Origin of the sequence: Pedobacter sp. MC2016-05, from assembly GCF_026239735.1 — a bacterium.
GTDB lineage: Bacteria > Bacteroidota > Bacteroidia > Sphingobacteriales > Sphingobacteriaceae > Pedobacter.
Map to the genome: position 1 here is coordinate 1 of NZ_JAPIVT010000030.1, position 41227 is coordinate 41227.

Genomic DNA, 41227 nt, shown 5'->3' on the forward strand with positions numbered 1-41227 from the left:
GGTATTATCGAACTTAACGCCAATCCTTATCAAAGTAAAGTACTCTATCCTTCTGTTTTTCGTGACTTAGACTTTAAGAAGATTGACAAGCTTTGTAAAATGAACAAGGAGTTTGAAAAGTTCATCGAACAGACTGAAAAATTAATGACTGCAAGCGAAAAATATGTTTCAGGTGCAGAAAAAGAACTTGATGAATTTTGTGACAATTACTTTGCAAACGACACAGAAGTTGAAAATTATTGCAAGGACAAACATATACCGACAACAGAAGAATAAGAAACCACTGGCTATAACAGCAAATTTGTACAAAAATAGCTGACGGTGGTTCAACTCAGGTTTTTCGTTAATTATTTAGTTTTGTGCGGTGGGACAAGGGTTCTGCAAGTAATGCCATTTCTGCACAAATTTTCAAAACGTTAAATTAATTTTTTGTCTCACAAAACGAACCATTGCTCCTGAAAATACCTATCTGCAAAAATTAGATTTAAATCATTACTTTTAGCATCATACCTAAAGCATCTGCTGCACTCGTTCGCCAGCAATTCAGGTAGTTAGTTTGCCACGGAATCACATGGTCGTTTCTCGGAAATATACTTTCTGTCTTGTAAAAACATTTTATTAAAGGCATTCTGGGAGTCATTACCAATGCCATTAAATGCCTTAGTTTAGTATTAGTTAAATTTGTTTACCTATTTTATTTTTATATAATTGTATATAATAATTTTCTTATAGCTTCCATACGGTTAAAATAATGCGAAAGTTTTCTTTTTTACACGGGATTATAATATCAATCATATTGGTTTGTCTTGCGAAACCAGTGATTGCGCAAAATAAGGTTAGGATCTTTACTCCAAGTTCATTTGGAATTATGCCGAATACCGGAGCAAACGCAACACCACTTTTAAGTGCGATGCTTAAAGAGATCAAGAGCAAGATATCGAAAGGTGAAAAAACAGTTATCCAATTCGAAAAAGGAAGATATGACTTCTTTCCTCAGGGTGCTGCGATCAAAAACTATTATATATCCAATCATGACCAAAGTAATCCGAAGACTGTTGGTATCGAAATAGAACAGTTCAATAACATATTGTTTGATGGAAGTGGTTCTAACTTTATTTTTCATGGAAGGATGCTGCCTATCTCATTGATAGAAAATCACAACATTACCTTAAAAGGAGTGAATATAGATTTCGAAGATCCCCAGATTGCTCAGATAAAAGTGATTGAAAATGATACATCATCAGGCTCTATCGTTTTTGAAACTGCTCCATGGGTTAAATATGAAATCAAGGACAGCATATTCTACAATATAGGTGAGGGATGGAAACAAAAACCGGTATCAGGTATTGCCTTTGAAGCTGAGACTAAACACATTGTATATAATAGTGGGGATGTTAAGCTTGGTAAAGGATTGGTGGAGCTCCATCCAGGCCAGATAAAGGCCAACAACTGGAAAAACAAAAAGTTAATACCCGGTACCGTTATAGCCCTTAGGAGTTGGGCAAGACCTAATCCAGGTATCTTTGTTCACAAAGGGAAAAATGTGCATTTGAAAAACGTCAGGGTACATTATGCCGAGGGAATGGGTTTGCTAGCCCAGCTTACTGAAAATATAGATTTGGATGGCTTTAGTGTAAGGCTTAAAGATGACAAAGATCCCAGATATTTCACCACTCAGGCAGATGCAACACATTTTTCAAGCTGCAAAGGCATCATCTCATCCAAGAATGGAATTTATGAGGGTATGATGGATGATGCAATTAATGTCCACGGTACTTATTTGAAGCTTATAAGAAGACTAGACGACCGTACGGTTATTGGAAAATATATGCATGGACAATCTTATGGTTTTGATTGGGGCTATGTTGGTGATAGCATACAGTTTATCCGCTCAAAGACGATGGATTACCTTAATGATGGAAACGTGATTGCAGCTATTGATTCGATTTCGTCTGAGGGAAACGGAGTTAAGGAATTCAAAATTGTTTTTCAGGAAGCTTTGCCGCAAAATATAGATCCATCAATAGTTGATTATGGTATTGAAAATCTTTCCTGGACTCCGACAGTTTCCTTTACAAAAAATATAGTTCGCAATAATAGGGCTCGTGGAGCGCTCTTCAGTACGCCTAAAAAAACTGTTGTAGCTAACAACTTGTTTGATCATACATCTGGTAGCGCAATTGTGCTCTGTGGCGACAGTAATGGGTGGTACGAGACGGGTGCATGCAAAAATATTACCATTAAAAATAACAAATTTATTAATTCCTTAACCAGTATGTACCAATTTACAAATGCGATTATTTCCATTTATCCTGAAATTCCTGACCTGATAAATCAAAAACACTATTTTCATTCTGGGATAAGAATATTGAATAATACATTTGAAACTTTTGATCAGCCTATCTTATATGCGAAATCTGTTGATGGCCTGAATTTCAGTAACAATAGAATAAAAACTACTCAGGCTTATCCCCCGTTCCATAAAAATAAAAAAAGAGTTTTGTTTGAACGAGTAGTAAATTCCCGTATTCAAAATAATATAAAAGATGGAAAAGCAGTCAATCTTTCTAACTAATCTCTCAACCATAGGAAATCTAGAAACAATATCGCATTAAAATTAATTTGCCTTTGAAAACTGTATAAAAAAATTTCGCTTAAGAATTCAAAACTAGCAAAGCGCTCATTATCAGCCATATTCTTTTATTTAAACGACTTCTATGCTTTCATTCCATCTGGGAAGTAGAGCCTCTTTTGTCAGTAAAAAGAAAACTAAAAAACACGTATTTACCCAAGGAATATTCCTTATCAAGTTTAAAACCCAGTATGGAACGGGAATAGGTCTATAGGAAGAGTAACCACAAAAGTCTCAAAAAACGAAAGTATTCATCCCCTACTATTTATCTTTCTTTCAAATGTAAGTATACCTGCACAGATTACGGCAAAGAGAAAAATGTATCATAAAATGCATATTATAAAAAATCGAGCACAAGTGTAACACATTTATTACATTTCGAATATTTCGAATATTTCATATATTTCTTTTATTTGCATAAAAAATAATTATGAACACTATTGAACAACGTCGTAAACCCTCGAAATCGGAACAAAAAGTCGCACGTGAATCATATCCTGCTGTACTATCTATTCTATCACATATCAATGGAGAAGAAACTGAAATAGAGATCGAAGAAAGCAAAGAACGAATTAAAATCCCTTCTAGAGCACTTGAGTTTTTAAGTGATATTTTAAAAGCAATGAGTGAAGGTAAGCCAATTTCAATAGTTCCTATTGCAACTGAAGTTACCACTCAAAAAGCAGCCGAAATCTTAGGATGTTCTAGGCCCTACTTAATCAAGCTGTTGGAAGAAGGTCAAATCCAATTCGTAAAGGTAGGAAAACATCGTAGGATTAAATTTGAGGATGTAGTAAGCTATAAACAGAAGATGAAAAAGGACCAAAAGCAAAACCTTATTGACATAATGACCTTTGACGAAGAAAACGGATTGTATGATTCATAGTGTTAGATTTAAAGCAGTTCTAGATACCAATGTCATCTTTCCCATTGAAATCAGAGATTTGTTATTTTGGTTTGCTCATTATGAACTTTATACGCCGAAATGGAGTCAAAATATTTTTGACGAATGGAAAAGAGTAATGATTAGAAAAGGAATTAGTGAAAATGAAGCATTGAAACGTGTAAGCAGAGCAACTCAGGCATTTCCAGATGCTCTGGTACATAACTACGATGGCCTAATCGCAGATTTAAAGTTACCAGATGCAGACGACCGTCATGTGCTTGCAGCCGCTATTAGAACAAATGCAAATGTTATCGTAACTAATAATCTAAAAGACTTCCCTGAAGACTACCTAGATTCTTTTGGTCTAAAAGTGAAAAGTGCAGACGATTTTTTAACTGATATCATTGACCTAAATCAAGATAAAGCGATTGAAGCATTTAAAGAAATGGTACTAAATAGAAAAAATCCTGCAATGGACGAATACCAGGTTTTAGAGAGCTTAAGAAGGAATGGTTTGAAGGATACGGCCGACTACTTACATGCGCTTTTGTAAGTTTAAGAGGTACATGGATAAACCAGAGTGGATTGACCCCGTCTTACCGGAAATAAATTTATTGTAAAGGGTTGCTTGCCTTTATGTTAGTAAATTGGGGAGAAGGGGTCAAATGGATTGGTTTGTCCACATGAAGCCAAAATCAAAAAAAAGAGAACAGATAAATAAATAAAATTCTTTCTCATGACTTTATTAGATTTACTTAAACTACTATTAACAATATAAACGAGGAATGTTTTCAGTTCAAATTTATTAAATGATTTCTATTTCTTTGTTCATAAAATACACAACATATTTATGACATTGTTTAGCTAATCTCTACGGCCCCGGTGATTAACATCGATATAGTACAAGGCGATTAGCAGAGGGAACAAACAAGACATTCCATTGCCCTATCGTTTATAACTATTATTTAATATTTGCAATAATAACAGTGGTTATAGGTGGAGATTTCGCTGAAACTGACAACCCCATTTCGGTTTAAACAGTTGTTAATAATTGCCCGATTTTTCTACTTTAAAATGGCCAAGTTTTTTGGGGGGACGTCATACCGGGAAAACGAATATTCCAATTAAAAAACAAAAATACAAAAAAGAATGTTCTTTAAAAGTACAGATTATAGCTATGAAAAAGTTAATATTTTCAACTGCGCTAATTTTGATCAGTTTATATATTTGAGCTCAGCCGAATCCTGGTGCCCCAAATGGAGCGTGCATGATAGTTGCCGCTTATCCGGGTAATGGTTATTTTCGAATGTACACCGGGTATGACCAGGCTACTGGAAAATATTCTGGGGGCTGGTCAGACTGGGCTTCATCTGCAACTGCAGCAGTGAATAGGGCGAATGGTGATAGCATGATGTATCCGTGTGTCAATTGGGAAGGTGGCTATAGTACTAACGATACCTGCACGGTAGTAACAGATCGTTTTGGAGAGAAAAGTGGTACACTCAGCATGTTCACCGGCACATTATCATCGGAGTGTTCAGTTCCATTGGATGAACATGTATATATTTTACTCTTTATCTTAGGCGCTATTAGTTTTTTCTATTTAAAAGGGGGTAATTTAAAATCTAATCAGTCAAATACCGGTAATTGTTAATCTACACTTTCTAATATGCTTGAGATTACTTTCTATCAAAAAATAATTAGAGATAGATGCCTAAACTGGTGCTAATATCGCAAGGAAAATTGAAATATGCAGTAATGCTTTCATATTTAATTATTATTTGCTGATCAGATGTATGTTCTAGGCTTGGTAAATTAATTATAGCTTGGGTTTCGGATAAGATGCAAACCAATCACAGACCATTCCTTGTAAATTCACAATTTCAAACCTGTCAATGGAAATGAACTTGGTTCCCGGTAAAAATAACTGGATGGTTTTTTAAGCACAAAGTAGCACGTTTTACCGATATTTCATCGGGTCTTGTTCTATCGCCAATAAAGCTTTGAGGAATTTATCCGCCATCAGATCGTAGCCTTGGGTTTTTGGTCACTTTTCGGCATAATCTAAAAGGACTAGGCCTCCGGCGCTAATGAGCCGGGAGAATAAATTTTATGTGAAATAAATTTATCCTCTGCACACAAGAGAGAAAAGATTGCTTCTTCGTACTTGTTAGCAATGACGATTTTTTTTGCGTTATCACCTGCCGACGATAGACAGGTTGCGGAAGCTTGAAGCCCTTTCCAAACATAAATACTGCCGACAAAAGGAAGAGCCTTTCCTGCACTGGCGAGCCGACAACATACATAATCGTTATTTGCCTAGATTAATCTAGACTGTGTACAACGGTTGTGGATAGCTTTCTTTATAAATGGTCCCTGGTCTTAGATAGATCTTTTTTCGCTGTGCTTCCCTCTAGAGGCAAGATTCACCTACAATTGTCTAAATTCCCACTATACTATTTACCTATCCGGCGTAATTGCCTGCCGGTAGTGTAGGATATCGCGATTTTTTCGATTAGGGAATTCATTTACATTCTACAGCTCCGGAAGCCTGATGCATATTATCAGGAGAGAGAAAAGGGATACCCAGATCTGCAGCTCGTAATATAAAAAGTACCCCTATAAAAAGCATAAACCAGGGTACGAGGCGGTTGGTATTAAAATGTATGTATTTCCGTAGGTAAATGCCACCGAGTGATACTGCGAGCATCAGCGGTACAGTGCCCAAACCAAATAGAAACATAAATTTCCCGCCAGATTGTATAGAACCCATATTTAACGCCGTAGCCAGTGCTAAATACACCATGCCACAGGGAATTAAGCCATTCAGCATACCAATTAAAAAGCCCCAAAATGGTGTATTCATGGCTTTCCCCATTAGTTTACTTATTGGGTTGATGAGTTGATGTTGAATACGTGCCAATCCTTTTTGGTATTTCCCGGTTAATTGAAGAAAGGTGAACAAGATAAGGATAATGCCTATGCTAAAACTCAGCATTCGCTGGTTGCTGAACAGGCTGAAGCTGCCTCCAACAGCGCCCAAGGCGAATCCCATTAGCGTGTACACCAGTATTCGTCCAAACTGATAGAGTAACAGCTGAAATCCATTGTACAGGAAGCCACTGTTTTTGAGCGGTAGACTGAGCACAATGGGACCACACATCACTGCGCAGTGCATACTGCCCAGTAACCCCATTACAAAGGCCAAAGGAAACCATTCGGTCATAATATTATATTTTTTTCGTAAGCATAGGTTTTGCCATTTGAAGACCAGTTTAAGTTCAAAATCCACAGGCCTTTTGCCATGCCTAGCTGTTCTACTACAATTTTATTATCTGCACCATCTGTTTCTCCCTTTCGATTTTGATCTGATTTTTGATCAGCTGGTCGCATTATCCGCATGCTGTATGTTGCTTTGTTTTTTAATTCAATAATAATCTGGCTGCTTGTTACTTTTACTACAGGCGCCTCATGATCCCTGATTACATTTGCTTTTGAATTATATTCTTTCGTATAGTCTAAACCCTTTTCGTAGTAGTCTTCATCAACCAAGCTATCCCGACCGTGAACCATGAACATGTAGGTAACCATGCCCATTATAAATAAAATAAAGATAACCATAACGAAGGCTAATTTAGCCCCCCAGTTTCGCGGTTTAAGTTTCATATAGATTAATTAGGTCGGGCAAAAAAAGTAGTGCTTGCGGTGCTAATGACTTCATTATCAACTAATAATTCAAATTTTGCATCCGATTTGTATTGCTTGATATCGGAGGTTTTTCTGATCAAAAAAAAAGTAATTTCTACAGTGCCTTCGCCTGGCAGCTGTGTGGTGTTCTGTATAAATTGAATTTGGTCGCTCTTATTTTTCGATCGGAAGACAAATTTAATCGGCTTATTGGTTTTATTTATAAATTCTGCATTGTATAGGTTGCTTACCATATTATTGGGTCTAGTTTGAAAAAGTGTACCGCTCGCCCTCAATACGGTGGTTTGTACCAATTGACGGCGGTAAACCAGGCTGGATAAAACGAGTAACATGGCGAAGAGTAGGGCGGCATAAGCATACGATTTGAAACTGATTTTAAACGGGATATTTCTCTCGATGTAGTCGTTGTTAAAAAAACCAATCAGGTTTTTGGGCTTCCCAATTTTAAGCATCACCTCATTGCAGGCATCTATACAAGCAGTACAGTTTACACATTCGAGCTGGGTACCCACCCGAATATCGATGCCGGTAGGGCATACCTGCACGCATAGCCCACAATCAATGCAATCTCCGCGTGGCTGATCCGCATTTTTATTTAAATGGCTTCTCGGTTCGCCCCTATTAACATTGTAAGCCACAACCAGGCTTTGGTTATCGAGCAGAACACCCTGTAAACGGCCATAAGGGCAGATTACCGTACAAACTACTTCTCTTAAGTAAGCAAATACAAAGTAGAAGACCAAGGTAAATATCCAGATGAATAAAAATCCCGAGAGGTGCTGGTTAACGGGTTCAGTTATAATTTTATAGAGATGGTCGGAGCCAATGATATAGGCCAGAAAAAGATTGGCTATGAGGAAAGAGATAAACAGAAAGATGAGGTGCTTGCTCAGCTTTTTCATTACTTTTTCGGCATTCCATTCTTGTGCATCCAGTTTGTGCTGTCTGTTGGCATCACCCTCTATCAAATACTCAATCCGCCTGAACACCATTTCCATAAAAATGGTTTGAGGACAGAGCCAGCCACACCAGAGGCGGCCCAAAATCACCGTAAAGCAAATGATAAAAACGATGAAAATTAGCATGGCCAATGCAAAAAGAAAAAAATCTTGCGGGGTGAATAACAAGCCGAAGAAAACAAATTTCCGTTCTATAAAGTTAAGCAACACCAGTTGCTCTCCCCTAAATTTTAGAAAGGGAAAAGAAAACAGGCAAGCCAATAAAACATAGCTTACCCACTTGCGGTAGCTATATAACTTGCCACTTGGTTTTTTCGGATAAATAAAACCTATACCACGCGATTTATTTTTCTCCTGGTTTTTTTGCATCTGCTTCTTTCATTGCATTATCTTGTGGATCTTTCTCCTCATATTTCTCGCCTTGAGGTGCCTTTGCGCCGGCAGGATTGGTATCTTTTAACGACAAGATGAAATTGGCCACCGCACTGATCTGCTTAGGTGTAAGCTGTTTCTCCCAACTGATCATCCCTTTTTCGGGAACACCGTATTTGATGGTTTTAAAAATATTGTGTATACCGCCACCATGTAGCCAATATGAATCCGTTAAATTGGGTCCTACAGTACCTTGACCGTGGTCGCCATGGCAAACCACGCAATTGGTGGCGAAAATGGTTTTGCCTTCGGCTAAAACATTTGGCGTATTGTCGAATTTTACTGAATTTTCGTCTATTGCGTTGGCCGATTTTTCCAGGTAAAGCGCCCTTTCTTTGTTGGCTACCACCATTTCGTGTTCGTATTCTTTATCTTGGTTACCGCCCGCATCGCTAACCTGGTAGTAGAAGAGGTAACATACCGCAATAATTAGGGTGGCCGAAAATAATATGTTAAACCAAACAGGGATGGGATTATCCAGTTCCTGAATACCATCATAAGAATGGTCGATAATCAGGTCTTTTTCCTTTTCTAACGGCTGCAGTCCCAATAATTTTTCCAATAGAGATGGGCCTTTCTTTCGCTCTATTTTCCAGTCCACGTAGCTTAAAGCAACTTCATTAACCGGCTTTTGAAAAGGCGTTGGCTTCAAGTATTCGCCATAAATGGCCTTCGAAGCGTTAAGCAAAGCATAAGCTGCTGCAAGAATGGCAAGGGTAAACAATAGTGCGGTAATAATGAGCACATCGGTTTGGTTAAATTGCAGACCGGTGCTTGCTATTGGCTCACTTGCTGGGGCTACATCAACCGCCATGGCTACCGGGCTTAAAAATGTTAGTAGCGATATTAATTTAATCTTCTTCATAAGGATTAGTTTTATTGCCTTGAAGCGGTAGATTGCTCATTTCATCGATATGCTTTTTACTTAAACGAAACAGGTAAACACCCACTAAGATGAAAAAGAGCATAAACATAATCAACGAGCTAATCAAATAGATCTCTCCGCCGGATAAGTTTGTGATTTGATTGAACATGGCTATTGGTTTGACGGAATGGTTTCTTTATTTGCTTTAATATCAGTACCCATACGTTGCAGATAAGCAATAATGGCTACAATCTCTTTATCGCTTGCTACCTTAATGTTGTTTTCTGCAAGGTCTTTGGTTATTTTATCGGCTTCTGTTTTTAAGATATTGTTGGCCTGCTGGTCGAAGCCTGCAGGGTATGGAACACCCAGTTGTTGCATGGCTCTTATTTTGCTCGGTGTGGTGCTGATGTCCAATTTCTGTTCGGCAAGCCAATGGTATAAAGGCATAATACTTCCCGGTGACATTGATGTGGGATCCATTAGGTGATTGTAATGCCAGGCATCCGAATATTTCCCGCCTATACGGGCAAGATCGGGTCCTGTACGTTTACTTCCCCATAAAAAAGGGTGATCATATACGAATTCTCCTGCCTTGCTATATTCGCCGTAACGTTCGGTTTCCGACCGGAAGGGCCTCACCGTTTGTGTATGGCAATTTACACAACCCTCCCGGATATATAAATCCCGGCCCTGGAGCTCGAGTGGAGAATAAGGTTTCACAGATGTAATGGTAGGAATGTTGCTCTCTATAGTGAATGTGGGCATCATTTCTACCATACCACCAATTAATATGATAATGAGTGATAGCACCATAAATTTCATAGGCTTACGCTCTAAAACCCTGTGCCAGGCACGATCTGAGGGATGAGCATCTACCACAATTTTTTCCAATGGCATGGCTTCGGCATCTTCATTTGCAACTAGGCTGCCATGTAACATGGTTTTGGCCAGGTTGTAAGTCATTACAATTACCCCGGCAAGATATAAGGCGCCACCAACAGATCTTAACACATGCATCGGTATAATCTGCAATGTGGTTGATAGGAAATTCGGGTATTTAAGCATGCCCTCGGCCGTAAACTCTTTCCACATTAAGCCTTGGGTAAACCCAGCCCAATACATCGGTACGGCGTAAAATAAAATCCCTAAGGTTCCAATCCAGAAATGGAAGCTGGCCATTTTTTTTGAGTAGAGTTCTGTTTTATAAATTCTGGGAATTAACCAGTACAACACACCAAAGGTTAAGAATCCGTTCCAGCCCAGTGCCCCCACGTGTACATGGGCAACAATCCAATCGGTAAAGTGGGCTACGCCATTAATTTGTTTGAGCGATAACATTGGTCCTTCAAAGGTGGCCATACCATACGCGGTTAATGCCACCACCATAAATTTTAGCGTTACATCTTCGCGTACTTTATCCCAAGCTCCACGCAGCGTTAAGAGCCCATTAATCATACCGCCCCAACTCGGTGCAATTAGCATAATTGAAAACGCAACGCCTAAAGATTGTACCCATCCTGGTAGTGAGGAATACAATAAATGGTGAGGGCCTGCCCAGATGTAGATGAAAATTAACGACCAGAAATGAAGGATGCTCAACTTGTAAGAGTAAACCGGGCGGTTGGCCATTTTTGGTAAGAAATAGTACATTAAACCCAGGTAAGGCGTAGTCAAGAAAAATGCCACTGCATTGTGCCCATACCACCACTGTACCAACGCATCCTGAACGCCAGCGTACACATAGTAGCTTTTCATAAAAGAAATAGGCAACTCTACTGAATTTACAATATGGAGCACGGCAATAGTTACAAAGGTGGCAATGTAAAACCAGATGGCCACGTAAAGGTGGCGCTCTCTTCTTTTAATAATGGTACCAAACATATTTACCCCGAAAACCACCCAGATTACCGTGATGGCAATGTCAATTGGCCATTCCAGTTCGGCATATTCATGGGAGGTGGTTAAACCTAGCGGGAGGGTAATTACCGCACTCACAATAATGAGTTGCCAACCCCAGAAATGGATTTTGCTGAGCAGGTCGCTAAACATACGGGCTTTAAGCAAGCGCTGTAGCGAGTAGTAAACCCCCATAAATATGGCGTTACCCACAAATGCAAAAATTACCGCGTTGGTGTGCAAAGGGCGAATCCGACCAAATGTGGTGTATTGATTGCCTAGGTTCATTGGGACGCTATACAATTGCATGGCAATGAGCAGGCCAACGGTCATACCGATGACGCCCCATACAATGGTGGCAATTCCAAAATCGCGGACAATCTTATTGTCATAACTAAATTTTTCTAGCTGCATAAATGAAAATGGTTTGTTAGGAAAAAAGGGTAGTTAAAATTGTTTTATGAATTAGTTTTTATTTTTTCTTCAACATGATCTTGCTTTTTTACCTCGTCATCAAAAAGCATTCGAATGGCCGGTGTATGCATATCGTCGTTCTGTCCGGTTTTTACTGACCAGAAGAAGGCAGCAAGAAAGCCCAAGGCGATCAATACACTGCAAAAGATAAGGAAATAGATAATCGTCATCGTAGTTTGTTTTTATGAGCATAAATCCGGGTAGAAATGCTCGTAAATAAAATAATAGTAATGGTGCTTAAGGGCATAAGAACAGCGGCAACAAGCGGGTATAGCGTGCCCTGAACGGCAAAGAATAAACCTATGCAGTTGTACATTATGGCAATTCCAAAGCAGATTTTAATGAGGAGAAGGCCGTTTTTTGCCAATTGGATAAAATTGGGTAGCAGCTTTAGTGCATCGGCCTTTAAAATGGCATCGCTTCCCGGCGTGAAATTATTGATGTTCTCGGTTAGGGCAATTCCAAAGTCACTTTGTTTTAATGCACCTGCATCGTTAAGGCCATCGCCAATCATAATAATGGTATTTGCTGTTGCCTGCTGCGCCAAAATGTAATCTAGTTTTTGCATAGGGCTTTTATTAAACTCCATTGGGGTGCTGGCAGGGAAAATTGATTTAAGTGACCGCAGATCTTTGTCCGAATCGCCAGAAAGCACGTGTAGGCTAAACTCGCCCTTTAGTTTTTTTACCAGAGGATAAACATCGGGTCTCCATTTCTGGCTTATGTTGAAACAGCCTTTATATTCGTTTTCTACTACCACGTGAACCCCACTGCCTCCAGATTTCATTTTTACATCTTCAGGGAGTATGGTGTGGTTGCCAGCATACACCATTTGCCCGCTCACTTTGCCCGAAATACCTGAGCCTGTTAATTCTCTGTAATCTTCTACCGCATAAAAATCATCCGTTTCGATGCTTTGTAATATACTGCGACTTAAGGGATGAACGGAATTTCTAAACAATGAGGCAAGCAATTTAAGGTCGTGCGGGCTCAACGATTGGCTAAAGGCCACATCGTTTTTTTCGGTACTACTCAACGTTCCTGTTTTATCGAAAATAATAGTGTTGCAATTGGCTAAGCGTTCCAGTGAATCGGTATTTTTAACGTAAAAGCCGTGGCGATCGAAGATGGATAGGATGGAAGAAAGCGTAAACGAAGAACTTAACACCAGCACGCAAGGGCAGGCCACGATAATGATAGCCGTAAATGCCGACCAGGCTCTGCTCGTATCGTGCTGCAGAAACCAATAGCCGGCAGCTAAGGTGGCCAGGCCCAATACGCTCAGGCTAAAGTACTTCGCAATTTGATCGTTGAAAGTCTGTTTTTTTAAATTCGGACTGTAATTTTGCTTATTCCACAGATTCGTTAAGTAACTCTGTTGTACCGGCCTAACTACTTCTAGTTCTATGGCTTGGCCAGTTTGCCTGCCACCGGCGTAAATAATCTCACCTAAAACCTTTTGAATGGGTTCCGATTCGCCGGTTACAAAACTCATATCTGCCCAGGCATCGCCTTTCATTAAAATAGCATCGGCTGGTATAAGTTCTGCATTTCTAATCAGTAATCGATCGCCAATCTCAAGTTCGTCAATGGCTTTGGGCTTCTCCATACCATCAACCAATGTACTTACGGCTAATGGAAAGTAAGACCGGTAATCGCGGTCGAATGAAATGAACTGATAGGACCTTTGTTTAAGCCATTTTCCAATAAGTAATAAGAATACCAATCCGGTTAGGGTATCGGCAAAACCAATTCCAATGTTAAAAATCACTTCTACTGCAGTACGCAAAAACAATACTGCTAAAATAATGGCCAAAGGCAAATCCAGATTTATCCTTTTATTTCTTAAGCCAGTATAAGCCGAAACAAAATACTCGCGTGCGCAATAAAAAATAGATGGTATAGTAAAGCCCAAATTAAGCCAGCCGAATAGGCCATGGAAGTTTTTTTCTAAGCTAGATAGGCCAAAATATTCAGGGAAACTGAAAAGCATCACATTGCTCATACAAAACCCCGACAGTGCAATTTTTAAAATCAGTAAACGATCATTTCTAATATTGTTGTTTTTCACTACATCCTGCAAATTGATGAGTGGCGGATAACCAATTTCGCCCAATATAGCAACCAGCAATTGCAAGGAAACCTCTTTGGTTTTGTAGGTAATGGTAACCTGTTTTTTTAGAAAATCTATTCTCGAACTGTAAAAAGAAGGGTTAATCTTGTACAGGTGCTCCAGTAACCAAATACAAGAACTACAATGTATGGCAGGAATGTAAAAGGTTACGATGGATTTTTCCTCGTCTTGGTAGTCGATAATCTTTTTGATGATAGCAGGTTCGGCTAAATAAGCTAGCGGGGAATCTTTTTCTATTTTCTGGCCGGGGTTATTGCTGTAGGTATAGTATTGGCAAAGGTTGTTTTTAGATAAAATAAGATATACACCCCTACAGCCTGCACAACAAAAATCTCTACCATCTAAAACAAAACTATTGTTGGCAATTTTATCACCACAATGGAAGCATGCGTTCAGATTAGATGTTTTTTTGTTGCTTTCCATCATTGATACCTAGTATTACATATTAATAGTTCAATAAATAAATTAAGGTCATACACAAATCTTTTTAGTATTACTAAATATATAATCGAATTTATAAAAATATGACTTGATTGTGAAATTTTTTTATGTTTTATTTGAACACTTACTATAGGTTTAGATAAAATTTTATTGGGAATGGGGCTAGAAATTAAATTCTATTTTAGCTGGCAATTTTTTGGACCTGTATTATTAAGGATAAACATAGGTTTGAAACGTTATATAATAAAGAGATTATCGATTTCGAGCGTTTAGGTTGCCATGCATACGGCGATACCTATATTGTAACTATTCATTATGTGTACAGCAATAACTTTAGCTATGCGCATTCTGCAGATGGCAAAAAATTGAGAAGTGATGCGCCAAAATCCAAAAGCTTTCAGATTGATGAGATTGCTGACACTTATCGCTGAAAAAGTGTAATCCTATCAGGAATTCTTGAAGAATTGGCAGATGAGAATCAACAGCAGGCCCCTTGCACGGCGTTAACCATGAAATTATGCCGCCTAACCAAAATGCTGATGTAGGCGTGTCGTATGGAATCCAGGGAATTGGGCAGCAACATCATCGTGTTTAGAATTCGCATGACAAAAGCCATTGGGCGTTTTAAGTCTCATTAACTATTTTATATGAAAGGCTTTTCTTAGACGGATTCTCGTAGTTACACTTCCCTCGAAATGACAAGTTTTTAGCAGGTATTTTCCTCGGGTTTTTCTTAAGGCTCCTTGTATCACCGTTATGAAAATCTGCTCTAGCTAGCATGAGATTACAACCTAGAGCGCCATAGCTATTGATGAAAATGGAGAGATATTTTTCTAAAGAATTATAAACCTTAGGTAGCCAGACTTTATATTTGATTGTATCTCCCGCTATTGGAGGAGAGTATCCATGCTTCATAAGCTGTGAGCAAAACTTACAGATGGGAATATAAAAAATAGTACTGAGGTAAGTCATTTGGTAATTTTTAATATTGAGAGCTTCATGATCCTGCTAAAATAATTATTTAGTCTTACCGTAGATATTAGATTTGACTGCTTCAAGCGACTACATAAGTATGAAACTATTATCGAGCAAACCAGTCAAACTAAAGTAAGTAAATTATAAAAAAATTAGGTTTATTTTCATATGTTGGTAGATCTTTACTTATCAGGTTTTTTACCAAAAAAAAGGTGATTTTTTTGATAGGACTGAAGGTTTCATTAAAAGTTTTTTGTCTCATAAAACGAAATTTTTTATTTGCATTTAAATTTTATAATTACTCATTATCAGAAAATACCTCCATTTTAACTCTTAAGAAAATTTTATATTTACAAAAAGTTCACGACTTAAGCCCCTACCCAACATAATTTTATCATATGGTAACTACATTAAAAATATTGATGATTGCATTATTTTCTTTATTTTCAATCTTAAGCTACGGGCAGTTAAAACCTACCGATGAACAGGTAGACAGAAGTGGTGCATCTAAGCTTGTTTTCGCTGAAACTCTGTCACAAGCAATAAATTTAGCTAATGCCGATATAATTGAAGGTATTCGATTTCTACTTTTAAAAAGTGGAATATCTCCGGTAGTACTTGCACGTGATGAGAAATTTCAACAAGACTATAAGATTTTTTACTATGAGTCTGGTTGTGCGGGTCCTAACGAAAAGATAGCTATAGAATATAATAGAGTTATGTTTAAGCATTTAACTCAGGCATATGGAAAGAAATGGCTAAAGAACGTAAGGAAAGATGTATTAGGTCTTAAAAGGTATAATTAGAATTTCAAAAACGGTAGATTTTGGATAGGAAAAAGAATTTTACACCGTACATTTTATCTCAATAAACGAAAGTATTCATCCCCTACCGCAAATCTTTCTTTAAGCTGTAAGTTTGATCCACTAATTACGGCAAAGAGAAAATCTCCGCAAAAAACGAACCTTGAAAACATTTTTCAAGTAATTTATTTTATGTATAATCCTTGGCGATTCCGTTATCACAAATGCAACAAAGATTAGATTATCTCTTAGATAATTTATTAATTACTATAAACTAAATATTTAGTTTATTAAACTAAATATATTATCTTCACTATTAAATCCGCTAAATGTTACTCTATTATTAAGATAATATTATTGGGGTAGCTTATAAAGCTTAGAGTTATTTCCACAGGCCAGATGTAAATACCAGACTTATTATATATCCAAAATTATTTAAAGATGAAATACCTAACCTTATTCTAATTTGTTTCAGCATATATAACAGCTCTGCTCAAGAGGATTACACTGAATTTGTCTATGACTACCTCTATTATCTCGACACCTGCACTAGATAACAGTATTCCCTCAAAAAAGACAATTGATGGAAAACGTTCCATCATGCTTGTACCTCAGGGTGCTCCCGAGCTGAAAAGTATAGAATTTTGGAATTCAATAGTGGATTACTGCATCTACACCAATAATATCATTGATTTTTATCCCAAATCGAATTAGGTCTTCAGAGACAGAAGGAAATTAATAAGAGGATCAACCAGAATGGATTGGTCCAGTTCCACCAAACATAAATTTCGTATAAATCCTACCTGTCAAATGATTATCCGTTTGACAACATGCGGTTTATTGGAAATATTTTTGCTATCTAATTAAGATCCATCTCGAAATGCGCTCAGTAGAAATGTGAAAGCAAACCGACAAGTCTGAACTTATCAATAAAGGTAAAAGTCATGATTTGCTGAATCATCTCACTTCTAAAGCCATTGGTCTTACAAAACGAACAATCTGTTTTCCAGGTTCTAGAGAACAATGTAAATCTTATTTAGATTCTCATTGAAATGACATTTAGGACAGAACTGTATTCTCTTAAGTAGCCGAATAATTTCGATTTTTAAAATGATATTTCTTAAAGCTTTGATTTGTGCTTATCTTATGGTCTTTCAGCATCCTTTTTAAAATATTATGCTATACAAAATAAAATCAAAGAAGAGCTGTTGAACTCTATCTTTATAAAGTCCTCTAACGCCTTTCTAATTCATATAAATTTTTATACAAGTTTTGGTGTCAATTATGTGGTTGTAATTATAGGAGAAGTTTAAGTTGGTGATCTTACCAATGCTTAAATTAAAATAGATATTATTAAAATAACGTGTTATTTTTGTATCTTTAAATATTATGGCAAGTAAATCAACAAGTAGATCAAGAACAAGCGATGGGTTTGCTTATCTAACTAAGCGAATTGTTGTAAGTAAAGCAAGGAGTGCTGGTAAAGCTGCTGCTAAGAACGCAATGGAATTGATGGGTTATGTAGTAACTGTTAAAGCTGGCTGGGTAGTGAAGGAATATCAAGATGGAAAGTTCGAACAAATCGAAAAGCTTCAAGAGGCTTAAGTCTATCATATATTGTCAGAACAAATCACACCACAACTTCGTCTTAGGATTTTTGCTGGTCCAAATGGTTCAGGTAAAAGTACCGTTATCAAAAGAATTCGTGAAACTGAAGTAAATGAGAACGTTAAACTTGACGTGGGAGTTTACATTAATGCAGACGATATTGCACAAAGTTTGAAGATCAATAAGTTTTCTTTTCAACCTTATGAAGTTGACTGTACGATAGAGAACCTTGTTAAATTTGGCGAAACTTCCGGGCTTTTATCCGGCGACTTTTCAGTAGAACAATTTAGTAAATCCATTACAATTTCTGGACGCAAACTTTCTTTGACCAAAGCAGAATCTTTAGATCGTATTGCGCAAATTATTGCAAGATTCCTTAGACATGCATTTATTGCAGCTAAGCGACGTTTCTCGTTTGAAACTGTTTTCACATGAATCAAACTTAGATGATATGCGTCTAGCCGCTGAAACAGGATACAAGGTTTACCTTTATTTCGTTGGAACGGAATCTCCTGAAATTAATAAGTTCTGCGTAGCACTAAGAGTCAAAGAAGGTGGTCATCATGTACCGGCTGATCGAATTGAAAAAAGATATGTGCGTTCTATGGAACTGCTTAAGGAAGCATCAGAGATTGCCTACCAAGGATATTTCTTTGATAACTCCATTAATAATGAGCCATACCGGCTTGTAGGTCACTTTAAAGTGGTTGCAGGCGAAAAAGAATGGGATGCTATACCCGAGAATCAGGTATCCATATGGCTTCGAAAACACTATCCTAGACCATAAAATGAACAGATATGGGTGGCACAATTTTTAATATCTTGATACCTTGAGGATAAATCAACCACACAGCAATGTGGAAATCATAGGCCGTTAATGATGGATTTGTGATAGGTCAAAAAATCTATAGCGTGAATTTTGTCTCAGAAAACGAAAGTAATCTTATATTCATTTACTGAGTTAGTCAATGACAAAAAAATTAGAATAATTTTGCATTATGTTATCTTTTAAGATAACTTTTTGGTGATGGGAAGGCAAATCATTTTTCATGGAAAACACTTTATCGAATTTTATCAAGATCAGGATGAAAAGGTAAAACATAAAATTCAATATGTTCTTGAGCTCATCAAACAAGTTGAAAAAGTACCTGAAAAATTTTTAAAACATCTAACAGGAACATCTGGGCTGCACAAAATCAGAATTGAATACAAATCCAATATTTATCGGATATTTTGCTGCTTCGATAAGGGAAAATTAATTGTTCTCTTTAACGCTTTTCAAAAGAAGACGCAAAAGACGCCAAGCAATGAACTGGATAAAGCTGTAGCCTTAATGAAGGAATACTTTAAAATCAAAAACAATAAAAATGAAGAAATACAACAACATACAAACCTTTGATCAATTGATTGAAGTTGAACATGGAGAGATTGGATCTGATTCACGAAATAAGTATGAAGAAAGTTCTCAAATGTTCATCATTAGTGAGATGCTTAAAGATGCTAGAAAAGAGGCTAAAATCACGCAACAAGAACTTGCAGAAAGGACTTGCACAAAAAAAAGCTATATATCCAAATTAGAGAATGCCAAAGGGAACATTCAGCTTTCTACCTTGATTCGGATTTTTGAAATGGGACTAAATAAGCGGATAGGGTTGACCTTTATATAACAAGAAATCAAAATCTTTTCTCTCAAAAACGAAGGAATACGAAGATTGGCTTAACGATCTCAAGTCCAAAGTTAGATCTATACAATTGAAAACCTCCATTGCTGTAAATTCAGCTGTAATCTGCTTTTACTAGGATTTAGGCAAAATGATTTCAGAGAAAACAGAACAAAGTAACTGGGGAAATAAGATTCTAGAACAAGTATCAAAGGATTTAAAGTATGAATTTCCTAACATAAAAGGACTCTCCAGAACAAATCTTGCTTATGCAAAGCAGTTCTTTAAATTTAATCAATCTTCAATTGTCCAACAAGCTGTTGGACAATTACAAATATCTAATGATCTTAATAATAGAATAACTCAACACCCAGTAATGCAAATCCCATGGGGTCACAATATATTAATATTTGGTAAAGCAAATGATGTAAACGAAGCATATTTTTATAACAAGAAACAATTGAAAATGGCTGGAGCAGAGATGTGCTCGCTCTTCAGATAAAAACAAGTACATATAATAGACAAGGAAAGGCTATCATTAATTTTAAGAATACACTTCCTGATCCTTTATCTGAACTTGCTCAGCAAACGTTAAAAGATCCATATGCTGGCACCAAAGTGAGGTGGTATTTAATTATATCGATGGGTCAAAATTGTTCGACAAGCCAATTTACATCATTTCCTCTAAAAATACATTTTCTGCGGCGGAGTACTTTGGACTTACAGCAAAGGAGATGAAGCGAGCAATTATTTTAGGCGAAACAACAGCTGGCGCAGGTAATCCTGGAACGTCGCAGGGTTACCACTCTCCAAACACAGATACTGTTTTCTGGCTGTTTATTCCAAATTGCCAAATCATTACCCGCAGCGGAAATTCAATAGAGGGTGTCGGGTTAACCCAGATGTGGTGCTTAAAAGTAACGACTGGTTAAAAGAGACTTTAGAATATATCGCTAACAATGAAAAACATTAAAATTAAGTGACTGATTAAGAAATAACTGCCCTTTGTAAATGACAGCTTTAGCACACCATAAAAAGAGGCTAATCGAAATCTCATTAAAATGGTTTAAACAAATAGCAACCTAGTATAGTCTGTAAAAGGATATGTTCTGATACATGATTTAAGCTATGCCTAAAGAAAGTCGCCTTGGGCTAGGTTAGAAGTTTGAGATATAAATATTTTGTATAAAAACGACCAATTTTGATAGGCGAAGAATTCTATACTAGAATTTGTCTAAAAAAACGAAGATTAGAACCCATGCATGTACAATATTCTTTGCGCTGTAAATGGATACTAGGAATTAGAACAAAAATTTTCTTTCATAGTATAGTACCTATGTTCACAATCGTACAGTTTTGTTCGTTTACGGACATTGCATTAGATGCACACTAGATGTTTTAAGCTCACCAGTAAGTTTAAACAGCGAAAAAACAACTGGCATGATGAATGGTGATAAAATTCGAAAATTGCTCAATGTTTAAATTAAATCTTAAAATTGCTCTAAGAAATCTATACAGCAATAAGTTATATACTTGCGTAAATATACTTGGTCTAACTATTGGAATGACCGGTTGCATTTTAATATTTACGTTTATAAAATTTCAGCAGAGTTATGACAGGCATTTTAATAACGGAGACCGGATTTATAGATTTGTTACGGATTGGAAATACAATAATTTTGATGATTATTCTTCAGGTGTGCCCTTCCCTTTTGCACCTGCTGTTCAGGCAGAATTAGCAGGGATTGAAAAAATCGCAAGAATTTCACGAAACAGCGGAGTTATAATCGTAAAAGATGGAGAAGGAACAATTAAATATAAGGCAAATCGAGAACTATATTTCGTCGAGCCGGCGCTGTTCGACATACTGCAGGTTAACTGGGTTTCGGGAAAATCCAACAGTGCTCTTTCGGCACCAAACACTGTAGTGCTGTCTGAAAGAACTTCAAAATTACTTTTTGGTTCTACTAAAGAGGCAGAGAATAAAATCGTGACGCTCTGGAACTCTGTACCGTTACGGGTTGTTGGCATATTTAAAGACATTCCAAGCAGCAGTAGCGTTCCAATGGAGATTATGGCAAGCTTTTCTACCTTCTGGGGAAATAAAAACCAAGATTGGGAAAGCGTGAGTTCCTATAATCAATGCTTTGCCCTACTGAGCAAAGATGCTTCAGTTACAACTTTTAATCATTCCTTGAAAAAGCTTAGTAACAAATACTTACAGCAAAAAAAATTACCAGGACAGCAGCAATATAAATTGCAGGCGCTAAAGGACATCCATTTTAGCCAACAGTATAGCAATTTTGCAGATACGGCTGTTACCCGAAATGATGTCTTCGGACTTGGGCTAATTGCAATTTTTTTAATGACTTCCGCATGTATCAATTTTATAAATCTTGCAACCGCTCAATCTGTAAATCGGGGGAAAGAGGTTGGGGTAAGAAAAGTGATGGGCGCAATAAGGCCGCAACTGGTTATTCAGTTTCTTACTGAAACAATACTTATTACAGCAAGCTCAATGACTATAGCATGCATATTCTCAGAGCTGGCACTTTCTCCGCTATCTTCTTTTTTAAAAGTTCCAATATCTTCAGCGCTATCTTTGAATGTAGGAATGGCTGGTTTCCTAGTAATATTGCTTATTGTAGTAAGCGCCCTCGCAGGATTTTATCCTGCATTAATACTCTCTGGCTTAAATCCGGTGTCAGCACTTAAAAACAGAATTAGAATTCAAACAGGAATTATAAGTTTTAGAACGCTGCTGATTGTAGCTCAGTTCGCTGTTACTGTGATACTGATTATTGGAACATTGATGGTGATAAGACAGATGAACTACATGAGAGAAAAACCATTAGGTTTTGAAAAAGACCATATCATGCTAATTAATTTTCCAGGTGATAGTGCCAGTTTGAGCCATCAACCGCTTTTTCGGAATAAGATGTCGCAGGTAAAAGGCATAAAAATGCTAAGCTTTTTCGCAAGACCCCCATTATCAGGTTTAATGAACACCACAAATTTTTACATCGACGGTCGAGAGAACAAAGATTTTGAGGTGAGGCTAAGCATGAGTGATGAACATTATTTTGATTTATTCGCATTAGAATTTATAGCTGGAAAAGTATATGGCAAAAGCGATACCGCAAATGCCTATATTACAAATGAAACATTTATTAAAAAAATTGGGATTTCTGACCCTCGATTAGCATTGGGGAAAATAATATCACAAAATGGGAGGACAGGGCCAATCGTTGGAATTGTAAAGGATTTCAATGATCAATCACTAAAAGAGCAAATATCACCAATGATATTCTACCAGGAAAAACGGCAATACTACAGTATGGGCATAAAGCTTGACCAATCACAAATCCAAAACACCAAAAAAGAGATTGAGGCAATATGGACGAATATGTTTCCCAATGAAATTTACAATGCGAAATTTATAGATGATGATATCCAACAATACTATGAATCAGAACGGATTACTGGGATCCTGCTAACAACATTTGGTGCTTTGATCATGTTCATTGCATTTATTGGGTTATTTGGATTAGTCTCCTTCATAGCTGCACAACGATCCCGTGAAGTAGCTATTAGAAAAATACTGGGCGCTTCGAATTTAGAATTAGTAACAATGTTAAACGGTTCGTTTATTAAGCTGGTATTAATTGCAAATGTAATTGCCTGGCCGCTTGCATATGTATTAGTAAGTAAGTGGCTTGCAAATTTTGCATACCGGAGTTCAATTAGCATTTGGCCTTTTGTATTTGCGGTGACAGCATCTTTGCTAATTACGCTAATTATAGTCACCCTCCAATCCTATCGTGTCGCCAATGCAAATGCGGTAAGTGTCTTAAAATATGAGTAAGGGAAACATCTCATAATAGGTTTTTTTAGAGATATGAAAAATAGTGAAATATTTCACGTGTCAGGAATAGTTAAGAGAAGTGGCTAACTAGATCTTGTTTTGCCAGCCCACTAAAAAAATTCATAGCCCCTTGCGGTTAATCATATTAATAAGTGGTTAGCTTGAATTATAATTGGAGTATAATGGTTTAGCCTCATACCCTGCTAAAGTGATCAATACTCTATGCACCTCTTATAGAGGTAAATTGTCGAAACTATTATGACAGAAAGTGTCTTAATTACTAAGCATTAAAATTTTTAACTATAATCACTCGAGTGGCATAATCCCTAAAATTTTGTCTTTCTTCAAATTCTTTATAGATTCGAGACCATGTTTCAAAAATTCCTTTTACCATCTTTTTTATCCTTAATATTTACAATACATGCTGGTGTATCGTACGGGCAAGAAATATTGTCAATCAAAACTGACCCAAGAGTTGAGGCACTTAGTATATTTTATACATTGGCAACCGCCGATACCCTCGACACAAAGCCAACACCATCCACCTATTATCGCGATGTGAAAGCCTATTTTAAAAAGTACAACGATGACCCTTCCTTAAATTGGTATAGGAAACTAAAAAATTGGGACGGACCTGACATGGCGTCGTTAGGTCTTTTTTTATCAAAACGTTATCCCTTTAAATTAATCGTTAAACCTGAAATCACTTATATTAGAAATGCTCCTTTGGATAGCTTTCTATTGCAATTTAATAAATTCTATAAAAGTTGCCAGGTAGAAAGATTCATCAAAGAAAATCATTCAGTTTACGAACGCGTTAATAAAAATGGTATATCATATATCAAGAACAGCGGAATTCTAAACACTGTAGATTCTTTCTATAGATCCAAACAAAAGGGCCAATACGTCATTTATACTGATATTTTGTGCAACCATGGAAGCAATGCAATACCCTCGAGCAATAAAATCTTTAATGATAATATCATGGTTAAGGCAGGATATATCGAAGATAGATCCAAGAAGCTAACGGATGATAGCTTAGTCAACTTTGAGCCAGCAGTAAATGTGGTTGCTCATGAGTCGAGCCATATTTATCTAAGAAATTTTGTAAAAAAGTATCATGCCCGACTATATAAGATCAAAAATAGTTTCTTAACAACAACTAAGGGAAAGAGATTAGCTGATGAGCAATGGGAAAATGAGGTAGATGAACTTCTAGTAAGGGCTTTTGTAGCAAAAATACTTGCAATAAAATATGGAAAGGAGAGTGGCGAGGAGGAGATTTCCAATCAGGCAAAGCATTTTAGATTGGCAAATAATTTGTATTTATTCATGGATAGATATACCGAGGATGGCAATAATTATGAAAGCATAGAGGATTTTTATCCTGAATTAATTTATTTTCTAGAAGCCAAAGCCAGTACATAACATTCTCTCACTTCACAACTCGTAGACTGGCGGAAGGGTAGAAAATCGACCTTCTATGAGTTTTCAAAATTGTCTCAAAAAACGAAAAGTTTAATTAATGGTTTAGTAAATATTAATTAATCATTTTATTTATCACAATAACATCATGTTATAACGCTAATCGGCTAAAAACCAACTAGCCCAAAAAGTTATTAAAACTTTATCGTTTGGTAGCTGTTTTACAAATAGCCATAGCAGTTATGGTATAATTTACAAAACATTATATGAAAAAAATTTTTATCTCGAGCTTATTTTCTTTCGCATTATTTGCTGGTGTAGCTAACGCACAAATTCAAAAAGGCAACGTAATGGTTGGTGGAAATTTGACTAATATTAACCTTGGTCTTGACGATCCAAAAATTTTCAGCGTGGATATTACGCCAAAAGCTGCTTGGTTTATACAAGATAACCTTGCTTTGGGTGGTTATGTAAACTTCGGCCTGGAAACTGCTAAAAACTCGAATACAACAACCAGTTACGGTGTTGGCGCATTAGGTCGTTATTACGCTGGATCAGACGTGGAAGTTCTACGTCATGGTCGTTTCTTTGCTGAAGCAACTGCTGGTATTGGCGGTGTTAACGTAAGCAAGGGTGGTGGAAATACTAACGGCTTAAACTTAAGTGTTGGTCCCGGTTTTGCCTATTTTATTACGCCAAATATTGGTTTAGAAACTTTGTTAAAATACAATGGATTAATAGGATTTGGTAGTGCTACTACACAAAATAATTTAAACTTATCTTTTGGTTTTCAAATCTATCTTCCTGGTCAGCGTACTGCAAACAAGGTTAAAGGTGATGTAAAATAATTAAAAGTCAGGTATTGATGGAGCCAACATTTTATAAAAATGTTGGCTCTTTTTATTTGACAGAAATTTTCTACTTAATAATTATCAATCACTTACTGTATATCTTTCTTTCGATGTATGTTTACTTTATCTGTTAGGGCAAAAAGAAAAATTGTCTCACAAAATGAATGTTTTTCAATGCATGATTTGAGTAGTTTAAAAGCAACTTGATAGTTTTAAGTTTTTATTGTGTTTGATAATCATCACCTAAAAACTATCTCAAATGATACGATGTATAAATTCCAAAAGTTGCCAATTCTAAATTATATCATTATGATAACAGTGGATGTCTATGCTACTTCTGGTCAATATATCGGTATGCTGCTGAAAGATAAGATTGGTTGGTCTCATTTTTATCCAAAGATTTTTTTATCATAATATTTGGTACTATTCCTTCACCTACTTTAGCATATTCTTTCCCTTCTCGGTTTATAGTATTGCCTATTGATAATGCGATAAAGGCTCCGTCCGCTAACTTGTATTCTTGGTTTCCTGAGGTTAGTCCCTGTGTATTTTCTCCAATAATCACTGCCCTTTTTTGTCCTACAAAAGCAGCGGTGATAAATTCTGCAGAGCTCCCTGTTTTTTTTGATACCAATATAGCTACAGGCCTTTTAATCTTTTTTGGTTGTTTTTCTGTAATTATAAAATATTGGCTTGCTTTTTTTCCTTCGTAAAACTTATAATTTTTGTAATTAAAATATTCTATTTTACCCTCAGCATCCTTAATGCCTACTACATTTGCTTCATCAAGAAATGGAGCAACTGCAGCGTACATTGGATAAAGCATACCTCCAAAATTTTCTCGTAAATCTATAATCCAGCCTTTTGGTGTTTGTTGGTGTAGGAGGTTAACCTGTCTATAAAATTCGTTTAAATACTCGTTCCAATCATCATTATTGAAAGATCCGATATCTGGCAAATTGATGTAGGCATATTTATTGGCCTTCATTTCACTTTTAATCACTGGGAAGGATTGCCCAGTAGCTCTGTAACCAAGGGTATATGCTCGAACTTTTTCTGGTTCATAAAAATTGGAGTGTGAATCATTCAATGCATTTAAAGCTTCCTTAATAATTGGATAGGTGTCTCTAATGTTTTTTGCCTTTATAACACCGCTTAATGCTTTGCGCTGTACTGCATTCCAATCTATTTTTGCTTTGTTTACTGATTTTGTCTGCATTATCTTTAATGCATCCATTAGATAGTTTTTGATGCTGTCTGCTTGTGCGAAAGAACGATTGACAACAGATAGCATAATAAAAATCGCAACCAACAGGGATTTCTTCATAGAAATAAGGATTTGTTAAAAATAATGATTTAAGATTGCAAGATTAACTAACTATTCTTAAACTTTAACTTTTAGTAATAAAGTTGCATAAATAATTTGTTTAGGATAAAAAGGGTGGCTGAGAACTTCATTCGTTTTTGAACGAATATCTATAAATCGCAATTTACCTCTCTATCCTAACAAACGGTCGATTTCATCCACTAAACACCTTTAGTCAAACTAATAAATATGATGTATATTTACTCTACGCGAGGATTGACACTATGATTATCCTTTTTAAAATATCATTAGAGATTTGGTGCTTTCGTGATCGTATACACCTATTAGTTAGCGGTCGGCCTATAGTTGAAACTTTAAGAATAAGAGAAACATGAAGAAAATATTGACGCTTTTTATAATAATCTTGATTTTTAGTGCTTGCAGCAATAAAAAAGAAAAATCTATGGCAATATCAGATAACGAAAAATTAGTAAAACAGTATTTTGAGCATTTCAATAATCATGATTGGACTAAGTTATCCAAAATGTATGCTGACATTTCGGAGTTTAAAGATCCATCTTTAGGGCAGGGAATTGTAAAACAAACTAGACAGCAAATAATTGCGAAGTATTCTGAACTTAATAAGATATTTCCAGATCTGCATGACCAGATTATTCAAATCTATCCGTCTGGAGGTAAACATATGATTGTCGAGTTCGTCTCAACCGGCACAAGTCCAGAAAATTCTAAATTTGAGTTACCAATCTGTACTATCTTTACAATTGAAAATGGATTAATTACAAAAGACTTTTCTTATTTCGATAATTTTGAGGAAGAACCAACTGATAAATAATTCTGACTAAGCAGTCTATCCGCCGAAAAGCATATGTAAAGTAAACTGGGATTCGAGATGGAACCTGGGCTTTATATCGGCTCTTTAAATTTATAATCACCAATTATGAAAATTAAAAGATCATAATATAGATAGAGGAGTGAATCTGAAGAAATAAGTTATTCCCCTACATTTTTTCCTCCATGAATTTGCCTGGTCAACTTCCAAAGTTTCGAACTCTGAAGATCAGGGAAAACATGAAGTATCTGCCCAAACGGTTGACTTGCCTGTCAACGATAACATTGTCAAAAACATCCCTCGAGATTCCTGCGTTTTGATTGAACAGATCAAATCCCTCCACCCTAATTGCTGCAGCATTATTTTTCAAAAATCTATATTCGGTATAAAGACGAAGCAGTGTTGGATTTCGGACCGATCCATTGTCATAGCCCATGTTAATCTGTTTGCTGAAATCATATCCCAAAGTGAGGTCATCGAACAGAAAAGTGCGTCCTTCCACGCCATATTCAAACCGTTGGGTTCTTCTCTCAGGAAATAAGTCTGTAGAATAATGAGTAATATTCTGGGAATAAGAAGCTTCGGCTTCCAGGTTAACCACATTTTCTATATCCACCCGCAACTCCACTTCCTGTTGCCAGTTGAAGTTTTCCGCTTCAACTCGGGTATCGTCCGTGAATGAAACATTATTATTAAGCTGGCCTGAACCGGAAAGCCCCAGACTCAGTTTTCGTCCAGGTAAAAGCGGCTGGCTGATGTCATAATCACCACGAAGACTATAATAGCCATCAGTATTGATATAGCTGGTCTGCTGATAAACACTTCCTGGCAAACGTTTTTTAGTGGAAACAATTCTATCATCAATCCGTTCATACCGTAGATTTGCCAAAACCACTTTCCCAGCATTCCAATCTGCCTGCTTATAATGCATATCTATACCATGAATGAATTCGGGCAATAGTTCAGGATTACCTGTGACGATGTTTTGCAGATCTGAATTATCGCTGATGGGCTGTAACTGAAGAAAACTGGGTTGATTGCTCCGGCCCCGATAGTTGAGTTCCAAAGAACGTTGCTGAGAGAATTTATAGCTAATGCGCATCGAAGGGATAAAGTTGAAAGTTTGGTTTATCGTATTTATTTTTCTGCTCAGATTCTCTCCTTTAAGGGTAACAGGCTGAGCACTCAGTCCAACCGTATACTTTAACTTATCGCCAATATGCCGGAAATTTAGACCGAACCTATTGGTGGTAAACTCATAGTCATATAAGTTACTTAGCTCACTATTGAAGCCAGGGATTCCCTGATTGACATCAAATACTTCGCGCGAGTTTTTATTGGCAGAGTGGTTATAGCTATTATTTATCTCAGCAAAATTATGCTTCCCTAACGGTTCCATATAAGATGTTCCGATATTGAACTGCAAATTAGTAGCGTTTTGCCCGTTAATCTGATTTTGAACAAGGGTATCTATATTAGTCTTATCAGTATTTATATATCTGTTATCGATATCTCTGCTGTTTTCATCATTCGAATAGGCAATATTGCTCCAGCCGGTAAGACTTCTACCAGGCTTATTAAATTTGTGGTTATAAAAGACGTTGGTTCGAATATTGATATTTTGTCCACTGCTAAGTGATGAGCCAAAGCGGTCAGTGGATAGAGAATCCTGACGGGTCAGGGAGCTACTGAAATTGTTTCCTGAATTTTTTTCGAATGAAAGATTAGGGGAGATTTTAAGATAGTTAGACGTATCAATTTTGTATTCTATATTCCCCCCGAGCGAATGGCGGTTGTTGCTGACCGTATTATCACTCCTGGCATCTTCCACGCGACTGGTGGCATTCAGTAAACTATCCTGTAAAAAACTTTGGGTAAAGGTGGAACTGATGGTTGAATTTTTGGTGTCATCAAAATTGTAGCTTAAATCTGCTGAGAGCTTTTTGCTAAATTCATTTTTATAATTCAGCCCCAATTTATTTCGCGTGGTAATACCATCTCCACCTCCGCCCCTTACGTTTGCATTTGCAAAAGTCGCATCAAGCGAAAGTTGACGCTCACCTTTCATGCTATTTCCACGCAGGTTAAAGTTATATCTTTCGAGATTCCCTACACCTGCAGCAGCACGAGCAAAATAACCTTTCTTTTTATCCTCCTGGATGGTTAAGTTGAGCACTTTTTCAGGTTCGCCGGATTTGATACCGGTAAGACGGGCTTGGTCCCCATAATCATCAATGAACTGTAGGTTTTTAATGATATCAGCGGGTAGATTTTTGATCGCTGTGGCCACATCCGTTCCGAAAAAATCCTTGCCATTTACCCTGATTTTAGTCACTGGAGTACCTTGGCTGGTTACATTGCCATCCTTATCAACCTCTATCCCAGGCAATCTTTTGAGCATCTCATCGACACCATCCCCTTCCCTTACAGGAAACGCACCTGCATTAAAACTCACCGTATCCTCCGAAATTTTAACCGGCGGAGTTCCGGAGATAACCACTGCATCCAAAGTATTTGACAAAGCCTTGAGTTCAATGAACGGAATTGATAGTTCTTTACCGCTTTTAAAATCGAATGAACCTTTGTAGGAACTATATCCAATAAAATCCGCTGTGAGCATGAAGGGTTTTCCTGATCGTTTGCTAAACAAAAAGTTCCCATCAGGATCAGTGGAAGCCGCGGTACTGTCTTTGCTATCATAAATCCTCACCACTGCTCCCGGCAACCCTACTCCTGAGGTATCTACTACTTTTCCTTTAACCGTAAAAATCCTGTGCCAGCACTTCAGTTTTCAACCCCATCCAAAAGGCTACAAGCAAAACTGCCTGAAGTAATTTTCTCATTATTATATTTGTGTGTGGGCTAAAAATACAGGGTAAAGAAAATGATCCCAAATGCGTAATGTATTTTTTACCTCAATTCCCCTTTCGGTATTAAGCATTATCGGAAGTTTTTAGCTGCAGAACATCCCATAATCTTATATAGAGCGGATCTTAGGCTGATAACGGAAGATAGATCCTTCGAAATGTATCAATCTTGATGTATTGACCATCCATATCCGAATTATTTGTGCGACCGAGAACTGAAAGGTCATTTTCAAAAAAAACAGTGGACAACAAGATAAATCAACATTGAGTTTTTTGATGGCAAGAGATACTTAAAGCAAAGGGAGATGCTCGAAAGCTCACTTATGCTGGACTTTACAAAAGTCTTTTTCGATACAGATTTTGTCTGATAGTTATAATATATATACGGATTGTCTTGTTTGGAATTAGGTTTACAATTTTGAGCACATAAAACTCAATAAAAGATGAAAATTGTAAAGCATTATTCGGACGATTTCAAGCGCGAGGTTGTTCAACATTACCTAAGTTCTGATGATCTTAAGGTAAATGAATGTGGCTGAAACCAAGAAGAAGAGGCAAGTATAGATTGAAAGTTTCCTCCAGCGCGTGTTGTAGCACAATAATATGAACAGTAATGGAAACAATAGTAACGGAAGTGCTTTAAGAATATTCTAAGGATAGAAAGAAAGGATCACTTCGCTTATAGCGGAAATCCTCTAGCTAGGTCAACAAAGCCATATTTTGGGAAGCCGAAAAACACGCAAGTTAACTTAACTACTAAAAATCTTTAAACCCAACCACATACTAAGTTCGCTTCAAAAGTAGAAAATTACCTACACTGATTACGTCAAAAAGAAAACTGTCTCAAAAAACGAAGGTATCCTAACCCTACTTTATATTTTTTTCTCGTTTAAGTTTAGTGCACCAATCAAGGCAAAAAAAATAGACTTATATTATCTGAGTCTGGTTTTTCAGAAATGGTAATATATTTTATCATACACTTCCTAAAAAAAGAATAGCTGCAAGGGAATTAATAACCAAAAAGCTCAGTCAAATTTGTATATCAAAACATTTCTATAGCACCACTGTTAATGGTTATAGACTACATAATAATAATTGCCAAGTTTTGAGTATAAACCATGCATCTGATCTTCCCATATCAGGGAATGACCCCGCAAACATTAAACTTTTAAAGTCCGCACTTGACTCATCAATTTCCGGCATCATCATCACTGATAATACACAGTTTGATAACCCGATCATATACTGCAATAAGGCTTTCGAAGTGCTCTCAGGGTACTTACGTGAAGAAGTGATCGGCCGGAACTGCCGCTTCCTCCAGGGAAACGAACGCAATCAGCAGGCAAGAGAGGATATCAGAAAAGCCGTTACCGAAGGTGAGTCTATCACTGTAGAATTGCGTAACTACCGAAAGGGAGGGGAACTGTTTTGGAATGAGCTTTACATTTCACCAATATTGGGGGAAGCTGGACAGGTGACGCATTTCATCGGCGTACAGAACGATATTACCAGAAGAAAAAATGCAGAAGAAAACCTTCAACATGAACGTGAGCAGGTAGAGCTAAAAATAGAGAAAAGAACACGGGAGTTGAATGAAAACAGGGAATATTTGGATAGCATCATCCAAACCATCCGTCAGGGGCTCATAGTTTTAGATCCTGAGTACAAAGTTATATCGGCCAATGATTTCTTTTTGAAGACCTTCAAGGTAGAAAATAGAGATACCATCGGCCGTTCTTTATATGATCTTGGTAATGGTCAATGGGATATCAAACAGCTCAGGGTTTTGTTGGAACAAATACTCCCCACTAATAATCCCGTTCTGGATTTTGAGGTTGACCACGAATTTCCACATATTGGACGAAAACTCATGCTGCTTAATGCGCATAGAATTGAAATAGAAGGCAGTTTTAAGGATAGAATATTAATAGCAATAGAGGATATTACCCAAATTCGCGCTTCAGAAAACAGGAAGGATGATTTCCTGTCCGTATCCAGCCATGAACTCAAAACTCCACTAACTACCATAAAGGGTTATAACCAGACAATATTAAGATTATTACCTGCTGACATTAATCCAAAAATACCGATGATGGTTAATAAATCTGGCAAACAAATCGACCGGCTACAAAACATTATCACAAGCTTACTGGAAATGTCAAGGATACAATCTGGAAAATTGGTACTTGATGCAGACTCAATTGATATGAATATCCTCATTAAAGAAATGCTTGAAGAAGCACAAGAGGGAAATCCAGAGCATATCCTAATCTTTGAAGGACAGACTAACCATACGATACCGGCAGATGAATCACAGATATCCCAGGTGCTACAGAATCTGATAACCAATGCCATTAAATATTCCCCTGATTCGAGGAAAATCAAATTGATGCTTACTGAAGTGAGTAATTATATAAAGGTCTCCATAACGGACTATGGATTTGGCATCAGTCAGGAAGATCAGAAAATGATTTTCGATAGGTTTTTCAGGGTTTCAACCATCCAGAAACATTTCCCTGGAATGGGCATAGGACTATACATATGTGCCCAGATAATCAAGCAACATGGTGGAACCCTATGGGTAGACAGTGAGCCAGGAAAAGGGGCAACATTTAGTTTTACGCTACCAATAAAGGCAAAGGAGAGTGGTGATGAGTAAAAAACTTCTTATTTGTGATGATGATAGGGATATAGTTGAGATGTTGGAAATTGTGCTCGATGAAAGCGGCTTTGAAATTATCACTGAAACTGACAGTAAAAGGGTATTGGAATTGATTTCAAATACAAGGCCGCAACTGGTTTTAATGGATCTATGGATGCCAGTTATATCCGGCGATCAGATATTGAAGCGTATGCGGGAGGATAAAAATATTTCATCCATCCCGGTAGTGATCATGTCGGCCGCTCAGGACGGTAAGGAAGTTGCCTTAAAAGCGGGCGCAAACGGATATATCCCAAAACCTTTCGATATTGATAAACTTTTAAAGCGCGTCAATGAATTTATAAGTTAAATCTTTTTAGCGTGTCGGTATGCTCTATATCCAGTCTGCTACAGGCTGTAGCAATCAGGAATTTGATTTCGGATATGTTGGTGATATGCTCATCCCAGCCTCCCATCTCAGCAATAGGTTATTTCGGCAAAAAAAGGTTATTACGTTTATAGACACTTATTGAATATTTGGTTTGATCATGGGCAAGCAAACTTAAATGTTGGCAGCCCAGTTGGCTCACCACCCTTGAGTGCTATGCTAAATTGTTTTGGGGTTTTTTCTTAAGAGAATTAAAATTTCTTACAACTAACCATAATAACTTCAAACAATTATGGATGGTTCACAGTTGATATGCTTAACAAAAATTAATCTTAAAAAACATATGGAAAACCATACGATGCTGCAGTACTTTGAATGGTACTATCCAAAGGACGGAAGTTTATGGAAAAAAGTAAAAGATGATGCCAGCAGGTTAAAAGCCATGGGCATCGATGCAGTATGGCTTCCACCAGCTCACAAGGGCATGGAAGGCGAATCCTCAACTGGTTATGATTCCTATGATCTTTACGACTTAGGCGAATTTGATCAGAAGGGAAGCATCCGTACCAAGTACGGAACCAAACAGGATTACATTGATGCAGTACACGCAGCTCGCGAGGCTGGCATCCAGGTTTATTCAGACATTGTCCTCAATCACCTGGGGGGCGCAGACGACCATGAGCCGGTTACCGTGCGAAAAGTGAATCCGGATAACCGGAATGAGTTCATTTCTGAACCATTCGAAATTGATGCCTACACCGTTTTTAACTACCCTGGCCGAGAAGGTAAATATTCCCAGTTTAAATGGGACTTTCAATGTTTCACAGGCGTAGATTACGATGCCAGAACGGAAGAGTCCGCTGTTTATAGCATCCAAAACGAATATGGAAGCGGTTGGGAGAATGTGCTGGACACTGAAAACGGGAATTATGATTACCTGATGCTCACTGACATCGATTTCAGAAACCCACACGTGAGGGAAGAGTTAAAAAAATGGGGCGAGTGGTTTTATCATACCGCAGAAATGGACGGTTTCCGTCTGGATGCAATCAAGCACATGCCTGCTGAATTTTTCAATGAGTGGCTGGACCACATGCGTTCAGTGACGGGCAAGGAATTATTTACGGTCGGCGAATACTGGTCACCGGGTGATCTTCAATCCATGCTCGATTATATCAACGCAACCGGGAGACGCATGTCGTTATTCGATGCCTGCCTTCAGGCGAACTTTTCACGCGCCTCAAAGGAAGGAGAAAACTTTGATCTGACTACTATTCTTCAGGGCACCCTTGTAGAGGCCTTACCTGAACTTGCTGTTACACTGGTAGAAAATCACGATACCCAGCCCCTTCAGTCCCTGGAGCAAACGGTAGAACCCTGGTTTAGGGCGCATGCCTATGCCGTTATACTGCTTCGGGAAGCTGGATACCCTTGCGTATTCTACTCGGATGTATATGGTTCGAGTTATACCGATAAAGGTACAGATGGATTCGACCATGAAGTTACCATGGAACCTCTACCACAATTAGAGGTGCTTTTGAATTTAAGAAAAGACAAAGCCTACGGTGAACAAAGAGATTATTTAGATCACCCAAGCTGCATTGGTTGGACCAGATCAGGGGATGACGGCCATCAAAATTCAGGAATCGCAGTGATTTTATCAAACGGCTCGGCGGGAACCAAAAGGATGGAAGTCGGCGTTCATTTTGCAGGGAGCGTATTTCGTGATTACCTATCACATCATCAGGGAGAGGTCACTATTGGCGAAGATGGCTGGGCAGAGTTTTACTGTGAGGCCGGGTCAGTATCCGTATGGGCAAAAGCCTAAGCTTAGAACAATGAAATGTCAGTGAATAAATTTTACTGACATTTCACCTATATCTAAAGTGGCAGATTAAAGCGGGCCACCGTTCCTTTACCAGCAGGGTTAGTTTCTATCCGAATCGCACCGCCATGTTGGGCAATAATCTCTGAACAAAGAAATAAACCTATTCCGCTGCCGGATGCAATTGTGCTAGCATTTTCCACGCGGTAGAACTTTTCAAAAACTTTTGTCTGTTCGGTTTCGGATATGCCTATACCAAAGTCAATGACCAAAACCTGAATATTCGTATGGTCACCGGAGATTTCGATCTGAATTTTGGATTCACCTGGAGAATACTTAATTGCATTATTGATCAGATTTGTCAGTACCTGTGCGATTCGGTATCTATCCGCAGTAACCTTGAGAATATCTGTTTTTGTAGCCAGGCTGATTTCAAAATCGCCACTGGTGAGACTGGCATTGGCAATGACCTCTAGTGTCAGTTCCTCAAGATTAACAGTTTCCTTTTTCAGGATCATCTCAGTCTGGTGATATAACTTGTTATTGATCATATCATCCATAAGTCTCTCGACCTTCCCGCTTGCAGTAATTGCCCTTTCCGCAATAAGCTGATGCTTGGTGTCTCCAATTTTAACAATGAATTTGTGCAGTAACTGCAAGTACCCTTTCACAACTGACAAGGGTGATTTAAGTTCATGGGTAGTAATATTCAAGATTTCATCACGCAAAATTTCTGCACCCTTTTTCTCGGTTATATCAATGGTTGTACCTACTATGCGAACTGGTTTTAAATCCTCGAAAATCACCGTCCCCCTTACCTGCAGCCAATGGATATTGTTACCGGTATGCCTGACACGGACTTCAAAATCATAGGTAGGTGTTTCAGGATTCATAGCCTGCCTCAGCCCTTCCTCCCTTCGCCACCGGTCCTCAGGTAATATGGAATCTATAATCGTTTGCTCAGTAATGACCTGATCTGGTGTTAATCGGAAGTTTATCCTGTTCTGGTCAGTACATTCAATCAGTTTGGTTTTAAGATCAAGTTCCCAGAAGCCGAGCTTAACCTGGGCAAGGGCTATAGCCAGGTGTTCCTCAGAAATCCTGGCAGAATTAAAAAAGTTTTTTGGCAATGATTTTAGCTATTTATTTTAGCAAAGTTAAGCATTGATCGATAAACTGCAAATTTAAGAATCCCGGAAAACTCAGATGAGTTCAAACATTTGGGCTAAGGGGGGGGTTAGATAATTAATAGAACAAGAATAGTCAATTTATATATCAAAAACTTTACTTAAAACAATATAATCCGGTTACCGATGGAAGATAATATTTCAGCTGAGCTTAAACATTCACTCAATTTAGTGCCCAGTTGTTTAATGATCATTTCTCCAAGCATGTCTATTTCCATGGTCAACGATTATTTTGCGGATTGTTTGAAGATCGATAAGGATACCATTGTCAATATGGATTTAGCGCCTGGTCTAAAACTCATCCTAAATAGTTCGCCAGATCTCATTCAGGACTATGCACTTGATCTGGAACAATGGTTTAGAACAAATTTTGATAGGCTTTTCCTGAGCGCTGTAAAGGATGCTTTCAAATCAGAGTTTGAGGGAGTGTCTTATAACATGATATCTACAGATAAAAGTCAAGGGGCAATCATTTTAAACTTCGGTATTGGCAGCATAGCCTGTAAAAAGGCGATGGTTTCGGAGCGTGAGATGACGCTTCAGAACATGACAGATGATTCAGAAGTATTGATCAGTATGGTAGATGAATATGGAAGCCTTGAATTCCGCAACCTTGCCTGGGAAAAGTTTATGGGAGAAAGAATCCCTTCGCAGGGCAGATTCCAGTGGGAGGAACTAGTCCATGGGGATGACCTGGAGCCCTTTCATAATCAGCTTTACAATGCGATTTCAACCAGGGCTTCATTTTCAGCAGAGCTCAGGATAAAGGATCGAAACAATCTGTATAGATGGTTAAAAATTAAAGGTTCACCAAGACTAAATAGTTATCAGCGTTTTTTAGGATATGTCTGCACCGGTATAGAAATAAGCGAAACTAAAAATCAGTTGCTGGAGCTTACCAGGCTAAATGAGGCGCTCATCATCTCTAATACTGAAATCGCTGCCCGCAAAGAAGAACTTCAATCTGCATTGGATGCAGCTGAAATGGGAAGTTGTAGTCTTGACATCGCTACCTTGAAAGCAAAAATGTCCCAAGAATACCGCAATCATTACGGTTTGCCGTTACAGGGAGACATTGACTGGCAAATGGTAATGCAGGCAGTAGAACCGGAATACCGTGATGAAGTAAATCAGGTACTCTATGATGCGGCTGAACATGGAACCGCGGTTGATAGCACCTACCCTATCCGCCACCTGATATCTGGCCAGCGGAAATGGATGCGGGTAGTTGGGAAGGTGAGCAAAGATAAAACAGGAAAACCTCAATCAATATATGCTGTTGTGATGGACGTAACTGGAGCTATTCAGGAAGAGCACATGAAGAATAAGTTTATAGAAATGGTCAGTCACGAGCTTAAAACACCACTAACTTCAATCGGCGGATTTATACAGCTGTTAGCATACAAACATGATCTTGGTCAACAGGTTGATGCCGCAAATATTTCTAAAAAGGTCCACCATCAGCTATCAAAAATGGGCCGGATGATCGAAGGATTTTTGAATATCTCCAGGATAGAGTCTAGCGAAATGAAGATCGAGAAGAGAGAATTTAATTTTTGTGATCTCATTGATGAACTCAATGAGGAGTTTATCAATGAGATCTCAACCCATCGCATTTCCACTACAAAATGTGAAAGTCTTATGGTAAATGGGGATAGGGATAGAATTGGAATGGTTATACATAATCTGATCAGCAACGCTATAAAGTATTCTCCTTCCGGATCTCCAATTCAGATAGAATTCTGGGTCGAAGACAGTAATTTGATATTTAGCGTGAAAGATCAGGGTATAGGCATCATACCGGGCGAGGAAGAAAAACTCTTTAAGCCCTATTTTAGAAGCAAAAACCAGCGCATTCATACGGTATCGGGTTTCGGTATCGGCCTATTCATCTGCGCAAAGATCATAAAATTACATGATGGAGTGATATGGGCAGAAAGCAAACCAGGTGAAACAGGTAGTAATTTTAGTTTTTCTATCCCACATTGATTTGACTATTGGATCACCGTTATAAGGTATGCAAACTATTAAGCCAGGGGAAGCGGTAATATTTTCCGTGAGAATGTCTTGAAGGAACACTCTCATCTACCTGCAAAAATAACTTCCCCTTAACTGTAAACTTCATAGTTTAATTTCAAGTCTATAAAAAAGTCTCAATAAACGAATAATTCGTCCAAATATAAGAATCTGAAATTATAGATGTACTTTCAGTACGTACTAGTGCTGCGCGCTAAAATATACACCAAGATACTGCCACAATGAAAACCTACATTATAGCGACACTAATATTATTTTCAAACTTTAATAAAAGCTATGCTCAGACAATTGATACCCTTATTTACGTAGGTACCTGTAGTCTTCACATCAAAGTAATTAAAGGTAATGCAAAAACTATTTTATTTGAATCAGGTGGAGCGCTTGGTGCCAGTCAATGGGACATAATCTCAACCCGGGCGCATAATATTCTAAACGCTACAGTGATAACCTACGATCGCCAGGGTTCTGGCAAGAGTGATATCGATACAAATCAATACAACATTTTAAACGAAGTAAAAGGGCTTGAATTTGCACTGACAAAATTAGGTTATGGAAATTCTGATATGCTCTTGGTCAGTCATTCATTGGGTGCTTTTTATTCTATGCTATACGCAAATAGAAATCCTCATCTAATAAAGGGTATTATGATGTTTGATCCCAGGATAGCCTCAAGAGCAGACATGAGGTTTGCCAGGCAGGTTTACAAGAAGCTGGATCGCAAACAGTTTAAGAAGGAAGAATCATGGCTCTATTATGTTTTAGCCGCAATGGAAAGTAATAGTAATATTGTTCGAAAAATCTCGCTAGAAGAAACAATACCAATATTAGATGTAATGGCAGAATTTGGACCGTTTGATTCAAAGCAGGAAAATGAAAGATTTCAACTCTCTCAAAAAGATTTTGTTAAAAGAAAGCAGAATGCAACGTTACTATATCTAAAAGGCACTTCCCACAATATACCTCAAGATAAACCAGAAGTTGTAATAAATGAGATTGTGAAATTTTATACGTATCACTTAAATTGATTGATGAATTGATTTAGTGCATTTTCTGTTATAATCTTCATCAATCATAACACTTTAATTACAGCATCAAAGTAATTTTGTCTCAACAAACGAAGATTTAGATTTAACGTTAAATATTTGGGCTACAATCAATTTAGGATGGAAACAACTGATAAATAGTTCTGACCAACAAGTCTATCCGCTGAAAAAGCATATGTAAATTAAGCCGGGATTCATGTTGAGCATTATCATCATTTCCCTTTTAGACGGCAAAGCAATCTACTGTAATACATCCTAAAATTAAGTACATCATCAAAATCCATTCATTTTAATTTTCTGAACATCTATCTTACTTGAAAAAAATGTAAGCTATTAATCTACTATAAAACTGCTCCGTTAAGTGATTTTCATACAATGCGGTTTTTATTATGCCTCGTCGGTTTGAAAACCAATAGGACAAATGGATTAAAATGACACCTGGATAATCAGCGACTTGGTCCATTCAGATTATCGGTATCTCGGCTTTAGTATTTACAAATTATTAATTTGATGTGTTTTTAAGGTTACTGGTCTTGAATAAGTGCTTGTGAAACGTTACATTGCTACGCAAATGAATATTCAACTCTATATTTTTCCTCCATTCCATTGGATATATGGTATAAAAATGAAGTGTAAAAACCTTACTCCTATTCTTACATTTCTCATTACTACTATTTTTTATAATACACAGGCCCAAGACATTCACATTGCCAAACTGGATAGCTTTTTAAATGCAGTTTCTTCGAATAATCAGGTAATGGGAAGTGTAATGATTACGAAACATGGAAAGTTAATTTATGAGAAGATTATCGGCTTTAGCCAGATCGAGGGAGACAAAAAAAATCCCGCAACGTTACAAACTCAATACCGAATTGGTTCTATTTCCAAGAGCTTTACCGCAGTAATGATATTCCAGCTGATTGATGAAAATAAAATTTCATTAGACACAAAACTCTCCAGGTTTTTTCCAAATATGCCTAATGCAAATCGAATTACCATTGAACATTTGCTTAGCCATACTAGCGGCCTTTCAGACCATGTGAACGAAAACATCGAATGGATTACTGAGCCACATACCAAAGCAGAACTGCTTGACAAAATTGCTCAGGTAAAACCGCATTTCGAGCCTGGAGCTAAACAGCAGTATTCAAACGGTGGCTTCTTGTTGCTTGGATATATAGTAGAAAAGATCACGAACAAAACCTACCAAGCAGCACTGAAACAAAGAATTATCAATAAGATTGGCCTGAAAAACACAATTGCAGCAACAAGAAATAATAGTTTATCACTCGAAGCAAGACCTTACTCGTTTCAAGGATCTTGGGTTCCGGTTAAAGAAATCTATTTCCCAAACGTGGTAGGTGTGGGGGATATCTTGTCTACACCCCAAGATTTGTCGATATTTATAAACTCGCTTGTATCGGGAAAATTAGTTAGCAGCAATAGCTACAATCACATGAAGGCA

The 41227-nt window shown here is 37.5% G+C and carries 34 protein-coding genes and 1 pseudogene; 24 read left to right on the forward strand and 11 right to left on the reverse strand.

All coding sequences use genetic code 11. The annotated features are described in order from the left end of the window. From OQZ33_RS23000 to OQZ33_RS23020, 5 genes and pseudogenes are all read left to right on the forward strand, one after another. A pseudogene (locus tag OQZ33_RS23000) lies at positions 1 to 276 on the forward strand (hypothetical protein); the annotation flags it as partial. A 475-nt stretch (positions 277 to 751) separates the two neighbouring features. Continuing rightward, positions 752 to 2575: a hypothetical protein gene (locus OQZ33_RS23005; protein WP_265801858.1), complete on the forward strand. Its 1824-nt coding sequence runs from the start codon at positions 752 to 754 to the stop codon at positions 2573 to 2575. 487 nt (positions 2576 to 3062) lie between these two features. Beyond that, entirely contained in the window at positions 3063 to 3518 is a 456-nt protein-coding gene (locus OQZ33_RS23010) for a helix-turn-helix domain-containing protein (protein ID WP_265801859.1), read from the forward strand. Next, positions 3508 to 4071, forward strand: a complete 564-nt coding sequence (locus tag OQZ33_RS23015; RefSeq protein ID WP_265801860.1) for a PIN domain-containing protein — start codon at positions 3508 to 3510, stop codon at positions 4069 to 4071. The genes OQZ33_RS23010 and OQZ33_RS23015 overlap by 11 nt, the downstream gene beginning before the upstream one ends. A 714-nt stretch (positions 4072 to 4785) precedes the next feature. Further along, positions 4786 to 5172: a hypothetical protein gene (locus tag OQZ33_RS23020; RefSeq protein ID WP_265801861.1), complete on the forward strand. Its 387-nt coding sequence runs from the start codon at positions 4786 to 4788 to the stop codon at positions 5170 to 5172. Positions 5173 to 6042: 870 nt separating this feature from the next. Here the strand turns inward: OQZ33_RS23020 and OQZ33_RS23025 are convergent. From OQZ33_RS23025 to OQZ33_RS23060, 8 genes are read right to left on the reverse strand one after another with little or no spacing between them, the layout of a single operon-like run. Beyond that, the gene (locus OQZ33_RS23025; protein ID WP_265801862.1) at positions 6043 to 6744 is read right to left on the reverse strand and encodes a sulfite exporter TauE/SafE family protein; all 702 of its coding nucleotides are present in this window, start codon (positions 6742 to 6744) and stop codon (positions 6043 to 6045) included. Then, positions 6741 to 7184, reverse strand: coding sequence for a FixH family protein (locus OQZ33_RS23030; protein WP_265801863.1), 444 nt, complete (start codon positions 7182 to 7184; stop codon positions 6741 to 6743). The genes OQZ33_RS23025 and OQZ33_RS23030 overlap by 4 nt, the downstream gene beginning before the upstream one ends. A gap of 5 nt (positions 7185 to 7189) precedes the next feature. Beyond that, positions 7190 to 8554 (reverse strand): cytochrome c oxidase accessory protein CcoG, encoded by a 1365-nt coding sequence (ccoG, locus tag OQZ33_RS23035; protein ID WP_265801864.1) that lies wholly within the window; start codon positions 8552 to 8554, stop codon positions 7190 to 7192. After that, positions 8529 to 9482, reverse strand: a complete 954-nt coding sequence (locus OQZ33_RS23040) for a cbb3-type cytochrome c oxidase N-terminal domain-containing protein (RefSeq protein WP_265801865.1) — start codon at positions 9480 to 9482, stop codon at positions 8529 to 8531. The genes ccoG and OQZ33_RS23040 overlap by 26 nt, the downstream gene beginning before the upstream one ends. Next, positions 9469 to 9651 (reverse strand): hypothetical protein, encoded by a 183-nt coding sequence (locus OQZ33_RS23045; protein WP_265801866.1) that lies wholly within the window; start codon positions 9649 to 9651, stop codon positions 9469 to 9471. The genes OQZ33_RS23040 and OQZ33_RS23045 overlap by 14 nt, the downstream gene beginning before the upstream one ends. A 2-nt stretch (positions 9652 to 9653) precedes the next feature. Then, on the reverse strand, positions 9654 to 11795 hold the full coding sequence (gene ccoN / locus OQZ33_RS23050; RefSeq protein ID WP_265801867.1) for a cytochrome-c oxidase, cbb3-type subunit I: 2142 nt from the start codon (positions 11793 to 11795) through the stop codon (positions 9654 to 9656). Positions 11796 to 11839: 44 nt separating this feature from the next. Then, a complete protein-coding gene (gene ccoS / locus OQZ33_RS23055; protein ID WP_265801868.1) occupies positions 11840 to 12025 on the reverse strand; it encodes a cbb3-type cytochrome oxidase assembly protein CcoS in 186 nt (61 codons plus the stop codon). Further along, the gene (locus OQZ33_RS23060; protein WP_265801869.1) at positions 12022 to 14415 is read right to left on the reverse strand and encodes a heavy metal translocating P-type ATPase; all 2394 of its coding nucleotides are present in this window, start codon (positions 14413 to 14415) and stop codon (positions 12022 to 12024) included. The genes ccoS and OQZ33_RS23060 overlap by 4 nt, the downstream gene beginning before the upstream one ends. A 1388-nt stretch (positions 14416 to 15803) precedes the next feature. On the opposite strand from OQZ33_RS23060, the gene OQZ33_RS23065 reads away from it, so the two are divergent. From OQZ33_RS23065 to OQZ33_RS23120, 12 genes are all read left to right on the forward strand, one after another. Then, entirely contained in the window at positions 15804 to 16211 is a 408-nt protein-coding gene (locus OQZ33_RS23065) for a hypothetical protein (protein ID WP_265801870.1), read from the forward strand. A 516-nt stretch (positions 16212 to 16727) separates the two neighbouring features. Beyond that, on the forward strand, positions 16728 to 16922 hold the full coding sequence (locus OQZ33_RS23070; protein WP_265801871.1) for a hypothetical protein: 195 nt from the start codon (positions 16728 to 16730) through the stop codon (positions 16920 to 16922). 675 nt (positions 16923 to 17597) lie between these two features. After that, positions 17598 to 17813: a hypothetical protein gene (locus OQZ33_RS23075; RefSeq protein WP_265801872.1), complete on the forward strand. Its 216-nt coding sequence runs from the start codon at positions 17598 to 17600 to the stop codon at positions 17811 to 17813. Between the two features lie 12 nt (positions 17814 to 17825). Continuing rightward, on the forward strand, positions 17826 to 18251 hold the full coding sequence (locus OQZ33_RS23080) for a hypothetical protein (protein ID WP_265801874.1): 426 nt from the start codon (positions 17826 to 17828) through the stop codon (positions 18249 to 18251). Between the two features lie 16 nt (positions 18252 to 18267). Further along, positions 18268 to 18603, forward strand: coding sequence for a hypothetical protein (locus OQZ33_RS23085; protein ID WP_265801875.1), 336 nt, complete (start codon positions 18268 to 18270; stop codon positions 18601 to 18603). A gap of 240 nt (positions 18604 to 18843) precedes the next feature. Further along, positions 18844 to 19215 carry a type II toxin-antitoxin system RelE/ParE family toxin gene (locus OQZ33_RS23090; protein WP_265801877.1) on the forward strand — a complete coding sequence of 124 codons (372 nt, stop codon included), beginning with the start codon at positions 18844 to 18846 and terminating at the stop codon, positions 19213 to 19215. Next, positions 19184 to 19483: a helix-turn-helix domain-containing protein gene (locus tag OQZ33_RS23095; protein ID WP_265801878.1), complete on the forward strand. Its 300-nt coding sequence runs from the start codon at positions 19184 to 19186 to the stop codon at positions 19481 to 19483. The genes OQZ33_RS23090 and OQZ33_RS23095 overlap by 32 nt, the downstream gene beginning before the upstream one ends. Before the next feature lie 145 nt (positions 19484 to 19628). Next, positions 19629 to 19979 carry a DUF1016 N-terminal domain-containing protein gene (locus tag OQZ33_RS23100; RefSeq protein ID WP_265801879.1) on the forward strand — a complete coding sequence of 117 codons (351 nt, stop codon included), beginning with the start codon at positions 19629 to 19631 and terminating at the stop codon, positions 19977 to 19979. Between the two features lie 151 nt (positions 19980 to 20130). Further along, a complete protein-coding gene (locus tag OQZ33_RS23105) occupies positions 20131 to 20409 on the forward strand; it encodes a S41 family peptidase (protein ID WP_265801880.1) in 279 nt (92 codons plus the stop codon). Between the two features lie 542 nt (positions 20410 to 20951). Further along, entirely contained in the window at positions 20952 to 23342 is a 2391-nt protein-coding gene (locus OQZ33_RS23110) for an ABC transporter permease (protein WP_265801881.1), read from the forward strand. A 369-nt stretch (positions 23343 to 23711) separates the two neighbouring features. Beyond that, complete coding sequence (locus tag OQZ33_RS23115; protein WP_265801883.1) at positions 23712 to 24770, forward strand: DUF4932 domain-containing protein; 1059 nt, start codon at positions 23712 to 23714, stop codon at positions 24768 to 24770. A gap of 263 nt (positions 24771 to 25033) precedes the next feature. Continuing rightward, positions 25034 to 25615, forward strand: a complete 582-nt coding sequence (locus OQZ33_RS23120) for a hypothetical protein (protein ID WP_265801884.1) — start codon at positions 25034 to 25036, stop codon at positions 25613 to 25615. A gap of 334 nt (positions 25616 to 25949) precedes the next feature. Here OQZ33_RS23120 and OQZ33_RS23125 read toward each other — a convergent pair whose 3' ends face one another. Next, entirely contained in the window at positions 25950 to 26945 is a 996-nt protein-coding gene (locus OQZ33_RS23125; RefSeq protein WP_265801885.1) for a S41 family peptidase, read from the reverse strand. A 370-nt stretch (positions 26946 to 27315) separates the two neighbouring features. Between OQZ33_RS23125 and OQZ33_RS23130 the strand changes: the two genes are divergently transcribed. Continuing rightward, complete coding sequence (locus OQZ33_RS23130) at positions 27316 to 27777, forward strand: nuclear transport factor 2 family protein (protein WP_265801886.1); 462 nt, start codon at positions 27316 to 27318, stop codon at positions 27775 to 27777. A gap of 196 nt (positions 27778 to 27973) precedes the next feature. Here the strand turns inward: OQZ33_RS23130 and OQZ33_RS23135 are convergent, their stop codons facing one another. After that, positions 27974 to 30562, reverse strand: a complete 2589-nt coding sequence (locus tag OQZ33_RS23135) for an outer membrane beta-barrel protein (RefSeq protein ID WP_322975131.1) — start codon at positions 30560 to 30562, stop codon at positions 27974 to 27976. Positions 30563 to 31746: 1184 nt separating this feature from the next. On the opposite strand from OQZ33_RS23135, the gene OQZ33_RS23140 reads away from it, so the two are divergent. The 3 genes from OQZ33_RS23140 to OQZ33_RS23150 all read left to right on the forward strand — a co-directional run bounded on the left by OQZ33_RS23140 (position 31747) and on the right by OQZ33_RS23150 (position 35498). Then, positions 31747 to 33300, forward strand: coding sequence for an ATP-binding protein (locus OQZ33_RS23140; RefSeq protein ID WP_265801887.1), 1554 nt, complete (start codon positions 31747 to 31749; stop codon positions 33298 to 33300). Beyond that, positions 33293 to 33652 carry a response regulator gene (locus OQZ33_RS23145; protein ID WP_265801888.1) on the forward strand — a complete coding sequence of 120 codons (360 nt, stop codon included), beginning with the start codon at positions 33293 to 33295 and terminating at the stop codon, positions 33650 to 33652. The genes OQZ33_RS23140 and OQZ33_RS23145 overlap by 8 nt, the downstream gene beginning before the upstream one ends. 361 nt (positions 33653 to 34013) lie before the next feature. Next, the gene (locus OQZ33_RS23150) at positions 34014 to 35498 is read left to right on the forward strand and encodes an alpha-amylase (RefSeq protein WP_265801889.1); all 1485 of its coding nucleotides are present in this window, start codon (positions 34014 to 34016) and stop codon (positions 35496 to 35498) included. 53 nt (positions 35499 to 35551) lie between these two features. Here the strand turns inward: OQZ33_RS23150 and OQZ33_RS23155 are convergent, their stop codons facing one another. Next, on the reverse strand, positions 35552 to 36625 hold the full coding sequence (locus tag OQZ33_RS23155; RefSeq protein ID WP_265801890.1) for a PAS domain-containing sensor histidine kinase: 1074 nt from the start codon (positions 36623 to 36625) through the stop codon (positions 35552 to 35554). 183 nt (positions 36626 to 36808) lie between these two features. Here OQZ33_RS23155 and OQZ33_RS23160 point away from each other — a divergent pair, with 183 nt between their 5' ends. The 3 genes from OQZ33_RS23160 to OQZ33_RS23170 all read left to right on the forward strand — a co-directional run. Further along, positions 36809 to 38671: an ATP-binding protein gene (locus OQZ33_RS23160; protein ID WP_265801891.1), complete on the forward strand. Its 1863-nt coding sequence runs from the start codon at positions 36809 to 36811 to the stop codon at positions 38669 to 38671. 269 nt (positions 38672 to 38940) lie between these two features. Further along, a complete protein-coding gene (locus OQZ33_RS23165) occupies positions 38941 to 39744 on the forward strand; it encodes an alpha/beta fold hydrolase (RefSeq protein ID WP_265801893.1) in 804 nt (267 codons plus the stop codon). A gap of 643 nt (positions 39745 to 40387) precedes the next feature. Next, a partial coding sequence (locus tag OQZ33_RS23170) for a serine hydrolase domain-containing protein (protein WP_265801894.1) occupies positions 40388 to 41227 on the forward strand: 840 nt, incomplete at its 3' end.

Coding starts and splice junctions, on each gene's coding strand:
- OQZ33_RS23005 (WP_265801858.1), top strand. CDS start 752: ATGCGAAAGTTTTCTTTTTTACACGGGATTATAATATCAATCATATTG.
- OQZ33_RS23010 (WP_265801859.1), top strand. CDS start 3,063: ATGAACACTATTGAACAACGTCGTAAACCCTCGAAATCGGAACAAAAA.
- OQZ33_RS23015 (WP_265801860.1), top strand. CDS start 3,508: ATGATTCATAGTGTTAGATTTAAAGCAGTTCTAGATACCAATGTCATC.
- OQZ33_RS23020 (WP_265801861.1), top strand. CDS start 4,786: ATGATAGTTGCCGCTTATCCGGGTAATGGTTATTTTCGAATGTACACC.
- OQZ33_RS23025 (WP_265801862.1), bottom strand. CDS start 6,744: ATGACCGAATGGTTTCCTTTGGCCTTTGTAATGGGGTTACTGGGCAGT.
- OQZ33_RS23030 (WP_265801863.1), bottom strand. CDS start 7,184: ATGAAACTTAAACCGCGAAACTGGGGGGCTAAATTAGCCTTCGTTATG.
- ccoG (WP_265801864.1), bottom strand. CDS start 8,554: ATGCAAAAAAACCAGGAGAAAAATAAATCGCGTGGTATAGGTTTTATT.
- OQZ33_RS23040 (WP_265801865.1), bottom strand. CDS start 9,482: ATGAAGAAGATTAAATTAATATCGCTACTAACATTTTTAAGCCCGGTA.
- OQZ33_RS23045 (WP_265801866.1), bottom strand. CDS start 9,651: ATGTTCAATCAAATCACAAACTTATCCGGCGGAGAGATCTATTTGATT.
- ccoN (WP_265801867.1), bottom strand. CDS start 11,795: ATGCAGCTAGAAAAATTTAGTTATGACAATAAGATTGTCCGCGATTTT.
- ccoS (WP_265801868.1), bottom strand. CDS start 12,025: ATGACGATTATCTATTTCCTTATCTTTTGCAGTGTATTGATCGCCTTG.
- OQZ33_RS23060 (WP_265801869.1), bottom strand. CDS start 14,415: ATGATGGAAAGCAACAAAAAAACATCTAATCTGAACGCATGCTTCCAT.
- OQZ33_RS23065 (WP_265801870.1), top strand. CDS start 15,804: ATGGTAACTACATTAAAAATATTGATGATTGCATTATTTTCTTTATTT.
- OQZ33_RS23070 (WP_265801871.1), top strand. CDS start 16,728: ATGACTACCTCTATTATCTCGACACCTGCACTAGATAACAGTATTCCC.
- OQZ33_RS23075 (WP_265801872.1), top strand. CDS start 17,598: ATGGCAAGTAAATCAACAAGTAGATCAAGAACAAGCGATGGGTTTGCT.
- OQZ33_RS23085 (WP_265801875.1), top strand. CDS start 18,268: ATGCGTCTAGCCGCTGAAACAGGATACAAGGTTTACCTTTATTTCGTT.
- OQZ33_RS23090 (WP_265801877.1), top strand. CDS start 18,844: ATGGGAAGGCAAATCATTTTTCATGGAAAACACTTTATCGAATTTTAT.
- OQZ33_RS23095 (WP_265801878.1), top strand. CDS start 19,184: ATGAAGAAATACAACAACATACAAACCTTTGATCAATTGATTGAAGTT.
- OQZ33_RS23100 (WP_265801879.1), top strand. CDS start 19,629: ATGATTTCAGAGAAAACAGAACAAAGTAACTGGGGAAATAAGATTCTA.
- OQZ33_RS23110 (WP_265801881.1), top strand. CDS start 20,952: ATGTTTAAATTAAATCTTAAAATTGCTCTAAGAAATCTATACAGCAAT.
- OQZ33_RS23115 (WP_265801883.1), top strand. CDS start 23,712: ATGTTTCAAAAATTCCTTTTACCATCTTTTTTATCCTTAATATTTACA.
- OQZ33_RS23120 (WP_265801884.1), top strand. CDS start 25,034: ATGAAAAAAATTTTTATCTCGAGCTTATTTTCTTTCGCATTATTTGCT.
- OQZ33_RS23125 (WP_265801885.1), bottom strand. CDS start 26,945: ATGAAGAAATCCCTGTTGGTTGCGATTTTTATTATGCTATCTGTTGTC.
- OQZ33_RS23130 (WP_265801886.1), top strand. CDS start 27,316: ATGAAGAAAATATTGACGCTTTTTATAATAATCTTGATTTTTAGTGCT.
- OQZ33_RS23145 (WP_265801888.1), top strand. CDS start 33,293: ATGAGTAAAAAACTTCTTATTTGTGATGATGATAGGGATATAGTTGAG.
- OQZ33_RS23150 (WP_265801889.1), top strand. CDS start 34,014: ATGGAAAACCATACGATGCTGCAGTACTTTGAATGGTACTATCCAAAG.
- OQZ33_RS23160 (WP_265801891.1), top strand. CDS start 36,809: ATGGAAGATAATATTTCAGCTGAGCTTAAACATTCACTCAATTTAGTG.
- OQZ33_RS23165 (WP_265801893.1), top strand. CDS start 38,941: ATGAAAACCTACATTATAGCGACACTAATATTATTTTCAAACTTTAAT.